Annotated in this window: 54 protein-coding genes, 2 tRNA genes, 1 rRNA gene and 1 pseudogene (1 of these 58 running past the window's edge); 37 read left to right on the top strand and 21 right to left on the bottom strand. The window is 70.2% G+C overall.

The genetic code is table 11. The features are described from left to right. The 3 genes in view from A4U64_RS21725 to A4U64_RS21715 are tightly spaced (each overlapping or abutting the next) and all read left to right on the top strand, a layout consistent with a single transcriptional unit that may run on beyond the window. A protein-coding gene (locus tag A4U64_RS21725) for a flavin-containing monooxygenase (RefSeq protein ID WP_065923096.1) crosses the window boundary here: on the top strand, positions 1-428 show its 3' end. The gene continues 1,078 nt to the left of window position 1, outside the view; the window shows 428 of its 1,506 coding nt (coding positions 1,079-1,506); its start codon lies off the left edge, out of view; its stop codon occupies positions 426-428. Beyond that, positions 425-2,140: an FAD-dependent oxidoreductase gene (locus tag A4U64_RS21720; RefSeq protein WP_065923095.1), complete on the top strand. Its 1,716-nt coding sequence runs from the start codon at positions 425-427 to the stop codon at positions 2,138-2,140. The genes A4U64_RS21725 and A4U64_RS21720 overlap by 4 nt, the downstream gene beginning before the upstream one ends. Further along, complete coding sequence (locus A4U64_RS21715; protein ID WP_029547198.1) at positions 2,133-2,759, top strand: acetoacetate decarboxylase family protein; 627 nt, start codon at positions 2,133-2,135, stop codon at positions 2,757-2,759. Before A4U64_RS21720 ends, A4U64_RS21715 begins: the two co-directional genes overlap by 8 nt. A gap of 16 nt (positions 2,760-2,775) precedes the next feature. On the opposite strand, the gene A4U64_RS21710 is transcribed toward A4U64_RS21715, so the two are convergent. Both A4U64_RS21710 and A4U64_RS21705 read right to left on the bottom strand, forming a co-directional pair. Then, entirely contained in the window at positions 2,776-3,573 is a 798-nt protein-coding gene (locus A4U64_RS21710) for a DUF5602 domain-containing protein (RefSeq protein ID WP_065923094.1), read from the bottom strand. A gap of 2 nt (positions 3,574-3,575) precedes the next feature. Then, positions 3,576-4,376, bottom strand: coding sequence for a DUF5602 domain-containing protein (locus tag A4U64_RS21705; protein WP_065923093.1), 801 nt, complete (start codon positions 4,374-4,376; stop codon positions 3,576-3,578). Positions 4,377-4,513: 137 nt separating this feature from the next. Here A4U64_RS21705 and A4U64_RS21700 point away from each other — a divergent pair, with 137 nt between their 5' ends. The 4 genes from A4U64_RS21700 (at position 4,514) to A4U64_RS21685 (ending at position 8,199) form a co-directional block, all read left to right on the top strand. After that, a complete protein-coding gene (locus A4U64_RS21700) occupies positions 4,514-4,945 on the top strand; it encodes a Fur family transcriptional regulator (protein ID WP_065923092.1) in 432 nt (143 codons plus the stop codon). Between the two features lie 84 nt (positions 4,946-5,029). Then, positions 5,030-6,490 (top strand): catalase, encoded by a 1,461-nt coding sequence (locus A4U64_RS21695; RefSeq protein ID WP_029547200.1) that lies wholly within the window; start codon positions 5,030-5,032, stop codon positions 6,488-6,490. Between the two features lie 298 nt (positions 6,491-6,788). Further along, on the top strand, positions 6,789-7,262 hold the full coding sequence (locus tag A4U64_RS21690) for a Dps family protein (protein WP_065923091.1): 474 nt from the start codon (positions 6,789-6,791) through the stop codon (positions 7,260-7,262). A 142-nt stretch (positions 7,263-7,404) separates the two neighbouring features. Beyond that, positions 7,405-8,199, top strand: coding sequence for a metal-dependent hydrolase (locus A4U64_RS21685; RefSeq protein ID WP_006945629.1), 795 nt, complete (start codon positions 7,405-7,407; stop codon positions 8,197-8,199). A 14-nt stretch (positions 8,200-8,213) separates the two neighbouring features. On the opposite strand, the gene A4U64_RS21680 is transcribed toward A4U64_RS21685, so the two are convergent. Continuing rightward, a complete protein-coding gene (locus A4U64_RS21680) occupies positions 8,214-9,080 on the bottom strand; it encodes an LLM class flavin-dependent oxidoreductase (protein ID WP_232334120.1) in 867 nt (288 codons plus the stop codon). Positions 9,081-9,636: 556 nt separating this feature from the next. Here A4U64_RS21680 and A4U64_RS21675 point away from each other — a divergent pair. The 3 genes from A4U64_RS21675 to A4U64_RS21665 all read left to right on the top strand — a co-directional run bounded on the left by A4U64_RS21675 (position 9,637) and on the right by A4U64_RS21665 (position 13,842). Beyond that, on the top strand, positions 9,637-11,421 hold the full coding sequence (locus tag A4U64_RS21675; protein WP_006945626.1) for a cholesterol oxidase substrate-binding domain-containing protein: 1,785 nt from the start codon (positions 9,637-9,639) through the stop codon (positions 11,419-11,421). 139 nt (positions 11,422-11,560) lie between these two features. Next, positions 11,561-13,012 carry a family 43 glycosylhydrolase gene (locus tag A4U64_RS21670; RefSeq protein ID WP_006945624.1) on the top strand — a complete coding sequence of 484 codons (1,452 nt, stop codon included), beginning with the start codon at positions 11,561-11,563 and terminating at the stop codon, positions 13,010-13,012. A 65-nt stretch (positions 13,013-13,077) separates the two neighbouring features. Then, complete coding sequence (locus A4U64_RS21665; RefSeq protein WP_065923090.1) at positions 13,078-13,842, top strand: maleylpyruvate isomerase family mycothiol-dependent enzyme; 765 nt, start codon at positions 13,078-13,080, stop codon at positions 13,840-13,842. Positions 13,843-13,854: 12 nt separating this feature from the next. Here the strand turns inward: A4U64_RS21665 and A4U64_RS21660 are convergent, their stop codons facing one another. The 3 genes from A4U64_RS21660 to A4U64_RS29080 all read right to left on the bottom strand — a co-directional run bounded on the left by A4U64_RS21660 (position 13,855) and on the right by A4U64_RS29080 (position 16,363). Continuing rightward, on the bottom strand, positions 13,855-14,874 hold the full coding sequence (locus A4U64_RS21660; RefSeq protein ID WP_029547204.1) for an ABC transporter substrate-binding protein: 1,020 nt from the start codon (positions 14,872-14,874) through the stop codon (positions 13,855-13,857). Positions 14,875-14,926: 52 nt separating this feature from the next. Beyond that, the gene (locus tag A4U64_RS21655; RefSeq protein ID WP_029547205.1) at positions 14,927-16,168 is read right to left on the bottom strand and encodes a fatty acid desaturase family protein; all 1,242 of its coding nucleotides are present in this window, start codon (positions 16,166-16,168) and stop codon (positions 14,927-14,929) included. Between the two features lie 66 nt (positions 16,169-16,234). Beyond that, complete coding sequence (locus tag A4U64_RS29080) at positions 16,235-16,363, bottom strand: hypothetical protein (RefSeq protein WP_255326696.1); 129 nt, start codon at positions 16,361-16,363, stop codon at positions 16,235-16,237. Between the two features lie 115 nt (positions 16,364-16,478). Between A4U64_RS29080 and A4U64_RS21650 the strand changes: the two genes are divergently transcribed. Continuing rightward, positions 16,479-17,201 (top strand): TetR/AcrR family transcriptional regulator C-terminal domain-containing protein, encoded by a 723-nt coding sequence (locus tag A4U64_RS21650; protein WP_029547206.1) that lies wholly within the window; start codon positions 16,479-16,481, stop codon positions 17,199-17,201. A gap of 20 nt (positions 17,202-17,221) precedes the next feature. Here A4U64_RS21650 and A4U64_RS21645 read toward each other — a convergent pair whose 3' ends face one another. From A4U64_RS21645 to A4U64_RS21635, 3 genes are all read right to left on the bottom strand, one after another. Further along, a complete protein-coding gene (locus A4U64_RS21645) occupies positions 17,222-17,692 on the bottom strand; it encodes a DUF5994 family protein (RefSeq protein WP_029547207.1) in 471 nt (156 codons plus the stop codon). Positions 17,693-17,888: 196 nt separating this feature from the next. Further along, positions 17,889-17,962, bottom strand: a tRNA-Pro gene (locus tag A4U64_RS21640). 54 nt (positions 17,963-18,016) lie between these two features. Beyond that, positions 18,017-18,970, bottom strand: coding sequence for a metallophosphoesterase (locus A4U64_RS21635; RefSeq protein WP_065923089.1), 954 nt, complete (start codon positions 18,968-18,970; stop codon positions 18,017-18,019). Between the two features lie 65 nt (positions 18,971-19,035). Between A4U64_RS21635 and A4U64_RS21630 the strand changes: the two genes are divergently transcribed. Next, positions 19,036-19,512, top strand: coding sequence for a GatB/YqeY domain-containing protein (locus A4U64_RS21630; protein ID WP_006945572.1), 477 nt, complete (start codon positions 19,036-19,038; stop codon positions 19,510-19,512). A 43-nt stretch (positions 19,513-19,555) separates the two neighbouring features. Here the strand turns inward: A4U64_RS21630 and A4U64_RS21625 are convergent, their stop codons facing one another. Further along, positions 19,556-21,907, bottom strand: a complete 2,352-nt coding sequence (locus A4U64_RS21625; RefSeq protein WP_029547209.1) for a penicillin-binding protein — start codon at positions 21,905-21,907, stop codon at positions 19,556-19,558. A 301-nt stretch (positions 21,908-22,208) separates the two neighbouring features. Between A4U64_RS21625 and A4U64_RS21620 the strand changes: the two genes are divergently transcribed. After that, positions 22,209-22,532, top strand: coding sequence for a WhiB family transcriptional regulator (locus A4U64_RS21620; protein ID WP_026137870.1), 324 nt, complete (start codon positions 22,209-22,211; stop codon positions 22,530-22,532). A gap of 25 nt (positions 22,533-22,557) precedes the next feature. Here the strand turns inward: A4U64_RS21620 and A4U64_RS21615 are convergent, their stop codons facing one another. Together A4U64_RS21615 and A4U64_RS21610 are read right to left on the bottom strand one after the other, a co-directional pair. Continuing rightward, entirely contained in the window at positions 22,558-23,697 is a 1,140-nt protein-coding gene (locus A4U64_RS21615; protein WP_029547210.1) for an ArsA family ATPase, read from the bottom strand. Then, positions 23,694-24,707, bottom strand: a complete 1,014-nt coding sequence (locus tag A4U64_RS21610; RefSeq protein ID WP_029547211.1) for an ArsA-related P-loop ATPase — start codon at positions 24,705-24,707, stop codon at positions 23,694-23,696. The genes A4U64_RS21615 and A4U64_RS21610 overlap by 4 nt, the downstream gene beginning before the upstream one ends. Before the next feature lie 42 nt (positions 24,708-24,749). Here A4U64_RS21610 and A4U64_RS28300 point away from each other — a divergent pair, with 42 nt between their 5' ends. The 3 genes from A4U64_RS28300 (at position 24,750) to A4U64_RS21600 (ending at position 26,255) form a co-directional block, all read left to right on the top strand. Continuing rightward, entirely contained in the window at positions 24,750-24,914 is a 165-nt protein-coding gene (locus tag A4U64_RS28300) for a DUF4177 domain-containing protein (protein WP_006945567.1), read from the top strand. Positions 24,915-24,919: 5 nt separating this feature from the next. Further along, a complete protein-coding gene (locus tag A4U64_RS21605) occupies positions 24,920-25,399 on the top strand; it encodes a RidA family protein (protein WP_006945565.1) in 480 nt (159 codons plus the stop codon). A 67-nt stretch (positions 25,400-25,466) separates the two neighbouring features. Then, positions 25,467-26,255 (top strand): MBL fold metallo-hydrolase, encoded by a 789-nt coding sequence (locus A4U64_RS21600; protein WP_029547212.1) that lies wholly within the window; start codon positions 25,467-25,469, stop codon positions 26,253-26,255. A 62-nt stretch (positions 26,256-26,317) separates the two neighbouring features. On the opposite strand, the gene A4U64_RS21595 is transcribed toward A4U64_RS21600, so the two are convergent. Beyond that, the gene (locus A4U64_RS21595) at positions 26,318-26,992 is read right to left on the bottom strand and encodes a Crp/Fnr family transcriptional regulator (protein ID WP_003935274.1); all 675 of its coding nucleotides are present in this window, start codon (positions 26,990-26,992) and stop codon (positions 26,318-26,320) included. 198 nt (positions 26,993-27,190) lie between these two features. Continuing rightward, complete coding sequence (locus A4U64_RS21590) at positions 27,191-27,460, bottom strand: hypothetical protein (protein ID WP_029547213.1); 270 nt, start codon at positions 27,458-27,460, stop codon at positions 27,191-27,193. Between the two features lie 72 nt (positions 27,461-27,532). On the opposite strand from A4U64_RS21590, the gene nth reads away from it, so the two are divergent. Genes nth through A4U64_RS21570 form a run of 4 tightly spaced genes read left to right on the top strand, consistent with a single transcriptional unit; the run spans position 27,533 to position 30,870 of the window. Then, on the top strand, positions 27,533-28,327 hold the full coding sequence (gene nth / locus A4U64_RS21585) for an endonuclease III (protein ID WP_037201375.1): 795 nt from the start codon (positions 27,533-27,535) through the stop codon (positions 28,325-28,327). Between the two features lie 37 nt (positions 28,328-28,364). After that, positions 28,365-28,988 (top strand): TlpA family protein disulfide reductase, encoded by a 624-nt coding sequence (locus A4U64_RS21580; protein ID WP_006945557.1) that lies wholly within the window; start codon positions 28,365-28,367, stop codon positions 28,986-28,988. Beyond that, entirely contained in the window at positions 28,985-29,683 is a 699-nt protein-coding gene (locus tag A4U64_RS21575; RefSeq protein WP_006945556.1) for an NUDIX hydrolase, read from the top strand. The genes A4U64_RS21580 and A4U64_RS21575 overlap by 4 nt, the downstream gene beginning before the upstream one ends. After that, positions 29,680-30,870, top strand: a complete 1,191-nt coding sequence (locus A4U64_RS21570) for a MarP family serine protease (protein ID WP_006945555.1) — start codon at positions 29,680-29,682, stop codon at positions 30,868-30,870. Before A4U64_RS21575 ends, A4U64_RS21570 begins: the two co-directional genes overlap by 4 nt. 12 nt (positions 30,871-30,882) lie before the next feature. Here the strand turns inward: A4U64_RS21570 and A4U64_RS21565 are convergent, their stop codons facing one another. The 3 genes from A4U64_RS21565 to nhaA are packed head-to-tail and all read right to left on the bottom strand — an operon-like array spanning position 30,883 to position 33,550. Beyond that, a complete protein-coding gene (locus A4U64_RS21565; RefSeq protein WP_006945554.1) occupies positions 30,883-31,827 on the bottom strand; it encodes an alpha/beta fold hydrolase in 945 nt (314 codons plus the stop codon). Between the two features lie 8 nt (positions 31,828-31,835). Continuing rightward, positions 31,836-32,336, bottom strand: coding sequence for a phage holin family protein (locus tag A4U64_RS21560; protein ID WP_006945547.1), 501 nt, complete (start codon positions 32,334-32,336; stop codon positions 31,836-31,838). Continuing rightward, the gene (gene nhaA, locus A4U64_RS21555) at positions 32,333-33,550 is read right to left on the bottom strand and encodes a Na+/H+ antiporter NhaA (RefSeq protein WP_029547217.1); all 1,218 of its coding nucleotides are present in this window, start codon (positions 33,548-33,550) and stop codon (positions 32,333-32,335) included. Before nhaA ends, A4U64_RS21560 begins: the two co-directional genes overlap by 4 nt. A 196-nt stretch (positions 33,551-33,746) precedes the next feature. Between nhaA and A4U64_RS21550 the strand changes: the two genes are divergently transcribed. Further along, positions 33,747-35,120: an MFS transporter gene (locus A4U64_RS21550; RefSeq protein WP_006945544.1), complete on the top strand. Its 1,374-nt coding sequence runs from the start codon at positions 33,747-33,749 to the stop codon at positions 35,118-35,120. A 71-nt stretch (positions 35,121-35,191) separates the two neighbouring features. Here A4U64_RS21550 and acs read toward each other — a convergent pair whose 3' ends face one another. Further along, positions 35,192-37,129, bottom strand: a complete 1,938-nt coding sequence (gene acs / locus A4U64_RS21545; protein WP_029547218.1) for an acetate--CoA ligase — start codon at positions 37,127-37,129, stop codon at positions 35,192-35,194. A gap of 204 nt (positions 37,130-37,333) precedes the next feature. On the opposite strand from acs, the gene A4U64_RS21540 reads away from it, so the two are divergent. Beyond that, entirely contained in the window at positions 37,334-38,086 is a 753-nt protein-coding gene (locus A4U64_RS21540) for a hypothetical protein (protein ID WP_029547219.1), read from the top strand. Between the two features lie 409 nt (positions 38,087-38,495). On the opposite strand, the gene A4U64_RS21535 is transcribed toward A4U64_RS21540, so the two are convergent. Beyond that, positions 38,496-39,338 (bottom strand): HAD-IB family hydrolase, encoded by an 843-nt coding sequence (locus A4U64_RS21535; protein WP_006941337.1) that lies wholly within the window; start codon positions 39,336-39,338, stop codon positions 38,496-38,498. A gap of 377 nt (positions 39,339-39,715) precedes the next feature. Between A4U64_RS21535 and ssd the strand changes: the two genes are divergently transcribed. The 7 genes and pseudogenes from ssd (at position 39,716) to A4U64_RS21500 (ending at position 44,276) form a co-directional block, all read left to right on the top strand. Then, on the top strand, positions 39,716-40,789 hold the full coding sequence (ssd, locus tag A4U64_RS21530) for a septum site-determining protein Ssd (RefSeq protein WP_050034519.1): 1,074 nt from the start codon (positions 39,716-39,718) through the stop codon (positions 40,787-40,789). Further along, a complete protein-coding gene (locus tag A4U64_RS21525) occupies positions 40,786-41,958 on the top strand; it encodes a TadA family conjugal transfer-associated ATPase (protein WP_050036261.1) in 1,173 nt (390 codons plus the stop codon). Before ssd ends, A4U64_RS21525 begins: the two co-directional genes overlap by 4 nt. Next, a pseudogene (locus A4U64_RS21520) lies at positions 41,955-42,755 on the top strand (type II secretion system F family protein). Before A4U64_RS21525 ends, A4U64_RS21520 begins: the two are co-directional and overlap by 4 nt. Continuing rightward, a complete protein-coding gene (locus A4U64_RS21515) occupies positions 42,719-43,357 on the top strand; it encodes a type II secretion system F family protein (protein WP_050034520.1) in 639 nt (212 codons plus the stop codon). Before A4U64_RS21520 ends, A4U64_RS21515 begins: the two are co-directional and overlap by 37 nt. A 42-nt stretch (positions 43,358-43,399) precedes the next feature. Beyond that, positions 43,400-43,603 (top strand): DUF4244 domain-containing protein, encoded by a 204-nt coding sequence (locus tag A4U64_RS21510; protein ID WP_006941350.1) that lies wholly within the window; start codon positions 43,400-43,402, stop codon positions 43,601-43,603. Between the two features lie 17 nt (positions 43,604-43,620). Beyond that, entirely contained in the window at positions 43,621-43,935 is a 315-nt protein-coding gene (locus A4U64_RS21505) for a TadE family type IV pilus minor pilin (RefSeq protein ID WP_006941351.1), read from the top strand. Further along, positions 43,932-44,276 (top strand): Rv3654c family TadE-like protein, encoded by a 345-nt coding sequence (locus tag A4U64_RS21500; RefSeq protein ID WP_044476208.1) that lies wholly within the window; start codon positions 43,932-43,934, stop codon positions 44,274-44,276. The genes A4U64_RS21505 and A4U64_RS21500 overlap by 4 nt, the downstream gene beginning before the upstream one ends. Positions 44,277-44,285: 9 nt before the next feature. Here A4U64_RS21500 and A4U64_RS21495 read toward each other — a convergent pair whose 3' ends face one another. Next, positions 44,286-46,631 (bottom strand): DEAD/DEAH box helicase, encoded by a 2,346-nt coding sequence (locus tag A4U64_RS21495; RefSeq protein WP_050034521.1) that lies wholly within the window; start codon positions 46,629-46,631, stop codon positions 44,286-44,288. 391 nt (positions 46,632-47,022) lie between these two features. On the opposite strand from A4U64_RS21495, the gene A4U64_RS21490 reads away from it, so the two are divergent. The 4 genes from A4U64_RS21490 (at position 47,023) to A4U64_RS21475 (ending at position 51,719) form a co-directional block, all read left to right on the top strand. Beyond that, complete coding sequence (locus tag A4U64_RS21490; RefSeq protein WP_003935252.1) at positions 47,023-47,226, top strand: cold-shock protein; 204 nt, start codon at positions 47,023-47,025, stop codon at positions 47,224-47,226. 129 nt (positions 47,227-47,355) lie between these two features. Further along, on the top strand, positions 47,356-47,943 hold the full coding sequence (locus A4U64_RS21485; RefSeq protein WP_006941359.1) for a hypothetical protein: 588 nt from the start codon (positions 47,356-47,358) through the stop codon (positions 47,941-47,943). Positions 47,944-48,078: 135 nt separating this feature from the next. Continuing rightward, the gene (gene topA / locus A4U64_RS21480) at positions 48,079-51,012 is read left to right on the top strand and encodes a type I DNA topoisomerase (protein WP_029547225.1); all 2,934 of its coding nucleotides are present in this window, start codon (positions 48,079-48,081) and stop codon (positions 51,010-51,012) included. Between the two features lie 32 nt (positions 51,013-51,044). Then, positions 51,045-51,719, top strand: coding sequence for a helix-turn-helix domain-containing protein (locus A4U64_RS21475; RefSeq protein WP_006940060.1), 675 nt, complete (start codon positions 51,045-51,047; stop codon positions 51,717-51,719). A gap of 4 nt (positions 51,720-51,723) precedes the next feature. Here the strand turns inward: A4U64_RS21475 and A4U64_RS21470 are convergent, their stop codons facing one another. Beyond that, positions 51,724-52,110, bottom strand: a complete 387-nt coding sequence (locus A4U64_RS21470) for a VOC family protein (protein ID WP_050034523.1) — start codon at positions 52,108-52,110, stop codon at positions 51,724-51,726. 94 nt (positions 52,111-52,204) lie between these two features. On the opposite strand from A4U64_RS21470, the gene A4U64_RS21465 reads away from it, so the two are divergent. The 4 genes from A4U64_RS21465 (at position 52,205) to A4U64_RS21450 (ending at position 56,032) form a co-directional block, all read left to right on the top strand. After that, the gene (locus tag A4U64_RS21465) at positions 52,205-53,392 is read left to right on the top strand and encodes a DNA polymerase III subunit delta' (RefSeq protein ID WP_029547228.1); all 1,188 of its coding nucleotides are present in this window, start codon (positions 52,205-52,207) and stop codon (positions 53,390-53,392) included. 65 nt (positions 53,393-53,457) lie between these two features. Next, positions 53,458-53,530 (top strand) — tRNA-Thr (locus A4U64_RS21460). Positions 53,531-53,816: 286 nt separating this feature from the next. After that, positions 53,817-54,014, top strand: a complete 198-nt coding sequence (locus tag A4U64_RS21455) for a hypothetical protein (RefSeq protein WP_029547229.1) — start codon at positions 53,817-53,819, stop codon at positions 54,012-54,014. A gap of 496 nt (positions 54,015-54,510) precedes the next feature. Then, positions 54,511-56,032 (top strand): 16S ribosomal RNA (locus A4U64_RS21450). Positions 56,033-56,304: the final 272 nt, after the last annotated feature.

The raw sequence follows: 56,304 nt of genomic DNA, 5'->3' as shown, positions 1-56,304 counted from the left end.
GCGACGGCTGCACCCTGGCCGAGGCCTGGAACGGCAGCCCCAGCGCCTACCTGGGCGTCTCGGTCCACGGCTTCCCCAACCTTTTCCTGATGTACGGGCCGAACACCAACCTCGGCCACAGCTCGATCGTGTACATGCTCGAATCGCAGGCCGCCTACATCGCGGACGCCCTGCGCACCATGCGGTCCCGGGCACTGGCCACCGTCGAGGTGACCGCCGGCGCGCAGCGCGACTACAACGCCGAACTCGACCCCGCCCTCGCCGGCACGGTGTGGAACGCGGGCGGCTGCCAAAGCTGGTACCTCGACCGCAAGGGGCGCAACTCGGTGATGTGGCCGACGTTCACCTGGCGGTACCGCGCCCGGACCAAGCGCTTCGATCCCGAGAACTACGTGACCCGTCCCGCTGCCGAAAGGATTGCGGCATGACCCATTACGACGTTCTGGTCGTCGGGTCCGGCTTCGGCGGCAGCGTCGCCGCGCTGCGCGCGACCGAGAAGGGCTACCGCGTCGGCGTTCTCGAGGCCGGCCGCCGCTTCGCCGACGACGAACTGCCGAAGACCAGCTGGCGACTGCGCAAGTACCTGTGGGCCCCGGCCCTGGGCTGTTACGGCGTGCAGCGCATCCACCTGCTGCCCGACGTCCTGGTCATGGCGGGTGCCGGCGTCGGCGGGGGATCGCTCAACTATGCCAACACCCTCTACCGGCCGCCGGCCCGGTTCTTCCAGGACCCGCAGTGGGGGCACATCACCGACTGGCAGGCCGAGCTCGGACCGTACTACGAGCAGGCGGCGCGGATGCTCGGCGTGCGCCCGAATCCGCTGACGACCCCCGCCGACGAGGTGATGCGCTCGGTGGCCGAGGAGATGGGGGCCGGCGAGACGTTCACCACCACGCCGGTCGGCGTGTTCTTCGGCGAACCGGGGAAGACGGTGCCGGACCCGTTCTTCGGGGGCGCCGGGCCCGAGCGCACCGGCTGCACCGAGTGCGGCGGCTGCATGACGGGTTGCCGGGTGGGCGCGAAGAACACCCTCGTCAAGAACTATCTGTACCTTGCCGAGCAGGCCGGGGCGACGATCCATCCGCTCACCACCGTCACCGAGATTCGTCCGCGCGCCGAGGGGGGATACGAGGTCCGTGCCCGCAGCACGAACCGGATCCGCAAGCGCCACACAGTGTTCACCGCCGACCAGGTGGTGTTTGCCGCCGGCACCTACGGCACGTCGCGGCTGCTGCTCGCGATGCGCGAGACCGGTGCCCTGCCGAGGTTGTCGCCGCGACTGGGCACGGTGGTGCGCACCAACTCCGAAGCGGTGCTCGCCGCGACGGCGCAGGACCGCACCGTGGACTACTCCCGCGGCATCGCGATCACCGCCTCCTTCCACCCGGACGACCACACCCACATCGAACCGGTGCGGTACGGCAAGGGCAGCAACGCCATCGGGCTGTTGCAGGCCCTCCTGGTCGACGGTGGGGGCCGGACACCGCGGCTGGTGAAGTTCCTCGCGGTGGCGGCCCGCAACCCCGCCGCGTTCCTGCGCACCCTGTCGGTGCGGCGCTGGTCCGAGCGGACCGTGATCGCGCTGGTCATGCAGACCGACGACAACTCCCTCGAACTGGCGAGCACGCGCGGGCCGTTCGGACGCCGGCTCACGAGCCGTCGCGGGCCCGGCACGCCACCGCCGGAGTGGATTCCGGTGGGTCACGAGGCCATCCGGCGGGTCGCCGGCAAGATCGACGGCGACGCGGGCGGATCGGTTGCGGACCTGGTCAACATTCCCATGACCGCGCACTTCCTCGGCGGCTGCGTGATCGGGGACTCGCCCGAGTCCGGTGTCGTCGATCCCTACCTGCGCGCCTACGGCCACGAGGGCCTGCATGTCGTGGACGGATCCGTGGTCAGCGCCAACCTGGGCGTGAACCCGTCGCTCACCATCACGGCGCAGGCCGAGCGGGCGATGGCGTTGTGGCCCAACAAGGGTGACGCCGATCCACGCCCGACGCTCGGATCCGGTTACGTGCCGCTCACTCCGGTGCGGCCGGTGCGGCCCAGCGTGCCGGAGTCGGCTCCCGCGGCGCTGCGCCTGCCGATCCATCCCGTCCGACGAGAGGAGGCCGCCCGTGTTGTGGAGCGTGCCTGAGAGCACCGACGAACGTACCGACTGGCCGACGTCCGCGCCGCCGCCGTGGTCGGCGCAGGCGCGCGCGGCCCTGTGGTGGCACCGCAGCGCGCCCGGGGCGGCCCAGTTCGGCCCCGGCGGCCGGACCCTGCCGTTCACCCTCGCGATGGTGGTGGACTACCTCGAATCGCCCGTCGGCCCCTACCGCGAGGTGCTCGCAAGTCCCGTCCTGCGCCCGGGACTGATCCCGGCGATGGCCGTGCCGTTCATCGCCGTGGACTCCGAGGCGTCCGTGCACGGCGGGCGCGAGCACTGGCATCTGCCCAAGGTGCTCGCCTCGTTCACCGGCGACGTCATCGGCCGGTTCTCCGCCACGGGCGACACATGGAAGGTGGACACCGACGCGACCCCGCGCGGTCCGGAACTGCCGATCGTCGGGGGACTGGCGTTCGCACAGCCCGAACCGGACGGCAGCCAGGCCCGCGCCACGGCACGGCTGAGGGGACGGTTCCGCTACGCCCGGGTCCGCGTCGAGGCGCAGGGCCCGACACTGGGACGGTGGCTGCTGCCGGGGGCCCACCACGGCATCGTCATCACGTCGGGCCGGATGAGCATCGGCCCGGCCCGGACGGTGCGCTAGGGAACCTGCGGTGGGCTCACGACGCCTCGCGCATCGTGAGCCCACCGAGTTCGACGACGTACTGCCCGGCTGCGTCGTCCCACGTCACCGAGTAGGTGGTGGGGTAGTAGCCGGACTGCTGATACGCGCTCGGCTGCCGCAGTTCCTCGTGCAGGTCGGGCCGGGACGCCAGCCAGTCCCGGGTCATCATCGGCTCGATGAAGACGTGCCGGCCGTCCCACGAGCCCTGCAGGACCGTCTCGGTGAAGTGCCCGTGCGGCTCGGCGGTGTCGAGCCAGTGCAGTCCCATGTTGGGGACGGTGCCGAGAATCGGCTGGGGGTCCGACGGCGCGTAGCCTTCCGGGAGGTACTTCGGGTCCGGCAGCTTCGCCGCCCGCTCGAGATACCCGGGGACGAGCGGGTTGATCGACTCCACCGCCGCGGTGTCGACGAGGTAGAAGTGCACATCGAAGTGCGGCTGGTCGAACCCGTGTTCCGGATTGTGGCCGTGAGAGTTCCAGTCCAGCGTGACATGGTCGACGACCGTCGCGGGCGCCCCGTCGGGAACGTCGAGCACGTAGGCCTCGGTGGTGGGCAGCAGACCGCTCGTGAGGCCTTCGAGAGCGGCGGCATCGAGGCGGACGCCGATCGCGGTGGGGGTGTCGTCGGGTCCGACGGTGACGTACGTGTGCGCCGATCCGTTACCGACGGGGCGGGGCGGGCCGTCGACGGACGTGGAGCCCCGGGCTCCGGCCACGGAACCGACGACGAGTGCCGTCGCCGTCGCCGTCACGCCGACGACTCCGAGCACCGCGAACGTGCGAAGGTGCACCACTGTCACGACTCCTCTCGCATGGTGAGTCCACCGAGTTCGACGACGTACTCCTGCGCCTGGTCGTCGAAGCTCACCGAGTAGGTGGTGGGGTAGTACGCGCTCTGCTGATAGGCCTCGGGCTGTTTCAAAGGCTCGTCGATCGTGGGCCGGGTGAGCAGCCAGTCGCGGGTGAGCATCGGCTCGATGAAGGTCCATTCCCCGTCCCAGGATCCCTCGATGAGGATCTGGGTGAAGTCGTACTGTCCCGGCGCGATCGGCAGGGTGCCGTCGACCCAGTGCATCCCCATCTGCGGGACGAGCGCCATCTCCGGCGGACCGGCGGGCACGTAGTCGGCCGGCATGTACCGGGCTTCGGGCATGTTGGCCGCCGCGTCGGCGTACCCGGTTGCGGCCGGGTCGATCTCGGAAATCTGCTCGGCGCCGATCATGTAGAAATGGATGTCGAAATGAGGCTGGTCGAACAGTCCCACCGGTTCGTGCCCGTGCGGGTTCCAGTCCATGGTCAGGTGGTCGAACGCGGTCTCGTCCGCCTCGGCCGGGAACTCGAGCGTGTGCACCTCGAGGGCGTCGGAGAGGCCGTCGAGCGCCGTCGCCGAGAAGCGGACCCCGATCGCCGCGGGGGCACCGTCGTCGCCCTGCTCGACGTAGGTGCGGGCCGTGCCGTCGCCGACCTCGACGGTGGGGCCGTAGGAGTAGGGCTCGGATTCCGTGTCGGATCCGCTGGAGCAGCCGAGCAGCAGGGTGAGCGCGGTGCCGGCCGCGATCGCGATCCCGGAGGCGCGAGAGATCGGGTTGGTGCGCATGGCGAACCTCTTCCGGTGGGCTGAGAAGCAGGGTAGACCCGGCCGGCGGGTCCGTTGTGCGGAATCAGGCGATCGTGTGCGGACCGATCCCGCCCGTCTTTTCTTGACTAATTCCAGAAAATGGGCATACTGGGGTCATGCAACGAGCGGATGAGCACCTCGCCCCCCCGGCGCAACTGCGCTCCGTGGGTCTGCGGGTGACCGCTCCGCGTGTTGCCGTGCTCGGCGCGGTTGCCGCGCACCCCCATTCCGATGCGGACGAGATCGCGGCCGCGGTGCGGAGCGAACTCGGCTCCGTCTCCACGCAGGCGGTGTACGACGTGCTCAAGGCGTGCGTCGGGGCCGGGCTCCTGCGCCGCATCGAACCCGCGGGTTCGCCGGCCCGGTACGAGACCCGGATCGGCGACAACCACCACCACCTGGTGTGCCGCAGCTGTGGCGCGGTCACCGACATCGAGTGCGTCGTCGGAGCGGCGCCGTGCCTCGAACCCTCGGACGACCACGGCTACGTCGTGGACGAGGCCGAAGTGACGTTCTGGGGACTGTGCCCCGACTGTCGAGAGTCTTAGTCCCGCACCATTTCTCCACTCCGACTACGACCCGCACCGCGGCGACGTGGCGCGGAGCGTGCACCCTTCCAGAGGAGGATCACCGTGACGAATCCCCGCCCCACCACCAACAACGTCGGCATTCCGGTCGCGAGCGACGACGAATCGCTCACCGCAGGAACGCAGGGCCCGGTACTGCTGCACGACCACTACCTGATCGAGAAGCTCGCCCACTTCAACCGCGAACGGGTCCCGGAGCGTGTCGTGCACGCCAAGGGCGGCGGCGCGTTCGGCGAACTCGTCGTCACGGGCGACGTCAGTGCCTACACCAAGGCCAAGCTGTTCCAGCCGGGCGCGAAAACCGAATCCCTCGTGCGTTTCTCGACGGTCGCCGGGGAGCAGGGCAGCCCCGACACGTGGCGCGACCCGCGCGGTTTCGCGGTGAAGTTCTACACCGAGGACGGCAACTACGACCTCGTCGGCAACAACACCCCGGTGTTCTTCGTCAAGGACCCGATCAAGTTCCCCGACTTCATCCACTCCCAGAAGCGGCTACCCGGTTCGGGTCTGCGCGACCACACCATGCAGTGGGACTTCTGGACGCTGCGACCCGAGAGCGCCCACCAGGTGACGTGGCTGATGGGTGACCGGGGCATCCCCCGAACCTGGCGCCACATGGACGGTTTCGGCTCCCATACCTACCAGTGGGTCAACGCCGCGGGAGAGCGGTTCTGGGTCAAGTACCACTTCAAGACGAACCAGGGCATCGAATTCCTCACCCAGGACGAGGCCGACCGCCTCGCCGGCACCGACCCCGACTACCACCGCGCCGACCTCCACGACGCGATCGAGCGGGGCGAGTTCCCCAGCTGGACGCTGAAGGTGCAGATCATGCCGGTGGCCGAGGCGGAGGGGTATCGCTTCAACCCGTTCGACCTGACCAAGGTGTGGTCGCAGCGCGACTATCCGCTGATCGAGGTCGGCACCTGGACGCTGAATCGCAATCCGCGCAACTTCTTCGCCGAGATCGAGCAGGCCGCGTTCGCGCCGTCGAACATCGTGCCGGGCATCGGCCTGTCGCCGGACAAGATGCTGCTCGGCCGCGTGTTCTCCTACGCCGACGCGCACCGCTACCGCATCGGCGCGAACCACGCGCAGCTGCCGGTCAACGCGCCGAGGAACGAGGTGAACTCGTATTCCAAGGACGGCGCCATGCGGTACTCGTTCAACGACCCGGGCACCCCGGTGTATGCGCCGAACAGCTTCGGCGGCCCGCACGCCGACCCGCAGGCCGCCGGCGACGAAGGTTTGTGGGAGTTCGGCACCGAGGCGGTGCGGGCCGGCTACGTCCGGCATGCCGAGGACGACGACTTCGGTCAGGCCGGCACGCTGGTCCGCGAGGTGCTCGACGACGCGGCCCGTGAGCGGCTGGTGGGCAACATCGTCGGCCACATCCTCGGGGGGACCGCGGCGGCGTTGTACGAGCGGATCTTCGAATACTGGTCGAACGTCGACGCCGACCTCGGCAAGAAGGTCGAGGAGGGCGTGCGGGCGGGCCGGGCCTGACCTCCCGTCAGAGAATGCCCCACCAGTAGAGGAGGGTGGCCAGTATCCACACGATGACCGTCTGCATCACTCTGTCCTCCCTCGATACGGATTCTTCCTCCATCATCCGCCCGCGCGGCCGCGGCTGCCACGGACACTCCGGGCCGAAGGGGCCCCGTATCCACTTCGTTGCCTGCGGCCGCGCGGAACTCGGTCACCGCGTCGAGCGTTGAAGCGGGGGAGATATGTCCGAAGCACGGCCGGCGCGCGACGTCCGTCGCCGCCGGGAGGCACATCGACACGGATAGGAGCTCGGATCATGACCGGACCGATCACCAGCACGTTGAACCCGGACCAGCAGAAGGTCGCCGGGGACGCTCTGCAGGGCACCCTCGTCGACATGATCGACCTGAGCCTGATCGCCAAGCAGGCACACTGGAACGTCGTCGGCCCGCAGTTCCGCAGCCTGCATCTCGCGCTGGACGAGATCGTCACGGCCGCCCGCACCTACACCGACGAGGTGGCGGAGCGCCTCACGGCGATCGGCGTCAGCCCGGACGGACGGGCCACCACCGTCGCCCAGGACTCCGGCACCACGGGTTTCGGCGCGGGCTGGACCAAGGACGAGCAGGTCGTCGCGGCGATCACCGACAACCTCGCGGCCGTCATCGGACGCCTGCGCGAGCGCATCGCGGTGACGGACGAGGCCGACCCGGTCACGCAGGACCTGCTCATCGCCCAGACCGCCGGCCTCGAGCAGACGCACTGGATGTGGCAGGCACAGCTCGCCTGAGCCGTCGCACACGAAGGGCCACCCGTTCCCGCGGGTGGCCCTTCGTGTGCGCCGGGCGATCGAACACCTGTGTTACTGAAGTGTCGGATGTGATTGCTACGTTGGCATCGGTTCGTTCTTCGATCGAAAGGTGCCTGCAGCGATGGTCATGGGTCCCACCCACGCGGTGTCCGGGGCGCTGGTCGGCCTCCTCGTCGCCGACGTGCTGCCCCGCGAGTGGGGCGGGCCCACATCCACGGCCGAGACGTTCGCGTTCGCCGCGGTCTGCGCCGGTTCGGCCCTCCTGCCGGATCTCGACACGCCCCAGTCGACGGTGGCGCGGTCCTTCGGGCCGGTGAGTCAGGTCGCGGCGCGCGGCATCGACAACCTCTCGCTCGGTTACTACACGCTCACCAAGGGCCGCCGCGACCGCAGCCGTCGCGGCGGGCATCGCACGCTGACGCACACGGCCCTGTTCGCGGGCCTGCTGGGGGCGGGGGTGTCGACGCTTGTCGCCCGGTTCGACCGGGTCGCGGTCGTCGCCGTCCTGTTCGTCACGCTCGGCCTGGCGCTGCGCGGGCTCGCGGACGGATGGGCCAAGCGCAACGGCTGGCTCGTGGTGACCGCGACCTCGGCGGTGCTGTCGGTGCTCATGTGGAACTGGTTCCCCGGAGAGGTCGGTTCGGTGGGCCTCGGGGTGGCAGTGGCGCTGGGATGCGCGACGCACTGCCTGGGCGACGCCGTCACCAAGGAGGGCATACCGTTCCTCGCGCCGTTCCTGCCGTGGCGCGGCGAGCGCTGGTGGGAGATCAAGATGCCCGGGTTCCTTGCCATCCGCGCCGGCGGCGCCTTCGAGCTGGCGATCCTCGGTCCAGGGCTGACGATCGCCGCGTTCGCGATGGCGGTGTGGTCGATCGACGGCGCGCCGGAACTCCTGCGGGAGGCCGTCGGCGTGTAGGTCCTCGAGGGTGCTCACCTGCGCAGCGACGCGGCGATGCGATACACGGCGGGCACTGTGTACGCCCAGTCCTGCAGCGACAGGTAGGCCGACGTGGGGACGAGCACCACATGCCGCAGCCCGGCCTCCCCGAACTCCCGCAACCGCGCGGTGATCCGGCCCGGTGTGCCGACGAGGAATCCGTATTCGGTGACCTCCGGGGGCACCGCCGCGAGCGCCTCCTCCCACCGGGCCCGGTCGTAGCGTTCCGGGATCACGTCGACCGAGCCGCGGAACTCCGGCCCGAAGGGATGTACCGCGCCGGCCGCAGCCCAGTGCTCGGCGGAGAACAGCAGCGTCCAGTACCGCATCATCCGGCTGTGCAGCATCGCCTGCGCCCGCTTCTGTGTGGGGGCGACGAGGATGTAGGCCACCAACGCCGGCACGATCCGGTCGGGGTCGCGACCGGCCTCGGTGGCGGCGGTACGGATGCGCGCCAGTTTCGCCGCGTACTCGTCCGGGGTGCGCAGTGCGATGGTCATCGGCAGCCACCCGTCGCCGTAGCGCCCGGTCAACTGCAGCATCCGAGGTCCGTGGGCGGCGATCCAGATCTCCGGGGTGCGCCCGGGTGGGGCCTGCAGGTCCATCACCGCCCCGTCCAGGTGGAAGTGCGTGCCGTGGAAGTCGAACGGGCCGTGCGAGTCGAAGCAGCGGCGGACGATCTGCACGGCTTCGGCGAGTCGGTCGACCGGGTGGGCCTGCGACAACCCGTACGGGTCGATGTTCATCCGCTCCCCGCAGCCCAGGCCGAGGATCGGCGCGCGCTTGGTCAGATGCGCCAGGGTCAGGGCGGCCTGAGCGAGCAGCACCGGGTGGCGCCGGATCGGCTCGCTCACTGCCACCCCGAGCCGCATCCTCCCCGCAGGGGCCGCCAGTGCCCCGAGCAGGGTCTGGGTAGTCGAACACCTCGTGCGGACTCGACACCTGGTCGCTGAAGCGGGTGAAGGTCCTGTCCCACAGGGCGGTCGGGAAGAACTCCTGGAAATGGTCCCAGACGAACAGCGACGTCAGCCCGCCATACCTCGCCAGCGCCGTGATGACCCGCACCTCGCGCCACGGTGGGTTGGACGAGGTGTACATGCCGGTATCGATCGTGGTGGACGTCATGGCGTTCCCTTCCGGGCCTGTCCGTTCACCGGCGGCCGGCGGTGCTCTGACGCCGCCGTGCAACGGCACTCTGACGCCGCCGTGCAACGGCACGCTGTCGCCGCCGTGCAACGGCACTTGCCACTGTCTGCCCGTGACCGGGTGCGGGGCTAGGGTCCTACGTCCTCGCTCCGGTCGTGGACGGCGGCGTTCAGCCGGTTCGGCGGCGCATTACGGAACCACTGGCATCGAAAGAGAACTTGTTCTATTTTTGCTCTGTTTCTGCCTCTTCCCAGATCGGAGCCCAGCCCGGTGGACCCCCGCGACGCCCGGACGGACGGCGACCCCGCCTCGACCACGACCCTCAGCCGACGAGCCCTCCTCGGCGCCGCCGGTGCCGCCGGTGCCGTCGCACTGACCGGCCTCGCCTGGACCCCCGCCGGTGCGGTCCCGGCCGGCGATCCGCGCGCCACCATTCCGGCACCGCCGGAGTTCCCCGCAGACATCCCGCTGGCCCAGCAGCGCTTCGAGAACTGGGCCCGGACGATCCGCTTCGACGCGGTGTGGACCGCCACCGCACGCGATGCGCACGACGTCGTGCGCATCGCCGACTGGGCCCGCGCCCACGGTTACCGCGTCCGGCCGCGCGGCACCATGCACAGCTGGAGCCCGCTGACCGTCGTGCCCGGCGAGAGCGTCGAGAAGATCGTGCTGATCGACACGATGGTGCACCTGAACGCCGTCACCGTCGATCCCGCGGGAACACCCGCCACCGTCACCGCCGGCGCGGGTGCGAGCATCGAGTCGATCCTCGCCGCGCTCGAACAGCACGGCCTCGGCTGGGCCAATGCCCCCGCGATCGGCGACATCACCATCGCGGGCGCGCTGTCGATCGGCGCGCACGGCGCCACCTATCCGGCCGCCGGGGAGCGTGCGCTCCCCGGCCAGTCGTTCGGCTCGCTGTCGAACCTCGTCGTCGCCCTCACCGCCGTCGTGTGGAACGCCGCCGCCGGCGCCTACGAACTGCGTGAGTTCCGTCGGTCCGAACCCGAGATCACGCCCCTGCTCGCCCACCTGGGCCGCAGCTTCGTCACCTCGGTGACCCTGCAGGCCGGGGCCAACTACCGGCTGCGCTGCCAGAGTTTCACCGACGTGCCGTGGCAGGAACTGTTCGCCCCGCCCGGTTCCCCGGGCCGTACCTTCGAGCGGTTCGTCGAGGAGTCCGGCCGCGTCGAGGCGATCTGGTTCCCCTTCACCGAGACGCCGTGGCTGAAGATCTGGTCGGTGTGCCCCGAGAAGCCACCGACCGCGCGCGAGGTGCACGGCCCGTACAACTACTTCTTCTCCGACAGCATCCCCGAGGAGGTCACCACCCCTCTCGGCCGGGTGGCGAGCGGGATGCAGGCTGCCACCCCGGCCTTCGGTGCCGGCCAGTTCGGGGCCGTCGCCGCCGGTCTCGCCGCCACCGGCACCGCCGACCTGTGGGGCTGGTCGAAGGACCTGCTGTTCTACCTGCGGGCCACCACGCTGCGCGTCATCGCCGGCGGTGGGGTGGTCGTCACGCGGCGCGCGAACATCGCCCGCGTCGTCCACGAGTTCACCACCTGGCTGCACGAGCGGATGACCCACTACGCCTCGCTCGGGCAGTATCCGGTCAACATGCCGTTCGAGGTGCGACTGTGCACCGTCGACGACCAGTCGGAGGTGCTCGTCGATTCGGCCGGAGCGCCGAATCTGTCGGCCGTGCGTCCCCGTCCCGACCGGCCCGACTGGGACACTGCCATCTGGATGAACGTCGTCTCCATTCCCGGCACCGCGGGGCAGTCCGCGTTCTTCCGGGAGATGGAGCAGTGGATGGCCGACCACTACTCCGGTGACTACGCCGCCTTCCGGTCCGAGTGGTCGAAGGGCTGGGCGTTCGACGAGCAGGGGGGGCACCGGGATTCGCGGTTCCTCGGCGAGACGATCCCGGCGATGTACCGCACCGGACTGTCCGCCGACGAGGGCTGGGACGCGGCGCGCGCGGCGTTCGATCGGCACGATCCGCACCGGGTGTTCAGCAACGGTTTCCTGGACCGGCTGCTGCCGCCGGTGTAGGGGCCACGGGAGGGGGTTCCGGTACGGTCCGAGGGCACGGTTCGGTTTCGATCCGGCCGCTTGCGCCTTTCACAACTCCCACACCAGTCACTTCCGTATACATTTGCCCCGTTCCATGTGAGTCGACGGTGGGAGCGACGTGCGGAAGTTCGAGACGGGGAAGAAGGCGGGCGGTCACCACGCGGCTCGACGCCACGTCCGCCGTGGATCCGTCGCGGCCGCGATGTCGCTGCTCGCCTTCCTGATCGCGCCGGCGCCACCCGCCGCGGCGAACCCGATCGTCGAGCCCGTCGCGGCCGACCCCAGCATCGTGCGGGCGCCCGACGGGGCGTACTACATGTACACCACGGGCGACGACTGGGGCGACGGCCGGGGACTGCGGGGGATGTCCGTCTTCAAGTCCTTCGACCTCACGGACTGGATGTACGTCGACGACGTGTTCTCCGAGATTCCCGGATGGCATCCGGCGAACAACTACGTCTGGGCTCCCCACGTGATCGAGTCGGACACCGGGTACAGCCTCTACTACGCGCTGCCGGACGGGGCGAATCCGTGCATCGGCCTCGCCACCGCACCCGGACCGGCCGGCCCGTGGACCGACCTGGGCCGCCCCGTGTTCTGTGCCGAGGACGTCGGCGTCCAGGGCACGATCGATCCGTTCGTGTGGGACGACGGCACGACGAAGACGATGTTCGTCGGGAACTTCAAGGGCGTCTACGCCATCCCGCTCGCCGCGGACGGAACCGCGCCCGCAGGCGAACCGGTCCGGGTCGCGGACGAACGCTTCGAGGGGCCGCACGTCGAATACCGCGACGGCTACTACTACCTGTTCCTCTCCTCCGGCCACTGCTGCAACGGCGCAGACACCGCCTACCGGGTGCTCGTCGGCCGGTCCGAGTCGTTGACCGGCCCGTACGTCGACCGCAAGGGTGACGACCTCGACGGCGGTGGCGGCGCGCTCATCCTGGCCGGCAGTGATCCGTGGGCGGGACCCGGGCACAACACGGTGGTGACCGACGACGCCGGCGACGACTGGATCGTCTACCACGCGATTCCCCGCGACGATCTCCAGCTTCCCAGCGGTGCCCAGCGACGGGAGGGCATGATCGACCGGATCGTGTGGGCCAACGGCTGGCCGGAGATCGGCGACGGGTCCCCGTCGTCGACCCGCCCCGACGTTCCCCGGACGGATCTTCCCGTGCGCGTCTCGCTCACGGCCGACACGGCCACGACGCTGCCCGCCTCGGGCGGGGTGATCGAAGCCACCATGCTCGTCGAAGCACCCGGCGACGCGCCCTACACGGGTCAGGTGTGGGGCAGCGCGGTCCGTCCGAACGGCGAGGAAGGCGAACCGGTCCTGGGCCCGATCGACGTCGATCTGGCGCCGGGGGAGACCCGCGAGGAGCGAATCGCCTTCACGGTGAGCGACAGTGCGGCGAACGGCACCTACGGCCTGTACGCCTTCGCCGGCACCCACGGTGTGGAGACGGTCGAGTTCGGTGCCGTCACCGCCCGCAAATCCGACGGGCTCTCGGACGTCGGCGAGTCCCTCGACGTGGTGACACTGCGAGTGCGCGAGACGGCCCGCTGACCGCGTGGTCCCACCCCGGCGCGCCGGGGCTTCGGCGAGACGGGGGAGCCACCCATAATCGAGGGATGGATCGAGCCTCCTATCCGGCGCTGTTGCGCGCAGACACCGAGCGGCTGCTCGCCGCCGGCGAAGGCCGGCTCGACCGGCCGGTCCCGACCTGCCCGCGCTGGTCCGTCGAACGGCTTCTCGGGCACGTCGGCCGAGTGCACCGGAACGCGGCGGGCTGGTTGCGCACCGGCGGTCGCACCGAGATCCCCCCGGCTCCGGCCGGGGCCGCCGTCGTCGCATGGGTGCGGGACGGACTCGAGGAGCTGACGGAGGCCGTGCAATCGGCCGATCCGCAGGTCGACGAGCAGACCTTCGCCGGACCGCAACCGGCTTCGTTCTGGGTCCGTCGCATGGCGGTCGAGACTGCGCTGCACCGGATCGACGCCGAACTCGCCGCGGGCGAGGGCACCACGCCCGTCGACACCGCGCTGGCCGTCGAGGGCATCGACGAACTCTTCGGGGTGCTGCTCCCGTTCCGTGCCCTCGGCGGCGCGGGGGCCCTCGGTGGGGCGGGGAGTGCCGGGTCGCCGGCCGGGTCGGGGAAGACGATGCACCTGCATGCGACCGACCCCGCCCTCGCCGCCGGCGAGGGCGAATGGTTGATCACCTTCGATGCCGACGAACCTTCCGTCGTCCACACCCACGCCGAGGGGGACGTCGCGGTCCGCGGGCCGGCGTCGGATCTGCTGCTCCTCCTGTGGAACCGGGCGTCCCTCGATCGATTCGACGTGTTCGGTGACGCCGCGCTGCTGACCTGTTGGCGCGACGAGGTGACGATCTGACGCCGATCTCGGTTACTGCCGTGCGAGCAATCGCTCGAGGTCGTCGAGAACGAGCATCGCGCCGGTCGGGCCGAGTGCGAGGAACCACGTCTCGTCGCTCACCGCGACGGCGCGCCCCTGCTGCACGGCTGTGAGGCTCGACCACAGCGGGCCGCCGACGACCGCCGCCTCGTCGGTTTCCCTGCCGTAGCTCGAGTAGAAGATCCGGTCGCCGTCCGCCTCCGTGATCGTTTCCGGGCTGACCTCGGCCGCAAGTTCCTCGATGTCCTGGACCGGCGGACGTCGCAGCCCGACGTCCTGCAGGATGACGCCGATGAACGAGAGGTTCCCGTACAGGCGGATCTTGCCGGACATGAACCGCACGAGCGAGATGCTCGGATCGCCCTGGATCGAGTCCCGCACCTCGTCGGCGCGGGTCTGGTAGGCGTTGAGGACGGACTCGGCCTTCTCCTCCTCGCCCAGCGCGTCCGCGACGAGCAGGAAATTCTCCTTCCACGGGAAACCGGGCCGGATCGAGAACACGGTCGGGGCGATGGCGGACAGCTGCGGGTACATCTTGTCCGCGCGGAGCTTGCTGCCGACAATCAGATCCGGCCGCAGCGCGCCGATGGCCTCGAGATCGAGGTTGTTGATCGTGCCCACGTCGGCCACACCGGCGAGCCGGTCCGCGAGGTACGACGGCTGCTCCGCCGCGCCCTCGGGACTCGCGAGGCCCACGGGTGTGAGGCCGAGGGAGAGGACGTCGTCGAGTTCGCCGCCGTCGAGCACGACGACGCGCTGCGGCTTGGCCGCGATCTCCGTCTCGCCGAGAGCGTGGGTGACCACGCGGGGGAACCGGCCGGGTTCCGCCTCGCTACCGAGCTTCGCCGTCTCCTCGTCGGCGGTGGCGAACAGCCGGCCGCCGGTGGCCACGTCGGTGTTGCCGGAGCCGGTGTCGCGGGTCGACTCGGCCGCGCCGCCGCACGCCGCGACGGTGAAGGTGACGAGCAGGGCCGCGGCGGTGAGGCGGCCGAGGTGTCTGAGCTTGTGCATGAGGGCAGGCTATCCTTGCCTCATATCCTCCGTGGCCCCACCCCCGGGAGGATCAACCCGTTGTCGGGGTCCCTCGCCGGCGGTTGCGCCGGTCGATGTGCAGGGTCCGCAGAAATGCCCGACGGCCGGGTCGCGGGGCTGCCGGCGGAACGGCCGGCGCGGTAGTCGGGGAGCGGAACTTCAGTTCGGAGGCGGTTTCCGGGGCGTCATCGGAGGTCGCGCGCAGGAATCGATCAGGCAGAGCGAGCTTGTGGATCGTGCGCAGCGTCAGAAGGTACTGCCGGACGAGCGAGCCGGTGGTGTACGGCAGATCGTACTTCTCGCACAGCGCCCGGACCTTCGTGGAGATCTCTGCGTAGCGGTTGCTGGGCAGGTCCGGGAACAGGTGATGCTCGATCTGGTAGCAGAGGTTACCGCTCATGAAGGCCATCACCGGACCGGCGTGGAAATTGGCGCTTCCGAGCATCTGCCGGAGATACCATTCCGCCCTTGTCTCGCGCTCGAGCTCGACGAGGGTGAACTTCTCGGCGCCGTCCGGAAAGTGCCCGCAGAAGATCACCACGTACGACCACAGGTTCCGGAGCAGATTCGCGGCCAGGCCGGCCGTCAGGGTGCGCCGCCAGCGACGACCGCTGAGGGCGGGGAAGACCAGGTAGTCCTTGAGCGATTGGCGGACAACCTTTCCCAGCAGTGCCCGGTTGTGGTCGGTCTTCTCGGCCGCGCTGCCGGCGTGCTCGTTCACGGAGTGCAGACCGTGCAGTGCGATTCCCCACTCGAATGTGGTTGCCAACAGCAGGTTTCGCAGCGGTTGCGCCAGATTGCCCGGATGCCAAGGCTGGTCGCGGGTGATCCGGATGACGCCGAAGCCGAGGTCGTCGTCCATGTCTACGACGTTGTTGAAGACGTGGTGGCGGTAGTTGTGGGAGTACCGCCACTGTGAGGAGAGCCCGGCCATGTCCCATTCCCATGTGGTGGAGTGGATCTCCGGGTCGTTCATCCAGTCCCACTGCCCGTGCGAGACGTTGTGGCCGATCTCCATGTTCTCCACGATCTTGGCCCCGGCGAGGGCCGTCACCCCCAGCACCCACACGGCCGGCGCCTTGCTGGCGCATATCATCAGCCGCGCGGCGACATCCAGTGCACGCTGGAAGGCGATCGCGCGCCGGATGTAGGCGGCGTCCGCCGCGCCGAGCGACTCGGTGACATCCCGGCGGATCCCGTTCAGCTCGTTGCTCAGAGCCTCGACGTCTTCCGCGGTGAGGTGCGCATATTCCTTGATGTCGGAGATCGCCATCGTGTTCTTTCCGTATCGAGTCCGCAACGCGCGATGCCGGATTCGGCCCCGCACGGCAGGACTGAATCAGTAGTAGTCGCGGCGGACTGCCACGGCGTACCCCGTGGAGCCGTGTGCCCGCTCGCTGTCGCTCGGCCCTCCGGGCCCGACGATCGCAGCAGCGAGCAGGGGGTTCGGTCGCAGAACGTTGATCATGGCGGCCTCCGGGGCCTGGGGTGTAGACCCAGTCAACACCCGCAGCGCCCGAGGTGTCAACACTGTAGACATACGACATAGGGCTACAGTGGAGGCGAACGGAGAGGAGTCCGTGATGCCGAAGGTTCCCGCGGGCCGCTCGATCGGATCCGACGACGGCAGGTCCGGCGGGAACACTCGAGCCCGGGAATTGATCCTTGCGTCTGCGCTCGCGATCATCGATCGCGACGGCGTCGAGGGGCTTTCGATGCGCCGCCTCGGCAAGGCTCTCGGCCGGGATCCGATGACCCTCTACCGTCACGCGCCGAACAAGGCCGCCCTCCTCGACGGAGTCGCCGAAATCGTCCTCGGGCAACTGGCCGTCGACCCCTGCGACGGTGACTGGGAAGATCAACTGCGCACGGTTGCAAGGGATTTCCGTCAACTTGCCCTCGATCACCCGCGCGTGGTTCCGTTGCTGGTCACCCGCCCCCTGGCCACACCCCTCGCGCTGCGGCCGCTCGGCACGCTGCGTCCGCTCGAAGGCATCCTGACCTTGCTCACCCGGGCCGGCTTCTCCGCGGCCGATGCGTTGCACGTCTACCGGGCCTTGTTCGGATTCCTCCACGGTCACGTCCTCGACGAGCTGCAGGAACTCGTCGAGCGGCCCGAGGAGTCCGACGACCTGCTCCGCCTGGGACTGCATCGCCTGCCGATCGTCGAATTCCCTCTCCTGCGCAGTCTCGCGCCGATACTGGCCTCCTACGACGGCGCCGCCGAATTCGAACGCGGCCTCGACCTCCTCTTTTCCGGCCTCAGGGCAATACTGGACTCCGGGGACGGTCGGCCTTCCGGATGAGCCGCCGGCGCCGGCCGGACCTACGAATCCGCCAACGTGCGCATGATGCCGTAGGCGTGATCCGGTTCGGTGTCGGGGTGCAGGAGTACCAGCACGAGTTGGGTGCCGTTGCATCCGAGGAAGTACATCGTGTGCGGTGGTTGTCCGGGTGCCGGCTCGCGCAGTGCGATACCGCCGGAGTCGAGGTCGAACTCGTCGATTCGCTTTCGCGATATCTGCAGGGCGTTCCAGTCGAAGCAGACCCGGGCCACGGGGCCGAGTCGCAGGGTGAGCGCGGAGATCAGGTCGTCCAGCTCATCGGTGAGGTTCGCGGTCCACGGGAACCACGAGCCGTCGATCGAGGACGGTGGTGCCGAGTTCGGCCGGAGCAGGAAGCGGGGAGTCTGGGTCGGTGTGGGAAATCGAGCAGGGGGGCGTCGCGACGGTAGGGGGCGCTCGGGAGGGCCGGAGCGATTCCCGTTGCTGTGGGTGATGGCGTGGTTGTGCGTCATGAGACGCTCCTTGCGCGGCCTCGAGGAGGCCGACTTGTCACCGGGAGGCGTCGAGCCGGGCGCTCGAGGCGGGAAACGTGCCGGTCTGCTCACCGTACGTCACGATCGCGTCGGGCGCGTCGTGCCGAGACCCGGAGAACGGGATCGGGGCCCCTTCTCCGGATGGAGAAGGGGCCCCGATCAGGTCCTTCACGAGTCGGGGTGGCGGGATTCGAACCCACGACCTCTTCGTCCCGAACGAAGCGCGCTACCAAGCTGCGCCACACCCCGTTTCGAACCTCGGTTAGCTTACAGCACGATCGGGGTGACGGTTAAATCGCCTGGTCAGTGCGGTGAAAACGTGCTCCGGGTGCCCGCGTCCGCGGTGCTGCGAGCCTGCTCGCGGGGGGCCGGGATCAGCGTCAGCAGCGTCGCCTCGGGCCGGCACCAGAACCGGGCGGGGGCCGTCGGCGACGTGCCGATGCCCGCCGACACGTGCAACCGCATGTGCGAGCCCCAGCGCGACACGCCCTTGACCCGCGACCGGTCCAGCCCGCAATTGGTCACCAGCGCGCCGACCAGCGGCAGGCACAGTTGGCCCCCGTGGGTGTGGCCCGCCAGCACGAGGTCGTAGCCGTCGTCCGCGAACCGGTCCAGCACGCGCGGCTCGGGTGAGTGGGTCAGCCCCAGCCGCAGATCCGCCACCGGGTTCGCCGGACCCGCGACGGTGTCGTACCGGTCCCGGTCGATGTGCGGGTCGTCGACACCGGCCGCGCTGATGCGCACCCCGGCGATCTCGAGTTCGCGGTGCACGTGCGTGACGTCGAGCCAGCCGCGCTCGCTGAACGCGGCGCGCAGATCGCTCCAGGGCAGCGGCACGCCGTGTACGCGCTCGTGGTCGCGGTCGAAGTACTTCAGCGGGTTCTTCACCCGGGGCCCGAAGTAGTCGTTGCTGCCGAAGACGAACAGCCCCGGCCGGGCGAGCAGACCGCCGAGCGCCTGCACGACGGCGGGCACAGCCTTCGGATGCGCAAGGTTGTCGCCGGTGTTGACCACGAGGTCGGGTTCGAGGCGATCGAGTTCGCGGAGCCAGTTCTGCTTGAGCCGCTGCCCGGGCGTCATGTGGATGTCGCTCAGGTGCAGCACGCGCAGCGTCGAGGCGTCCGGCGCAAGGACCGGGAGGGTCACCTCCCGCAGGGCGAAGGCGTTGCGCTCGATGAGCGTCGCGTAGCCGAGGCCCAGGGCGGCGGCACCGGCCGCGCCGATCGCGGCACGTCGAAGAGTGGGAACGTCTGGCACGTCTCCAGCGTACCGCCGGGGCTCGTCCGCGCACGGGTTCGCGGGGCGCCGCGTAGCGTCGAGGCATGTCCGACACCACGTCCTCGCTCAAGTCCACGCTCCGCGCCGACCTCACGGCCGCGATGAAGGACAAGGATCCGCTGCGGATCACCACGCTGCGCATGCTGCTTGCCGCGATCCAGACCGAGGAGGTCGCCGGCAAGCAGGCGCGCGAGCTCACCGACGAGGACGTCGTGACGGTGCTCGCGCGCGAGGCGAAGAAGCGCGGCGAGGCTGCCGAGGTGTATACCGAGAACGGTCGCGGCGAACTGGCGGCCAAGGAGCACGCCGAGGCCCGCATCATCGACGAGTACCTGCCGACGCCGCTCACCGACGCCGAACTGGCCGACGTCGCGGATACCGCCATCGCGCAGGTCGCCGAGGAGATCGGGGAGCGGCCCGGGCCGCGGCAGATGGGTCAGGTCATGAAGGCCGCGACCGCGATCGCCGCCGGGAAGGCCGACGGCAAGCGCCTGTCCGCCGCCGTCAAGTCGCGCCTGTAGCCGAAGACCCCGTCCGGTCGTCGCGCGACCGGACGGGTGACGGTCATCGTCCCGGGATGGGTGCCGGCGCGGCCGGCACCGTCGTGTCCGGCACCTGGCTCTCGGTCGGTCGGCCGGGGGTCGCGCTCGGGCTCGGTGGCGCGGCGCGCACCGAGCCGTCGCTGACGAAGATCGTCACCGTGGACCCCGGGACGGCCGACCCCGACGGGGAGACCGAGGCGACGGTGCCGCTGCGGCCCTCCGCCTTGACCGTCGTCTCCGTCACCTGGAAGCCGGCGTCGATCAGCCGTTGGCTCGCCTGCTGACGGTTCAGACCCACGACGTTGGGCACCTGGGCATTGCCGGCGCCGCGCACGTACTTCTGGTCCGCGGGCGGCAACTCGGTGGGCCCGAACTTGTTCGCGACGGGCAGCAGTGCCGTGAACCAGGTGCGGGCCGGCTCGGTGCCGCCGAACAGATTGCCGTCGGAGCACGGGCGCACGGGTCCGCTGCAGATCTGCCCCGGCGTGGGGGAGTCGCCGTAGGTGTAGACCGCCCCGGCCAGGTTGTTCGTGAACCCGACGAACGCCGACGACATGTGCGACTCGGTCGTTCCGGTCTTCGCCGCCACCGGCAGGTTCCAGCCCACGGATCCGGCCGCACCGGACGCCGTACCACCGCCCGCGGTGTCCTTGCTCAGGGCGGTGGCGAGGGTGTCGGCCAGCCCCGGTTCGACGACCTGCTCGCACGCCTGCTGGGTGATCGGCACGGGCTTGCCGTCGCGGTCGAACACGGCATCGATCGGCGTCGGCGGGCACCACTTGCCGTGCGAGGCCAGCGTGGCGGCGACGTTCGACAGCTCCAGCGGGTTCACCCAGGTGGGGCCGAGCGTGAACGAGCCGAGGTGCTGGGCCTTCTGCATGTCGACCATGCTCTGCTCGCCGAAGCCGGACGTGTTGGGCTGCGCGTACGAGCGCAGGCCCAGCCGCACCGACATGTCGACGACCGCGTCCACACCGGTGGCCTCGATCAGCTTGACGAAGGCGGTGTTGGGGGACTGTGCGAGCGCGTCCGGCACCGACAGCTTCGCCGGGTACGGTGCGGCGTTCTCGACGCAGTAGGTGGCCGGCGGGCATCCGGGGGCGCCGCCGTCGCCGAGGCCGCGGGCGTTGTAGCGGGACGGCACGTCCAGCACGGCGCTGGTGCCGAGGCCCTTCTCCATCGCCGCCGCGACGGTGAAGATCTTGAACACCGAGCCGGCGCCGTGACCGGTCAGCGAGTACGGCTGCGGCTGCACCGTCTGCGAGGCCCCGCCGTCGAGGCCGTACACGCGGCTCGACCCCATCGCCAGGACGCGGTGCGAATCCTCCCCGGGCCGGATCACGTTCATCACCGTCGCGACGTCATCGACGGTCGGGCTGGTGAACCTGTCCAGCGACGATTTGACCGAGCCCTGGATCTCGGGGTCGAGCGTGGTGCGGATCAGGTACCCGCCCTTGTCGATCTGCTCGCGCGACAACCCGGCCTCGGCCAGGTACTGCAGGGCGTACTCACAGAAGAACCCGCGGTCGCCCGCCGCGATGCAGCCGCGCGGCAGGGTCTTCGGCTCGGGCAGGACGCCGAGCGGCTGCTCCTTCGCGGCCCGGATCTCGGCGGCGCGCTCGGGGATGTTCTGGATCATCGTGTCGAGCACGACGTTGCGTCGCGCCAGCACGCCGTCCGGATTGGTGTACGGGTTCAGCGCGGAGCTGGACTGCACCATGCCGGCGAGCATCGCGGACTGGGTGACGTTCAGATCCTTCGCGTCGATGCCGAAGTACGTCTGGGCGGCGTCCTGCACGCCGAAGGACCCGTTCCCGAACGGCACGAGGTTCAGGTAGCGGGTGAGGATCTCGTCCTTGGTCAGCTCGTCGTCGAGCGTCAGCGCCATCCGGATCTCCCGGATCTTGCGCGCGGGCGTCGTCTCGATCGCCGCGCGCCGCTCGGCGTCGGTCTTGGCGACCACGTGGAGCAGGTAGTTCTTCACGTACTGCTGGTCGATCGTGGACGCGCCCTGCTCGACCTGACCGCTGGTGGTGTTGGTGAGGAAGGCGCGGATCGTGCCCTGCCAGTCCACGCCCTGGTGTTCGGCGAAGCGTTTGTCCTCGATGGAGACGATGGCGAGTTTCATCTCGTTGGAGATCTGGTCGCTCGGCACCTCGAACCGGCGCTGGTCGTAGAGCCAGGCGATGGGGGTACCCGCCGCATCGGTCATCGTGGTGACCGCCGGCACCACACCCTCGACGAGTTCGGCGGAACTGTTGTCCACCGTGTCCGCGGCGCGGTTCGACACGTAGCCGAAGCCTCCGGCCGCCGGGAACATCACACCGGCCAGCAGGACTCCGCCCAGTGCCGTGCATCCTGCGAGCTTCGCCACCGTTTTTCCGATCGACACGTCTACACAGTACGTGCCACCCCGGGGCGCAGACCCCGGCGCACGCGTTCCCGTGTGTGCGTTGCGCTGGCAAAAGCCCTCCGACGTGCAGTGATGCACGGGCGTACCAGAAAAGTGTTTCTCCACCTTGCATCCGGGGAAGTCTTTACCTAGATTGAGTCCTCAGTGTGATGCAGATAACACCTGAATAGGAATGTGGTGCAGATCCGTCGTGCTACGCCGCCGATTCTGCGCGCCTTCCAGGACCCCGTGACACGGCGTTCGGAGAGTAAGGGGCAACTGAATGCACATGACCACCCCGATGGCCCGGCTCGACGTAGACCAAGCAGAAGCACGCATCGCATGGGTATCGAAAGCCCGATGCCGTGAAGTGGACCCCGATCAGTTGTTCGTCCGCGGCGCCGCCCAGCGCAAGGCCGCAGTCATCTGCCGGCACTGCCCGGTGATGCTGCAGTGCGGCGCCGACGCCCTCGACAACCGCGTCGAATTCGGCGTGTGGGGCGGAATGACCGAACGTCAGCGCCGGGCGCTGCTCAAGCAGCACCCCGAAGTCGACTCCTGGGCCGACTTCTTCGAAGCGCAGCGTCAGCACCAGAACGCCGTCTGACCGCGCACCCCCGAGACCCGCGAGGTTACGCCTCGCGGGTCATCTGATCGGCGACGGCGCGCAGCCCGTCGAGGTCCGAGACCTCGAACGGCAGCGACGGCACGCCGACGACCGGAACCCGCGGGTGCGCACTCGTGAACCGGGCCAGCAGCCGCAGCTCCCGCTTCGCCGTCACCGCCCGATGAGCATGGACCCGGAGCACGGCCTCGGCCGGCGCGCTCTCCTTCCGGCCCTGCTCCTCGAGCAGATCCGCCGCGGTCAGGGCGTGGTCGGCCGGCAGCGGGCACAGCGTGGGATGCGTGCGGTTGAGGATCAGACCCGCGAGCGGCATGCGGTCCTCGGAGAGCCGCTCGACGAAGAACGACGCCTCGCGCAGCGCATCCGGTTCTGCCGCGGCCACCACCATGAAGTGGGTGCCCGGCTGCTGCAGCAACTGGTACGTGCGGTTGGCCCGCTCCCGGAACCCGCCGAACATCGAATCGAGTGACTGCACGAAAGCCGAGGCATCCGAGAGCATCTGGCTGCCGACGATCGTGGAGACCGCCTTCAGGGCCAGGCCCATCGCGCCCGTGACCAGCCGCCCGAGCCCGCGGCCCGGCGCGGTGAACAACCGGATCATCCGGCCGTCCAGGAACGCCCCGAGCCGCTGCGGTGCATCGAGGAAGTCCAGCGCGTTCCGCGACGGCGGGGTGTCGACCACGATCAGATCCCACGTGTCGCTCGCCGCGAGCTGCCCGAGCTTCTCCATCGCCATGTACTCCTGCGTGCCGGAGAACGACGAGGCCACCGTCTGGTAGAAGGGGTTGTCGAGGATCTGCTGCGCCTTGTCCGGTGCCGAGTGCTCGAGCACCATGTCGTCGAAGGTGCGGCGCATGTTCAGCATCATCGCGTGCAGCTCGCCCTTCGCGTCCGGCCCCAGCTGCACGAGTTGCGGGCTGTTGTCGAGGGCCTGCACGCCCAGCGCCTGTGCCAGCCGCCGAGCCGGATCGATCGTCAGCACCACGACGTTGCGGCCCTGCTCGGCCGCACGCAGGGCCAGCGCCGCCGCGGTCGTCGTCTTGCCGACCCCGCCCGCGCCGGTGCACACGATGATGCGCGACGAGGGGTCGGCGAGGATGGATCGGACGTCGAGCGGGGGCGCGTGGTGCGCCCGCGGCGCGGTCACCGCACGCCCTGTTCACCGAGCTGCTCGGCGAGTTCGTACAGCCCGCCGAGATCCACGCCGTCCGCCAGCGCGGGCAGATGCATTCGTGCCACGTTCACCTCGTCGAGTTGGGCGGCGCTGACCTGCTGCGCCTGCAGGGTGGATGCGTACTCGATCGTCTCGGTCAGCAGACCCGCGAAGTCCTCGTCGCCGAGGGCGACCCCGGCGCGGTCGAGCCCCTCGCGTACCGCCTCCGCGTCGATCCGGCCGGCGGCGGCCTCGTCGACCATCTCCTCGGGCAGGAAGTCGGGGGCGGTGCGGTTGACGATCACCGTGCCCAGCCGCAGGTCCGCCGCGAGCAGCTCGGCCACCGCGTCGGCGGTCTCCTGGACCGGCAGCGCCTCGAGCAGCGTGACCAGGTGGACCATCGTCTCGTCGGAGTGCAGCAGCCGCACCACACCCTCGCTCTGCGACCGGATCGGACCCGACTTGGCAAGGTCGGCCATCGCCTTGGTCACGTCGAGGAAGCTGCCGATGCGTCCCGTCGGCGGGGAGTCCACCACGACCACGTCGTACACGGGTTCGCCGGTGCGGTCGGTACGCACCACGGTCTCCTTGATCTTGCCGGTGAGGATCACGTCCCGCAGGCCCGGCGCCAGCGTGGTCGCGAACTCGATCGCACCGATCCGGCGCATCGCCCGTCCCGCGAACCCGAGGTTGTAGAACATGTCCAGGTACTCGAGGAAGGCCGTCTCGATGTCGATGGCGAGGGCATACACGGCGCCGCCGCTGTCCGTCGTGGCGATCTTGGTCTCGACCGGCGGAAGCGGCGGCACGTCGAACAGCTGCGCGATGCCCTGCCGTCCCTCGACCTCTACGAGCAGCACCTTGCGGCCGCCCGCCGCCAGGGCCAGGGCCAGCGCCCCCGCGACGGTCGACTTACCGGTACCGCCCTTGCCCGAGACGAAGTGCAGCCGCGCCTGCGCGGCCTTCGCCGGCCAGACGTCGTGTTCAGCAGTCGTTGATGCCACGACGTCGAGCCTATAAGTCCGGTGCGCATATAGGGTCGAGACATGAGCGAATTGACAACGTGGGAGTACGCGACGGTGCCCCTGCTGACCCATGCCACGAAGCAGATCCTGGACACGTGGGGAGCCGACGGCTGGGAACTCGTGTCGGTGCTCCCGGGACCCACCGGCGAGCAGCACGTCGCCTACCTCAAGCGCCCGAAGGGCTGAGCCGCGTGGCAGCAGAGGATTCCGCGGGGCGGACCTGGACGGCGCGGCTCGCCGAACTGGGTCTGAGCCTGCCGCCGGTGGCGGCACCCGTCGCCGCCTACGTTCCCGCCGTCCGCACCGGTGACCACGTCTACACCTCGGGGCAGCTGCCGTTCGTCGACGGCACGCTCGGTCTCGTCGGCAAGGTGGGCGCCGACGTCTCGGCCGAGGCCGCCAAGTCCGCGGCGCGTATCGCCGCGCTCAACGCGCTGGCCGCGCTGGACGGCCTCGTCGGCATCGACAACCTCGTCCGCATCGTGAAGGTCGTGGGCTTCGTCGCCTCGGCGGAGGGCTTCACCGGCCAGCCGGGTGTGATCAACGGCGCGTCCGAACTCCTCGGTGAGGTGTTCGGGGAGGCGGGCGTGCACGCCCGCTCCGCCGTCGGCGTGGCCGAACTGCCGCTCGGCGCTCCCGTCGAGGTCGAGATCATCGCCGAGGTGCGCTGACGGGCGCGGGGTGAGCCGGATCTAGAGTGGGACGCACCCCACACCTTCCGACGGAGGAGGCCGGATCATGACGCTGGTTCACCCCGCGTACGCGCAGTTGCGACAGGTCACCGCCAATGCCGCGGTGGTGCTGGCGGAGAACCCGTCGATGATGACGCTCGACGGCACCAACACCTGGATCCTGCGGGCGCCCGGCAGCGACGAGTGCGTCGTGGTCGATCCGGGCCCGCTCGACGAGGCGCACCTCGCGCGCGTCGCCCGGGTGCCCGTGGCGCTGACCCTGGTCAGCCACCGGCACGGCGACCACACCGACGGCGCCGGACGGTTCGCCGAACTCACCGGCAGCGCGGTGCGGGCCGTGGACGCCCGGCACCGGCACGGCGGGGGAGCGGGCCTGGCCGACGGCGAGGTGATCGAGGCGGCCGGACTGCGTATCCGGGTACTCGCCACGCCGGGTCACACGGCGGACTCGCTGTCCTTCGTCGTCGAGGACGACCGCAGCGTGCTCACCGCCGACACCATCCTCGGTCGGGGCACCACCGTCCTCGACGACTCCGACGGCGACCTCGGGGACTACCTCGGGTCGCTGCGCCGGCTGATCGACCTCGGCGCCGGCTACACCGTTCTGCCCGGGCACGGACCGGACCTGCCCGACCTGGAGACCATCGCCCGCGGCTACCTCGACCATCGGGAGGCGCGGCTCGACCAGGTGCGGGCCGCGCTGCGGGTGCTGGGGGACGACGCCACGCCGCGGTCCGTCGTCGAGCACGTGTACGCCGACGTGGACCCGTCGCTGTGGCCGGTCGCGGAGAAGTCGGTCAACGTCCAGCTCGAGTACCTGCGCAGCTTCGCCTGACCTCCCGAACGATCGAGGCCGGTGCATCGACGATGCACCGGCCTCGATTCGTGGAACGGGTGTTACCGCGCGCGGCGGGCGAGGCGCTCCGAGTCGGAGATGAGCACGCTCTTGCCCTCGAGCCGCAGCCAGCCGCGGTGGGCGAAGTCGGCGAGCGCCTTGTTCACGGTTTCGCGGGAGGCGCCGACGAGCTGTGCGATCTCCTCCTGGGTCAGGTCGTGCGTGACGCGCAGCGCGCCCGCCTCCTGGGTGCCGAACCGCTGCGCGAGCTGCAGCAGAGCCTTCGCGACGCGACCGGGCACGTCGGTGAAGATCAGGTCGGCCAGGTTGTTGTTGGTGCGGCGCAGACGGCGCGCGAGCACGCGCAACAGCTGCTCCGCGATCTCCGGGCGCTGGTCGATCCAGGCCTTGAGGGCGTCGCGGTCCATGCTCACGGCGCGGACCTCGGTCACGGTCGTGGCGGTGGAGGTACGCGGGCCCGGGTCGAAGATCGACAGCTCACCGAACATGTCGGACGGGCCCATGATGGTCAGCAGGTTCTCGCGGCCGTCCGGCGAGCGGCGGCCGAGCTTCACCTTGCCGGAGACGATGATGTACAGGCGGTCGCCCGGCTCACCCTCGTTGAAGATGACATGTCCGCGGGGGAAATCGACCGGCTGAAGCTCTTTGACCAGCGCCGCAACCGCCGAGGGTTCGACTCCTTGGAAGATGCCTGCTCTGGCCAGGACGTCGTCCACGTGCGCTCCTTTGGGGAATATTCTCGTCGTCATGCTGCCGGGTCTGCACGACGTCCACGGGCGCCCGGACAGGCCACCTGCAACGCGTACGGAAACGAAGTCTACTGTGCGCGCACTCGGCATGAGTGATTGACACCACGACAGCTGCCGTGCCGTTCCTGCAGCAACGCCCACGCATCCTACCGATGCGTCCCGAAATCAGCTCGCGCGGCGCGCTCCCATGTCGGACTCCGCATCGTCGAGCTCCATGACGAGGACCCGCCGCCGACGGCGGTGGAACCGGGCGAGAGCGTGGGGGAATCCCTCCCTGGCCAGGGTGGCGACGTCGTCGTGGCTCGCCTTGTCGAGGAACTCCTCGACCTCCTGCTGGCGAACGGACAGACGGCTCAGCCGGGACTCGACCCGCTCCATCGCCAATGCGAACAGCATGAGCAGCACGGGGAAGAGTACGACAGCAAGAGCTTGCATACCGGGAAGTAAACACAAGAAAGGTCTCAGAAGCGACACAGCGCCGAATCCGCGACCGGCCGGGTACGTACAGTGGAGCAGGTGCATGCGACCCCGTCCGAGAGTCCCGACGTGCGCCGACGACGCGTGTCCGGAGGCGAGCGGAAACCCGAGAGCAGGCTCGCCCTGGTGCGGCGGGCCCGCCGCATGAACCGGCGGCTCGCCGAGGCGTTCCCCCACGTGTACTGCGAACTCGACTTCACCACGCCGCTCGAGCTGGCGGTCGCCACGATCCTGTCCGCGCAGTGCACCGACGTGCGGGTCAACCAGGTCACCCCGGCCCTGTTCGCCCGCTACCCGGACGCCCGCGCCTACGCGGAGGCCGACCGGGCCGAGCTCGAGGAGTACATCCGGCCCACCGGTTTCTACCGCAACAAGGCCAACTCCCTGATCGGCCTCGGACAGGCCCTGCTCGAGCGGTTCGACGGCGAGGTACCGCGCCGCCTCGAGGATCTCGTCACACTTCCCGGATTCGGCCGCAAGACCGCCAACGTGGTCCTCGGCAACGCGTTCGACATCCCCGGCATCACCGTCGACACCCACTTCCAGCGTCTCGTGCACCGCTGGAAGTGGACCGAGGAAACCGACCCCGTCAAGATCGAACACGCCGTCGGCGCGCTCGTCGACCGCAAGGAATGGACCCTGCTCTCGCACCGGGTGATCTTCCACGGCCGGCGCGTCTGCCACGCCCGCAAACCCGCCTGCGGCATCTGCGTGCTGGCCAAGGACTGCCCGTCCTACGGCATCGGACCCACCGACCCCGTGACCGCCGCCGCGCTGGTGAAGGGACCGGAGACCGAGCACCTGCTCGAACTGGCCGGACGGTGACCCGGTGCAACTGACCCGCGCAGGCCGCTGGAGCCTGGTGGCCCTCGTCGTCGTGGTGGCCCTGATCGTCGCGATCTGGCCCCGCGACGCCGACGACCCGGCGCCGGCCGCCGACGGTGGTCGCCCGACCGCGGCGCCGGTGGACCGCCGCGCCCAGGACACCCCCGAATCCCTCGCGCCGCTGCGTGCCGCGGCGGCGCTCGAGCCCTGCCCGGCCCCGGCCGGGAACGGGGCCGGGCCCCTCGCGGGGTTGCGGTTCGAGTGCCTCGGCGACGGCAGCAGCGTCGATCTGGCCGCCGCGCTCGCGGGCCGGCCCGCGCTGGTGAACCTGTGGGCCTGGTGGTGCGGGCCGTGCGCCGAGGAACTGCCCTACCTGCAGGAGTACGCGCAGCGTGCCGGTGACGCGGTTGCGGTCGTCACCGTCCACACCGACCCCAACGAGGCCAACGCCCTGTCCCGGCTCGCCGAGTACGCCGTACGGCTGCCGGGGGTGCAGGACGGGTCCGCGCGCGTGCAGGCAGCGGTGCAGTCGCCACCCGTGCTGCCGGTGACGGTGCTGATTCGGCCCGACGGTTCCGTCGCGAAGGTGCTGCCTCAGCCGTTCCGCAGCGCCGACGACGTCGCCGCAGCCGTGGAGAACCACCTGGGGGTGAAGGTATGACGCCGTACTGGCTGCGCCGCGTGTCCACCGTGGCGCCGAGCGATCCGCACCAGGTCAACCCGGTGCTCGACCGCCGCGCACCGAACGGGTTCACCGTCCGTCCGGCGGCCGTGCTCGTGCTGTTCGGTGGCTCGTCCGAACCCGATCCCCTCGCGCGGGGCGGTCTGCCCGCCGACGCGGATGTCCTGCTCACCCAGCGGGCGCCGACGATGCGTCAGCACAGCGGGCAGGTCGCCTTCCCGGGTGGCGCCGCCGACCCGGAGGACGACGGCCCGATCGCGACCGCGCTGCGCGAGGCGCAGGAGGAGACGGGCCTCGACCCCGCCGGCGTCCGTCCGCTGACGGTGCTGCCCGAGATCTTCATCCCACCGTCGGGGTTCGACGTCACCCCGGTGGTCGCCTTCTGGGAGAAGCCCACCCCCATCGGGGTGGTCGATCCCCGCGAGGCCGTCCGGGTGGTGCGGGTCTCTCTGCACGACCTGCTCGATCCGGACAACCGCTTCCAGATCCGGCACGAGCGCGGCTACCAGGGACCGGCTTTCCTCGTGGACGACATGCTCGTGTGGGGGTTCACGGCGGGGATCCTGGCGGGCCTGTTCGCGGTGTCGGGCTGGGAGATCGAGTGGGACCACACCGACATCCGTGACTTCGAGGTCACGCTCGCCGAGCTCGAGACAGGGGTGGTCGAACCGTGACACCGTCCGGATGGATCGACGTGCTCATCCTGCTGGTCGTGCTCGTGGCCGCGTCGTCGGGCCTGCGACAGGGCGCGGTGGCGTCTGCGCTGGCGTTCCTCGGCGTGGTGCTCGGCGCGGTCGCCGGCATCCTCATCGCCCCGCACGTGCTCGTGCACGTCGAGGAGGGACGGATGCGGATCCTCGCCGGGATTGCGCTCATCGTCGTGCTCGTCATCATCGGCGAGGTCGCGGGCATGGTGCTCGGCCGGGCGGCACGGAGCAACATGCACAGCCCCGTCGCGCGGGGCGTCGACAGCGTGGTCGGGGCCGGTCTGCAGGCCGTGGCGGTGCTGGTCGCGGCGTGGCTGCTCGCGATTCCGCTCACCGCGTCGTCGCAACCGGAGATCTCGGCCGCCGTACGCGGCTCCCGGGTGCTGGCCACGGTCGACGTGCTGGCCCCGGACTGGCTGCGCGGCGTCCCCAAGGAGTTCTCGGCGCTGCTCGACACCTCGGGCCTGCCGGAGGTGATCGGGCCGTTCGGCCGCACGCCCATCACCGAGGTGGAGCCGCCGGACCCGAGCGTGCTCGCCAGTCCCGTCGCGCTCGACCTGCACCCGAGTGTGCTGCGCATCAACGGCGTCGCGCCGAGCTGCCAGCGTGCGCTCGAGGGATCCGGGTTCGTCGTCGCGCCCGAACGCGTCATGACCAACGCGCACGTCGTCGCCGGCACGTCGGCGGTGTCGGTGGAGACGCTCGGTGGGGCGCTCGACGCCGAGGTCGTGCTCTTCGATCCCGCCGTCGACGTCGCGATCCTCTCGGTACCGGGACTCGACGTGGCGCCGCTCGCGTTCGCGCCCGCGCCCGCCGATTCGGGTCAGGACGCCCTCGTCCTCGGATATCCCGGCGGGGGCCCGTACACGGCGAGCGCCGCACGGATCCGGGAGACGCTCGACCTGCAGGGGCCGGACATCTACCGCTCCGGCACCGTCGAACGGGAGGTGTACACCGTCCGCGGTTCGATCCGTCAGGGCAACTCCGGCGGGCCGCTCGTCGACGATCAGGGCCGGGTGCTCGGCGTCGTGTTCGGCGCGGCCGTGGACAACAGCGATACCGGGTTCGTGCTGACCGCGGCGGAGGTGAGCAGTCAGCTGGAGCTGGCCGACGATTCCTTCGCGGCGGTGGCGACGGGTACGTGCATCGCCTGAGCCGGGGCGTCCCTACAGTCCGGCGGCGAAGTCGAGCAGCGCGGCGGTCACGTCGTCGGCGCATTCCTGGTGGGCGTAGTGCCCGGCGTCGTCGATCATGAGCAGTTTCCGGCCCGGAGCGTGGCGGACGCACCGGCGCACGGTCGCCGGCAGCACGTACGGGTCCAGCGTGCCGTGCAGTTGCAGGACCGGCAGGGTCAGCGTCTTGTCCATTGCGGCCATGAACCGGCGTCCGTCCGGCCGCCATTGGCTGCGGAACGCCCAGCGCTGGTACTCGAGCGTGCAGTGCGCGGTGCCGGGAATCCGGATGGCCGACCGCATCCGCTCCGCGACCTCCCGGAATTCGTCCGACTGCTGCCACCGCGCACCGGAACGGGCCTGCAGCAGTCGTTCGATCTCCCACCCGTCGTCGCGCACGAGCTTGCGTTCGGGCCGCCACGGCACCTGGTAGGCGAGGAACGTGGGCAGCAGCGCCGACCGCTGCGCGCGGTCGTGCAGCGCCGCGTCCCGCAGCGAGATCGGGTGCGGCGAGTCCACGAGGGCGATCGCCCGGACGAGCCGCGGGTGCAGCACGGCCGTCGCCCAGCACACCAGGCCTCCGTCGGCGTGTCCGATCAGCGTCGCCTCGGAGCAGCCGAGGGCGCGGATGAGACCGGCGACGTCGCCCGACAGGGTCCAGCCGTCGTAGCCGCGCGGCGGCTTGTCGGAGTCGCCGTAGCCGCGCAGGTCCACGGCGACGGCGCGGTATCCGGCGTCCGCGAAGGCGGTGAGCTGGTGGCGCCACGACCACCACAGGTCGGCGAACCCGTGCAGGAACAGCGCCAGCGGCGCGTCGGGGCCGGACGGGCCGGCCTCGACGGCGTGCAGGCGGATGCCGTTGGCGTGGATGTCGCGGTGCGTCCACGGCCCGGGGTACCGGACCGTGGACGGATCGGGGAGGGACACGGTGCCCTGCATGTGGAGGGTCAGCGCGCGTGCCGGGGGCCCGGTGCCGGCTCCGCGTCGTGCTGCTGTGGCAGGACGGTACGGGCCTGCCTGAGCGAGTCGATGGTCTTCTCCGGGGCGCGCAGCTTGCGCACCCGCAGGTAGCCGATCAGGGCGAAGATCGCCGTGACCACGACCATGATGAGGAAGACGATCAGGAACGCCAGCCAGCGGGGCGTCCAGATGTCGATCAGTTCGGCGAGGAAGAAGAAGAAGAAGAACGAGCTGAACACCAGGACCGCGAAGGCCAGGATGAAGAACAGGCTGCCCTGCAGGCCCTTCTTCACCTCCCCGGTGACCTCGGCCTTGGCGAGTTCGACCTCGGCGCGGAACAGCGTCGAGACCTGTGCCGTGGCATCGCGGACCAGGTCTCCGATGCTCGCTTCCTGAGGAGTGCGGGCGCGCACCTCGGTCAGCGGAATAGACGAGATGCTCGTCGGTACCCCGTCACCCTGCTTCCGGTTCCCGTTCGTCACGCTCAATTGTCGACCCCTCCAGTTGGTTCGTATTGACTACGGTGGGCTCGCCCACGCCGTAACAGTAGCGTCGATCCCAGCACCGAGGCGATCAGTGACGTGACGAGGACGGACGCCTTCGCGATCTCCGCGGGCGCCCCGCCGTCGATACCGGCGAGCGAGAGGTCGGCGATGAGCAGGCTCACGGTGAATCCGATGCCGCCGAGCACGGCGAGTGCCAGCAGGTCCTGCCACGCCAGCCCGGTCGGCCTGGTGGCCACGCCCACGCGGATCGCGAGCCAGGACGCGCCGAAGATGCCGACGGTCTTGCCGATCAGCAGGCCCAGCAGGACGGACAGGCCCACCGGGCTGGTGAACACGTCACCGAGGACCTCACCGTTGATGGGGACGCCGGAGGCGAACAGCGCGAACAGGGGCACACACAGGCCGGCGGACCAGGGCTGGATGTCGTGGGCGAGCCGTTCGGCCGGTGCCTGCCGCTCGCCCGGGTCGGTGCGGACGCGGGTGAGCAGGCCCAGTACGACGCCCGCGATGGTGGCGTGGATGCCGGCCTCATGCATGCCGTACCAGGTGAGCAGCGCCAGTGGGACATACAGCCACGAGGTCGTGATCCGCTTGTGCTGGGCGTACCAGTAGGCGGCGGCGCACGCGACGGTCCCGAGCAGCCACAGTGCCGCGATGGACGTGGTGAACAGGACGGCGATCAATGCGATGCCGATGAGGTCGTCGACGACGGCGAGGCTGAGCAGGAATACGCGCGCACCGGTGGGGATGCGGGAACCGGTGAGGGCGAGGACTCCGAGTGCGAAAGCGATGTCGGTGGCGACGGGGATCGCCCAGCCGCGGTCCATGCCCGGGCTGCCCCACCCGACCGCGGCGGCGATGAGCGCCGGGAGCAGCACGCCGCCGCACGCGGCGATGACCGGCAGCAGGGCTCTCTTACGGTCCGCCAGTTCACCGACGACCAGCTCGCGTTTGAGCTCGAGTCCGGCGACGAAGAAGAACACGGCGAGCAGGCCGTCCTGCGCCCAGGTGCCGACGGTGAGGTTCAGGTGCAGTGATTCCGGCCCGAGGGGGAAGTCGCGCAGCGCCTCGTAGGCGGGTCCGAGCGGGGAATTGACCCACAGCACGGCCACGGCGGCGGCGACCAGGAGGATCGCGCCACCGACGGTCTCGGTACGCAGGTACCGGGTGAGTTCCGAGCGCAGTGGCTGGTTCACGAAGGCCTTTCGATTCGCGAATTCGGGGTACGCGGGGAGCGCCGCCGAACGGGCGTCCCGGCGTATCCCGGCACGAATCGTAGCCGTCGCCGACCCGGACGACCGATGTCCGATTTGATTCGCTCGGGAAAGGAAGTGTTCACTTTCCTAGCAACTGGGATCGATTCCCATCATGTGATTCTCTGGAGCTGGTTTCGTGAGCACTTCCCTCGACAACACCGCCGGCCGGGACGGATCGCTGGTCGCGGGAGTACCGCGCAGCCGCATCATCGTCGCGAGCACCGTCGGCACCTCGATCGAGTTCTACGACTTCTACATCTATGCGACCGCCGCCGTGTCGGTGTTCCCGCACCTGTTCTTCCCGAAGGGCAACGGCACCACCGCCCTGCTCGCCTCGCTCGCGACGTTCGGTCTCGCGTTCGTCGCCCGGCCGGTCGGCTCGATCCTGTTCGGCCACTTCGGGGACCGCATCGGCCGCAAGGCCACCCTCGTCGGCTCGCTGCTGACGATGGGCATCGCGACGTTCCTCATCGGAATCCTGCCGACGTACCACCAGGTGGGACTGCTGGCCCCCGCACTGCTCGCACTGATGCGCTTCTGCCAGGGCCTCGGCCTCGGCGGCGAATGGAGCGGCGCGGCGCTGCTGGCCACCGAGACCGCCGAGAAGGGCAAGCGGGCCTGGGCCGCCATGTGGCCCCAGTTGGGCGCGCCGATCGGATTCTTCCTGGCCAACGGCCTGTTCCTGATCATCACGCTGTTCCTGAACCACGACAACGCCGACCCCGACCTGGGCAGCGCGTTCCTGACGTGGGGCTGGCGGATCCCGTTCCTGCTCAGCGCCGTGATGGTGATCATCGGCCTCTACGTGCGGCTCAAGCTGGAGGAGACCCCGGTGTTCGCCCAGGCCGTCGCCGAGGGCAAGAAGGTCAAGACGCCACTGGCCGAGGTGTTCAGGACGAGCTGGCGTCAGCTGATCATCGGCACGTTCGTGATGCTCGCGACGTACACCCTCTTCTACATCATGACGACCTGGGTGCTCAGCCACGGCACCGGCAAGACCCCCGCCCAGGGCGGCACCGGCGCCGGCTTCCAGTACTCGGACTTCCTGGTGCTCCAACTCGTCGCCGTGCTGTTCTTCGCGGCCGCGATCCCGGTGTCCGGTCGTCTCGCCGATCGCCACGGCCGCCGCATCACGCTGCTGGTCATCACCGGAACCATCATGGTGTTCGGCCTGACCTTCGGGATCCTGCTCGCCCCGGAGGGCATGAGCGAACCGCGCATGCTCCTGTTCCTGATCATCGGCATGATCCTCATGGGCTTCACCTTCGGCCCCATGAGCGCGGTGCTGCCCGAACTGTTCCCGACCAACGTGCGCTACACCGGTTCGGGCATCGCCTACAACGTCTCGAGCATCCTCGGCGCGGCCGTCGCCCCGTTCATCGCGACGTGGCTCGCCACCACCTACGGCGTCGGCTGGGTGGGTGTGTACCTGCTGGTGGCCGCCGCGCTGACCTTCGTCGCGCTGCTCGTGATGCACGAGACCAAGGACCGCCACCTCGAGGAGGTGTAGGGCCGCTTCGCGGCCGGTGCGTCCTTCGGGCGGCTACGACAACCCGAAGGACGCACCGGCAGCTCCGCTGCCTACTTGCCCTGGGCGCGGATCGCCTCGAAGACCTTCGGGTCGACCAGGGTGGAGGTGTCGCCGAGCTCGCGGCCCTCGGCGACGTCGCGCAGCAGGCGGCGCATGATCTTGCCGGAGCGGGTCTTGGGCAGTTCCGGCACGATCGAGATCTGCCGGGGCTTGGCGATCGGGGAGATCTCGGTGGAGACCTGGTTGCGCAGCTCGGTGATGAGCTGATCGCCGGTGTTGGTCACGCCCTCGCGCAGGATGACGAACGCGACGATGCCCTGGCCGGTGGTCTCGTCGGCGGCACCGACGACGGCGGCCTCGGCGACGGCCGGGTGCCCGACGAGCGCGGATTCGACCTCCGAGGTCGAGATCCGGTGTCCGGAGACGTTCATGACGTCGTCGACGCGGCCGAGGACCCACAGGGCCCCGTCCTCGTCGTAGCGGGCGCCGTCGCCGGCGAAGTACCAGCCCTCCTCGGCGTACCGGGACCAGTAGGTGTCCTTGTAGCGGTCCATGTCGCCCCAGATGCCGCGCAGCATCGACGGCCACGGCTGATCGAGCACCAGGTAGCCGTTGCCGCCGGCCCCCAGCGGCACGGCGTTGTCGTCGACGATCTTGGCGGAGATCCCGGGCAACGGCGCCATCGCCGAGCCCGGCTTGGTGGCGGTGATCCCCGGCAGCGGGGAGATCATGATCGCGCCGGTCTCGGTCTGCCACCAGGTGTCGACGATCGGGGCCTGGCCGGCGCCGATGACCTCCCGGAACCAGCGCCACGCCTCGGGGTTGATCGGCTCGCCGACCGAGCCCAGCAGCCGGATCGAGGACAGGTCGTGCGCGTCGGGGATGTCCCGGCCCCACTTCATGAAGGTGCGGATCAGGGTCGGGGCGGTGTAGTAGATGCTCACCCCGTACTTTTCGATGATCTCGAAGTGCCGGTGCTCGTTCGGCGAGTTCGGGGTGCCCTCGTAGACGACCTGGGTCGCGCCGTTGCTCAGCGGCCCGTACACGATGTAGCTGTGCCCGGTGACCCAGCCGATGTCGGCGGTGCACCAGTACACGTCGCGGCCGGGCTTGTGGTCGAACACGTAGTGGTGGGTGTAGGAGGCCTGCGTCAGGTAGCCCCCGGAGGTGTGGATGATGCCCTTGGGCTTACCGGTGGTGCCCGAGGTGTAGAGGATGAACAGCGGGTGCTCGGCGTCGAACGGCTGCGCCTCGTGCTCGGCGGAGGCCTTGTCGACCGTCTCGTGCCACCACAGATCGCGTCCCTCGGTCCAGTCGACGTCGATGCCGGTGCGCTTGACCACCAGCACGTGCTGCACCGACGCCGCATCGGCGACAGCTTCGTCGGCGGCCGGCTTGAGCGGGGCGGCCTGACCGCGGCGCCACTGCCCGTCGACGGTGACGACGAGTTTGGCCTGCGCGTCGTCGATGCGCGAGCGCAGCGCGTGCGAGGAGAACCCGGCGAAGACCACCGAGTGGGTCAGGCCGAGGCGGGCGCAAGCCAGCATCGCCACGATCGCCTCGGGGATCATCGGCATGTAGATCGCGACCCGGTCGCCGGCGACCAGGCCCAGGTCGGTGAAGGTGTTCGCCGCCTTGCACACCTCGGCGAGCAGATCGTTGTAGGTCAGCGCGCGCGAATCGCCGGGCTCGCCCTCGAAGTGGATGGCGACGCGGTCGCCGTTGCCGGCGAGGACATGCCGGTCGACGCAGTTGTAGGCGACGTTGAGCTGCCCGCCGACGAACCACTTCGCCACCGGCGCGTCGGACCAGTCCAGCACCTCGGACCACTCGGTGGCCCAGTCCAGCCGCTGCGCCTGCGTCGCCCAGAATCCGAGCCGGTCGGCGTCTGCGGCGGCCTGCAACTCGGGACCGGCGTTGGCGGTGGCGACGAACTCGGGGCTCGGTGGGTACACCTGCTGTTCGTGGTCCTGCGCTGCGCTCGTCATGGTTGCGGGGCCTCTTTCCGGTCGGTCCAAACAGTTCGGGCACCTGTGAGGGTAGTCACCTGTGACCGACATCGCACCGTTGCATCCGGCTGCAACCTGGTCACTTTCGACAATCGGTCGGTCCCGCGCGACGGGCGGTCGGCCTCCGCGGCCAGTGGAACCGCGGGCGCGGGTGGTCGGCAACAGCCGGTACCGTCGGATGCCGTGACCGACCCCTTGCAGCCCCTGCTCGACCTGCCCGGAGTGCGCGATGCCGCGGACCGGGCGCGCGATGCCCTCGCCGAGGTGCACCGGCACAGAACCAACCGGCGCGGCTGGCCGAACACCGCCGCCGAGGCGTCGGTTCGGGCGGCCCGGGCCTCCGCCGCGCTCGACGGCGGATCGATGGAGCTGCCGCCGCCGGGGGAGGCGGGTGATCCGATCCTGGCCGGTGCGCTGCGGGTGGCGCAGGCGCTCGACGGCGACGGCCTGGCCGTCATGGTGTCCACCTGGCAGCGCGCGCCCCTGCAGGCCCTTGCGCGCCTGCACCTGCTCGCGGCGGCCGACCTCGTCGACGAGTCGGAGGCGCTGGGCCGGCCTCGCACGGAACCGGGCGTGGGGGAGCGCCTCGACGCGCTCGCCCAGTTGGTGACCGGAGGCACCCGGGCGCCGGCGCCGGTGCTGGCCGCGGTGGTGCACGGTGAGCTGGCGGTGCTGCGCCCGTTCGGTGTCGCCGACGGCGTGATCGCCCGGGCGGCGTCCCGCCTCGTGTCGGTCGCGAGCGGGCTGGACGTGCACAATCTCGGTGTTCCCGAGGTGAGCTGGATGCGTCGCGCCCAGGCCTACCGCGACGGGCTCGCGGGCTTCGAGTCGGGCACCGCGGAGGGCGTCGGGGGTTGGATCGTCTTCTGCTGCGGCGGGCTGGAAGCGGGCGCGCGCGAGGCGACATCGATCGCGGACGCCTTCGCCGGAGGATGATCCGGAGCGTGAATCGTCAAGCGTGTCACCGATTTTCATGCAGGTGACCACATGTAAGCGGGCGACGTCGCCGAATGACTTCGGTGGCGTCGCCCGCCGGCACGGACTGCCGAGTTACCAAGCGTGCTGCATGGGTTGTGTGTCACTGGCCTCGGCGAGGGTTCGGATATCGCTGGTTCGTCCTCGCAACGGGTGCGGGGTGTTCGCCTTCGAAGACCCGAATCTCGCAAGCCCACAACACTTTTGCCCTTATAGTGGCATCGGCTCCGCGTGGGTGCTCGGTGTCCGTGCTGGGAATTCCGGTCGGGAGATCGAACCTTCTCTTCCGATTCGCTCTTGGCCTTCCGTCCTTCCGTAACTCCTTTCTACTCCCGGTCTCCGAGGGGGGCAAGTCCCATTTTCGGGACCGTCACCCGCGCGCCGCGAACCCCGGCCGGTGCCGCCGGCGCAGCGCGAGGTACGTCGCCGCGCCCGCCGCCACCGCGCCCGCCGTGATCGCGGCCGTCGCGGCGACGGCGGCCGGCGGCGTCGCGGTGAGACGATGCAGGAGCGGCACAGGACGCGTGAAAGTAAGTATCGGCCAACCATTTTCGAGGGATTCTCGACGCAGCACCCGATCCGGGTTCACCGCGCGCGGATGGCCCACGGCCCGCAGCATCGGAATGTCCGTCGACGAGTCGGAGTACGCGTAGCAACGTGCGAGATCGTAACCGTACTGCAGCGCCAGTGCCTGTATCGCCTCCGCCTTGGCCTCGCCGTAGCAGTAGAACTCCAGCTCTCCGGCGTAGCGGCCCTCCTCGATCCGCATCCGGCTGGCGGTGCTGTGCGTCGCCCCCAGTGCCGCCGCGATGGGAGTGACCACCTCCTCCCCGGACGCGGACACGATGATCACGTCGTGCCCGCGGAGCTTGTGGTCCGCGATGAGATCGGCGGCCTCGGCGAAGACCAGAGGATCCACGATATCGTGCAGCGTCTCGGCGACGATCGACTTGATCTGCTCGACATCCCAGCCCGTGCACATCGCCGCGATGTGGGCCCGCATGCGCTCCACCTGATCGTGGTCGGCCCCGGACAGCATGAACAGGAACTGGGCATAGCTGCTCTTCAGCACCGCCCGCCGGTTGAGGAGTCCCTGGGCGAAGAACGGCTTGCTGAAGGCGAGTGCGCTGGACTTCGCGATGACGGTCTTGTCGAGGTCGAAGAAGGCGGCGATTCGGCCGGACTGGGTCGGGGCCACGGTCGCGTCGGTCACGGCACCACAATAGGTGTGACTGCTCCTTCCCGGTACGCCCTGCGCTCCGGCCGGTCGTCCGGCCCCTCCACCTGCGCAAAACGCGCGACGGTCGAACCTGCACACTGCGTGAAATGCGCGACGGTTGAACTTGCAAATATCGGGTCGGGGCGTAGTATCGACGACACCTGGACATAGTCCAGGGGGTGTTCAGCCCGACCCCCCGGGGCTGAACATGACGACCCTCGCCTCCTCCCCCCCTGGCGAGGGTCGTCCTCTGTTCCGGGACCTTTCGGAGCCCGGCGCGTTCATCCACAGGCAGCGCGTTCATCCACAGATTCGCCGGTTCCCCCGGCAGCTGCTTCCGGGGCGCCCAGCCACCGCGCAAGCTGGGCGCCATGACCGATGTCCTGGCCCTCGTCGACGATCCCGCGCTGATGGCGAGCCTGCGTCGCGTGGCGGCCGCCTCCGACCGCACCGTCGGTGAGACGGCGACGACACCGTCGCGCAGAACCTGGCTCGACGCCGGACTCGTCGTGATCGACCGCACCGCGGCCCTGGCATGCGCGCAGCAGCTCCCCCGGCGGGGCGGAATCGTCCTGGTCACCGCCGGCGGCGCCGACCTCCCCGATTGGCAGGCGGCCACCGCGGTCGGCGCCGAACACGTGGTGGGGCTGCCCGACGACGAGGTCGAACTGCTCACCGTGCTCGGCACGGCCGCCGAGCCCGACGCGGGCGGCGGCCACGTCGTCGCTGTCCTCGGCGGCTGCGGCGGCGCCGGCGCGTCCACGTTCGCAGCCGCCCTGGCATGGACGGTCGCCGCCTTCCGGCGCAGTGCGGGAGCCCTCCTCGTCGACGGCGACCCCCTGGGCGGGGGACTGGACGTCCTCACCGGAATCGAGGACCGGCCGGGTGTCCGCTGGCCCGGTCTCACCGTCGATCGTGGCCGGCTCTCCGCCCGGACCCTGCGCGATGCGGTGCCCGAATGGCTGCCGGGACTCGGCGTGCTGTCCGCAGATCGCGAGTCCGCCGCAGAGCCGGCGCCCGCCGCGGTCACCGCCGTGCTCGACACCGTCCGCCGCTCCGGCGACCTGGTGGTGTGCGACGTGCCCCGCAGCCGCGGGCCCGCCGCCGAGGCGATGGTGGCCGCCGCCGACCTGACCGTGCTGGTGGTGCCCGCCCGCGTCCGCGCCGCCCTCGCCGCGGGGCGGGTCGCCGGCTGGGTCGCCGAACAGAACACCAATCAGGGCATCGTCGTGCGCGGCCCGGCCCCCGGCGGGTTGCGCGGCCGGGACGTTGCCGACGTGGTGGGGCTGCCGCTGATCACCACGATGCGCGCGCAGCCCGGGCTCGCCGCGGCGCTCGAACGCGGCGGACTGCGGCTCGGACGGCGCTCTCCACTCGTCCACGCCGCCGAGTCCGTTCTCGACGTGCTGACCGGACCCGAACCGGGCTCGCGGTGGGCGGCATGAGCGCCGTCCTCACGGCCGAGCTGCTCGACCGGGTCCGCGAACGGCTCGCGACCGAGGCCGGCGAACCCACGCCGGACCGTGTCGCCGCCGCGCTGCGTGCGGAGTCCGGCGGGGTTCTCGGCGACTTCGACCTGCTCACGGCCCTGCGGCACCTGCAGACCGAGCTCTCCGGCGCCGGCCCGCTCGAAGCGCTGCTCGCCGAGCCCGGCGTCACCGACGTCCTCGTCACCGCCCCGGACCGGGTCTGGGTCGACCGCGGCGCCGGGCTGCGGCTCGCTCCCGTCGCCTTCCCCGACGAGGCGTCGGTGCGGCGACTCGCCCAGCGCCTCGCGCTGTTCGCCGGACGGCGCCTCGACGACGCGCAGCCGTGGGTCGACGGCCGGCTGCCCGGGCACGGCGATTTCGGGGTGCGCCTGCACGCCGTCCTCGCACCCGTCGCGCAGGGCGGCACCTGCCTGTCGCTGCGCGTGCTGCGGCCCGCCACCCAGGGGCTCGACGCGCTGCGTGATCGCGGCGCCGTCGATCCGCACGCCTATCGGCTGCTGCGACGGATCGTCGCCGCCCGGCTCGCCTTCCTCGTCGTCGGGGGCACCGGGGCAGGCAAGACCACCCTGCTCGCGGCACTGCTCGGCACGGTGGACCCGGGCGAGCGGATCGTGTGCGTCGAGGACGCCGCCGAGCTCGCTCCCGCCCATCCCCACGTCGTGCGGCTCGTCGCCCGGGCCGCCAACGTCGAAGGCGTCGGTGAGGTCGCGGTGCGCGACCTCGTGCGGCAGGCGCTGCGGATGCGGCCCGACCGCATCGTCGTGGGCGAGGTGCGCGGCGCCGAGGTCGTCGATCTTCTGACGGCACTGAACACCGGTCACGACGGCGGCGCGGGCACGGTGCACGCCAACTCGCCGGACGAGGTGCCGGCGCGGCTCGAAGCGCTCGCCGCACTCGGCGGCCTGGACCGGGCCGCCCTGCACAGCCAGCTCGTCGCGGCGGTGCAGGTGGTTCTGCACGTGCACCGCACCCCCGACGGGACCCGCCGGCTGACGGAGATCGGTGTCGTGCAGCGGGACACCGTGTCGGGTGTCGTCGTCGCGCCCGCGTGGACCCACGAGCGCGGCACGGAGGCCGGCATGGACCGACTCGAAGAGCTGTTCCGCCGACGGGAACCGCGGTGACCGCGGCGGCCCTGTGCCTGGCCGCGGCCGTGCTGGTGGCGCCGGGTGCGGTCGCCACGCCGCGGCTGCGGGCACTGCGCACGACGGTCGCCGCCGGACGGTCGTGGCGGCCGCCGCAGGAGGTGACGGTCGGGCTGTGCGTCCTCCCGGCGCTGCTGCTCGGCGTCGCGCCCGCCGTCGCGGCGGCGGTCGTCGCCGGCACCGCCGTGCGACGGCTGCGGCGACGGCGCCGGGACCGCGCACTCGACGCCGAGCAGCGGACCCTGCTCGCCGGCTCGAAAACGTTGTCGCCGAGCTCGAGGTGGGCACCCATCCGGCCGAGGCGTGCGCGACGGCGGCGCGGGGAGACGACCGGGCCGACTGCCGACGCCTTCCGCGTCGCGGCGGCGCGGGTCCGGCTCGGCGGCAGCGCGGCCGACGGCCTGCGCGCCGCGGCCCGCGCGCCGGGACAGTCGGGGCTCGCCGCGTCGCTCGAGCGGCTCGCCGCGGCCTGGGAGGTGTCGGACCGGCACGGGCTGGCGCTGGCGCAACTCCTCACGGCCGCGCGCTCGGATCTGTCCGGCCGCATGCGGCTGCGCTCGCGCACCGAGGCGGGACTGGCGGGGGCCCGCGCGACGGCGACGGTGCTCGCGGCCCTTCCGGCGCTCGGTGTGGCGCTGGGGCAGATGATGGGGGCCGCGCCGGTGACGGTGCTGCTCGGCGACGGTCTCGGTGGTGTGTTGCTGGTGGTGGGCACCGTGCTGGCGTGCGCCGGGCTGCTGTGGACCGATCGGATCGCGACGCGGGTGGCATCGTGACGGCGTCGCTGGTGTGCCTTGCCGTGGCGCTCGTGATCCTGCCGGACCTGCAGGCGCGACGGTTGCAGGCCCTCGCCGCCGGGGCTGCGACGTCCGGCGGAGCGGCCGACTCCGGCGGTGCGCCGGACGACCCCCATGCCGTGCCCGCCGCGTTCGACCTGATGGCCGCCTGCCTGCGTGCCGGCCTGCCGACGGCGACGGCGGCCCGGGCGGTCGCCGACTCGGCGCCGCCGGCCCTCGCACGGGCCCTGCGTCGGGGCGCGGACCGGCTCGAGCTCGGGGCCGCCCCGACGGACGCGTGGAGCGGTCTCGGGGACGCGACCTCGGACGGCTCCGGCGCCGAGACGGAGGCGCTGGAGGCCTTCGCCCGCGCGGCGCGGCGATCGGCGCGGTCCGGTGCCCCGCTGTCGGGCATCGTCGCCGAGGTGGCGGAGCGGCAGCGCGAACAGGCGGAGGACCGGGCGGCTGCGGCCGTCGAGCGTGCCGGGGTCCTGGTCAGCGGCCCGCTCGGGCTGTGCTTCCTGCCGGCGTTCGTGTGCCTGGGCATCGTGCCCGTCGTGATCGGGCTCGCGGGACGCGTGCTCGGCGACGGGCTGTTGTGAGACGTCGGCGCGGACGGTCCGCGCCGAAGGAGGGGAGGAACCATGGTAGGCAACGTGATTCGGGCGGCGGCGCAGCGGCTGAGCGGTGCCGTCGCGGCGGAGGACGGCATGTCCACCGCGGAGTACGCGATCGGCACGATCGCCGCGGCGGCGTTCGGTGCCGTGCTGTACACGGTGGTCACCGGCGACAACATCGTCACCGCGCTCACCGGCATCGTCGAGCGCGCGCTGAACACGGCGGTGTGAGCGGGGACGACGGCGGGGTGACCGTCGAGGCGGCGATCGCCCTCACCACGCTGGTGAGTGTTCTCGTGCTGTGTCTCGGTGCGGTGCTGTGTGTTTCGAATCAGCTCCGGTGTCAGGACGCGGCGCGGGAGGCCGCCCGGCTCGCGGCTCGCGGCGACGGGGTGCGAGCGGTGGAGGTGGCGGCGCGGGTCGCTCCGGAGGGCGCACGGATCTCCGTGCGCCCCGACGGTGACCTCGTCGTGGCGACGGTGACGGCGGACGGTCCGCTGCTGCCGATGGTGACGCTCACGGCGGAGGCGGTATCCGTGCTCGAACCGGAAGTGGCGCAGTGACATTCGGGGACGACCGGGGTAGTGCGAGCGTGCTGGGGTGTTTCGTCGCGGTCGCGCTGATCGTGGTCACCGGGCTGCTCGTGCAGACGGGTGCGGGGGTCGCGACGCGGCACCGGGCACAGGCGGCGGCCGACCTGGCGGCCCTGGCGGTGGCCGGTGCGCTCGATCGCGGATCGGACACCGCATGCTCGGAGGCGGACCGGATCGCGGCGCGGATGCGGGTGCAGGTGCGCTCGTGCACCGTCGACGGCTGGGACGCCGTCGTCGAGGTCGGGGCCGAGGTGTCGCTGCCGGCTGGGCGGCAGGCCCGGGCGATCGCGCGGGCGGGGCCGGCCGGGTGAGACGCGAGGTCAGGCGAGGGTGTCGAGCACCGCGCCCAGCAACGCGACCGCGCCGGCCTTGTCGAGCGGGTCGTTGCCGTTGCCGCACTTGGGGGAGTACACGCATGACGGGCAACCGGCGACGCATTCGCAGGCCGTCACGGCCGCGCGGGTTGCACCGAGCCACTCGGCGATGCGCGCGTACCCGCGGTCGGCGAAACCGGCGCCCCCGGGATGCCCGTCGTAGACGAAGACGGTGGGCAGCCCGGTGTCCGGGTGCACCGCGGTGGACACGCCGCCGATGTCCCAGCGGTCGCACGTCGCCACGAGCGGCAGCAGGCCGATGGCGGCGTGCTCGGCGGCGTGCAGCGCGCCGGGTACCCGTTCCGGTCCGATCCCGCACCGGTCGAGCAGTTCGGGGGTGACGGTGTACATCACCGCGCGCGTCGGCAGGCACTGGGACGGCATGTCGAGGTCGGTGCTGTCGAGCACCTCGCCGGACGGCAGCCGTCGCAGGTACGAGACCACCTGGTGGGTCACCTCGACCTCGACGAGGCCTACGGTCACCGGCCCGAGCGAGCGCTCCTCCGCCACGGCGGTCACGACGATGTCGGTGATCTCCCGCGCGGAGGTGGACCATTCGGGGTCCTCGGCGTGCACGAGCGCGATTCCGTCGTCGAGGTGCAACTCGTCGACGACGAACGACTCGCCGCGGTGCAGGTACACCGCTCCCGGATGCACGGTCGCCGGTGCGCGACCGCCGTCGACGGTGCCGAGCATCCGTCCGGTGTCCGACTCGACGATGGCGATCTGGGTGCCGATGCCGCCGCGGATGTCGATGTCGGAGTGGGGACGGGTGTCCGGGGTGACGAACCAGCCGTGCGGGCGCCGCCGGATCGCTCCCTGCGCGGCCAGGGCGGCGAGCACGTCGGCCGCACCGAACTCCTCGACCTCGGCGTCGGTGAGCGGCAGCTCGAGTGCGGCGCACAGCAGTTGCGGGCCGAGCACGTACGGATTGGTGGGATCGGTGACCGTCGCCTCGACGGGCTTGTCGAGCAGCGCCGCCGGATGGTGCACGAGGTAGGTGTCGAGCGGATCGTCGCGGGCGACGAGCACGACCAGCGATCCCGCACCGCGGCGCCCGGCCCGGCCGGCCTGCTGCCAGAACGACGCGACGGTGCCCGGGAATCCGGCGACGACGACGGCGTCCAGGCCGGCGATGTCCATGCCGAGTTCCAGGGCGTTGGTGCTGGCGGCACCGAGCAGCCGGCCGTCCGCCAGGGCCGCCTCGAGCTCGCGGCGCTCCTCGGCGAGGTAGCCGGCGCGGTAGGCGGCGACCCGATCGACGAGCTCGGGGGCGGCCTCGGCGAGCAGCCGCCGCGCACCGAGCGCGGTGAGTTCGGCACCGCGCCGGGACCGCACGAAGGCGAGGGTGCGGGCACCCTCGACGACGAGGTCGGCGAGGATGCGGGCGGCCTCGGTTCCGGCGGCGCGGCGCACGGGGGCACCGTTCTCGCCGGTCACCTGCTCGAGCAGCGGCGGCTCCCACAACGCGACGGTGCGAGGTCCGTGCGGGGAGCCGTCCTCGGTCACCTCCCGGCAGGGCGCGCCGACGAGCCGGGACGCCGCGGCGCCGGGGTCGGCGGTCGTGGCGGAGGCGAGGACGAAGACCGGCCGGGCGCCGTAGCGCGCGGCGATCCGCCGCAGCCGGCGCAGCACCAGGGCCACGTTGGAGCCGAAGACGCCGCGATAGGAGTGACACTCGTCGACCACCACGTAGCGCAGCCGGCGGAAGAACCGGGACCAGCGGGCGTGCCCGGGCAGCATCGACATGTGCAGCATGTCGGGGTTGGTGAAGATCCACCGTGAGTGGCTGCGCGCCCACTGCCGCAGTTCGGTGGAGGTGTCGCCGTCGTAGGCGCACGCGTGCACGTGACCGAGTTCGGGCTCGGCGGCGGTCACCTCGGTGACGGCGCGCAACTGGTCCGCGCAGAGCGCCTTCGTGGGGGAGAGGTACAGCGCGGTGGCGTGCGGGTCCTCGGCGAGGGCGGTGAGCACGGGTAGCTGGTAGGCGAGGGACTTGCCCGAGGCGGTGCCGGTGGAGACGACGACGTGCTCCCCGCCGGCGGCGAGGTCGGCGGCCTCTGTCTGGTGGCTCCACGGCCGGGGCACGCCGGTAGCGCGCAGAGCCCGGACGACGGCGTCGGACGCCCAGTCCGGCCAGTCGGTGTGGCGAACGTCGCGGGCGGGCAGGTCCGCGCTGTGGGTGAGGGGATGTTCCGAGGCCGGCGTGCCGGCAAGCACCCGTTCGAGCAGTTCGTGGCCGAAGCTCGACGGCCCGTCGCCGACGGGACGGCGGTGCGGCGAGCTGGTCACACTGGGTACTCCGGAGGATGCGGTCGGGATGGGTAACCAGCGTAGTAGGCCATCGCTCCCGGCGTTCGGTCGGTGTCCGGTCGCGCGCGGGGTAACATCGACGTAACCGTACCGGCGAGTAATCCTGCCGTCGGCATATACAAGATCAAATTTTCGGGCGAATTGTGCGCCCGCCTACTGTTGTCTGCGCCCGGAACGTGGTTCACTGACATCGGTCGCAGCTTCTGTGTTCGGTGACTTGAGAAAGTGCACGGCTCGCAGGATCGATGGTTGCGAGCGCGGTGCTTTGCTCTTCCTGTGGGGGGATCAAGAAGTACAGCGGTCGGAACCGGCCCGGCGGCTCGCTCGCCCGCGAACCGCCGCATCCGGTGTTAGAAAGAGAAGGAAAAGCATGGCACAGGGCACTGTGAAGTGGTTCAACGCGGAGAAGGGCTTCGGCTTCATCGCTCCCGAGGACGGCTCCGCCGACGTTTTCGTCCACTACTCGGAGATCCAGGGCAGCGGCTTCCGCACCCTGGAGGAGAACCAGCGCGTGGAGTTCGAGGTCGGCCAGGGCACCAAGGGCCCGCAGGCCACCGGCGTTCGCGCGCTCTGATCGTCGACGCTCCTGCCGGAGCCTGACGTGACTCGGTCCGCAGGGACCGAATCCTCGATCGTCCCCCGTCACCATCGGTGAGGGGGGACGATCTGTTTCTGCGGCAGGTAGCGGAGGAAGGGCGGGTGAGTGAGCCAACTGTCGTTCTTCGGGGCCGAGGAGATGCCCCCGGACCCGACCGACCTCGGCGGCCTGCTGGCCGCGCACGGCCACGCGGTGGTCTCCGGTGACGGCGCACGGATCTCCGTGGTCGTGGACGAGCCGTGGCGGGCGGAGGCGATCGCGGAGCTGATGGCGCAGGCCGCGCTGTCCCCGGAGGTCACCCGGACGGACGAGGGACACCCCCTGGTGCGCACCGCCGCCCTACCGGAACTCGTCCCGGTGGCGGCCGCATGGACACGGGGTGCGGTGAAGGCGGTGCCGGCGGGATGGGTGCCGGGCTCGCGAGCTCTGCGGGCGTGGGTGCTCGCGGCCGGCCGCGCCGAGGCCGAGGGCGAGCGCTACGTGCTGGGGCTGGATCCGCATGCCCCGGACACCCACCCGGTGCTGGCCCAGTCGCTGATGCGCGCCGGGATCGCGCCGACGCTGATCGGCACGCGCGGCGCCGCACCGGGCCTGCGGGTGTCCGGGCGACGCAGGTTGATGCGTCTCGTCGAGAACATCGGGGCGCCGCCGGACGACCCCCGCGCGCGGCAGATCTGGCCGCGCGTGCGGTAGGCGCCGCATCACAGGTGACAGGCCTTCCGTCGCAGGTGTGCGACCCTGTGTATGGCCGCGTCCGGGGAACGGGTCGGTATACATGTCGGGGAGAAGCACGACATGTCAGCGAACAGGGAAGGTGCGGGCAGCGCTGTGGCAGCACGGGACAACAGCACGTCGAACGGCTCGTCGGGCACGCGTCGGCTCGTGATCGTCGAGTCCCCGACCAAGGCGAAGAAGATCGCGCCCTACCTGGGCCGGGACTACGTCGTCGAGGCCTCCGTCGGGCACATCCGTGACCTGCCGCGCGGTGCCGCCGACGTGCCGGCCAAGTACAAGGGCGAGTCGTGGGCCCGGCTCGGCGTGAACGTCGACCACGGCTTCGAGCCGCTGTACGTCGTCAGTCCCGAGAAGAAGTCCAAGGTCACCGAACTGAAGGGGCTGCTGAAGGACGCGGACGAGCTGTACCTCGCGACCGACCCCGACCGTGAGGGCGAGGCCATCGCCTGGCACCTGCTCGAGACCCTCAAGCCGAAGGTCCCGGTCCGCCGGATGGTGTTCCACGAGATCACCGAGCCGGCCATCCGGGCCGCCGCGGAACACACCCGCGACCTCGACAACAACCTCGTCGACGCCCAGGAGACCCGCCGCATCCTCGACCGCCTCTACGGCTACGAGGTCAGCCCGGTGCTGTGGAAGAAGGTCATGCCGCGGTTGTCGGCGGGCCGCGTGCAGTCCGTCGCCACTCGGGTCATCGTGCAGCGCGAACGCGAGCGCATGGCCTTCCGGTCCGCGACGTACTGGGACATCGCCGCCACGCTCGACGCCGGCGCCGACGCGAGCCCCCGCTCGTTCGGGGCCCGGCTCGTCGGTGTCGACGGCGCCCGCGTCGCGGCCGGCCGCGACTTCGGACCCGACGGGCAGCTCAAGTCCACCGGCGTCGTCGTGCTCGACGAGGCGTACGCGCGACGGCTCGCCGAGGCCCTGCACGGTGTCGACCTGACGGTGACGTCGGTCGAGAGCAAGCCGTACACCCGCAAGCCGTACGCGCCGTTCATGACGTCGACCCTGCAGCAGGAGGCGGGCCGCAAGCTGCGGTTCTCGTCAGAGCGCACGATGCGCATCGCGCAGCGCCTGTACGAGAACGGCTACATCACGTACATGCGTACCGACTCGACGACCCTGTCCGAGAGCGCGATCTCCGCCGCCCGGGCGCAGGCCACCGAGTTGTACGGCGCGCAGTACGTGCACCCCACCCCGCGGCAGTTCACCCGCAAGGTGAAGAACGCGCAGGAGGCGCACGAGGCGATCCGTCCGGCCGGCGACGTGTTCGCCACGCCCGGCGAGCTGCACTCACGCCTCGACACCGACGAGTACCGGCTCTACGAGCTCATCTGGCAGCGCACCGTCGCCTCCCAGATGGCCGACGCGCGGGGCACCACCCTGACGCTGCGCATCACCGGCACCGCCGCGAGCGGCGAGGAGTGCACGTTCTCCTCGTCGGGCCGCACCATCACCTTCCCGGGCTTCCTCAAGGCGTACGTCGAGAGCGTCGACGAGGAGGCCGGCGGCCAGTCCGACGACGCCGAGTCCCGGCTGCCCAACCTGTCCGAGGGACAGCGCGTCACCGCGACCGAGCTCGATCCGGACGGCCACTCGACCAACCCGCCGGCCCGCTACACCGAGGCCAGCCTGATCAAGGCGCTCGAGGATCTCGGCATCGGCCGGCCGTCGACGTACGCGTCGATCATCAAGACCATCCTCGACCGCGGCTACGTCTACAAGCGTGGCAGCGCCCTGGTCCCGTCGTGGGTGGCGTTCGCGGTCATCGGGCTGCTCGAGGCGCACTTCGGACGCCTCGTCGACTACGGCTTCACCGCCGCCATGGAGGACGACCTCGACGAGATCGCGGGCGGCCACGAGCAGCGCACCGACTGGCTGACGAGCTTCTACTTCGGTGGTGCCCACGGCGCCGAGAACTCGGTGGCGCGCGAGGGCGGCCTGAAGAAGATGGTCGGAGAGAACCTCGAGGACATCGACGCCCGCGAGATCAACTCGATCCGGCTGTTCGACGACGCCGAGGGCCGGGAGATCCACGTGCGCGTCGGCCGGTTCGGCCCCTATCTCGAGCGGATGGTCCCCAATCCCGACTCCCCCGACGGGGAACCGGTCTCCCAGCGGGCGAACCTGCCCGACGACCTGCCGCCGGACGAGCTGACGCTCGAGTACGCGGAGAAGCTGTTCTCGACCCCGCAGGAGGGCCGGGTCCTCGGCGTCGACCCGGCCAGCGGCAACGAGATCGTCGCGCGGGAGGGCCGCTTCGGTCCGTACGTGACCGAGCTGCTGCGCGAACCGGAGCCGGAGCCGGAACCGGACATCACGCCCATCCCGGTCGAGGAGGCACCCTCGGCGGGCGGCACCGCGACTGGTGGTGGCACGGCCACCGTGACGAAGAAGGCCGCGAAGAAGGCGCCGGCGAAGAAGGCCGCCAAGAAGGCGGCCGGCCCCAAGCCGCGCACGGCCTCGCTGCTCAAGTCGATGGAACTGTCGACGGTGACGCTCGAGGACGCCCTGCGGCTGCTGTCGCTGCCGCGGGTGGTCGGGGTCGACCCCGCGACGGGCGAGGAGATCACCGCCCAGAACGGCCGCTACGGGCCGTACCTGAAGAAGGGCACCGACTCGCGGTCGCTGGCCGACGAGGAGCAGATGTTCACCGTCACCCTCGAGGAGGCGCTGAAGATCTACTCCGAGCCCAAGCGCCGCGGTCGGCAGGCCGCCGCCACGCCGCCGCTGCGGGAGCTGGGCACCGACCCGGTCAGTGGCAGCCCGATGGTGATCAAGGACGGGCGCTTCGGCCCGTACGTCACGGACGGCGAGACCAACGCCAGCCTCCGCAAGGGCGACGAGGTCGACACCATCACCGACGAACGCGCCTCCGAGCTGCTCGCGGATCGTCGCGCCCGGGGCCCGGCGAAGAAGACCGCGAAGAAGACCGCGGCCAAGAAGGTTCCGGCCAAGAAGACGGCCGCCAAGAAGACCGCGGCAAAGAAGACGACCGCGAAGAAGGCCGCCGCGAAGAAGGAGTGACCCTCCCCGGAGCGGCGGCCTATCCTCGCCGTGTGTACCGCGAGGCGGCGTCCGGCATACCCGGCGTGCTCGTGTGGACGGCGACGAGGACCGCGGGTACGGCCGGAACGTCCGTGCTGCCCGACGGCTGCACGGATCTGATCTGGCACGAGGACGGCTTCCTGGTGGCAGGACCGGATACCCGCGCCCAGTTCTCCGACCTGGGCACCCGCCGGGACCTGACCGCGGTGCGGTTCGGTCCCGGGGTGGGGCCGGCGGTGCTCGGGGTGGACGCGGCCGAGCTGCGCGACGCGCGCGTACCGCTGGACCGCATCCGGCCCGAGGCGCACGTTCGTCGCCTGGTGTCGGCCGCGGAGTCCGACCCGCTCGGTGCGCTCCTGCACGAGACGCGGCGCCGCCTGGACGGCGTCGACCGCAGCGTCGAGACGGGCATCGCGTCGCAGCTCGGCGCCGGAGCGTCCGTCGCCGAGGTGGCGACGTCGATGGGTTGGAGTGCGCGGCGGTTGCACCGGCACGCGCTGCGGGTCTACGGCTACGGTCCGAAGACGCTGGCGCGCGTGCTGCGATTCCGTCGCGCGGTCGGTCTCGCGCGCGCCGGCCGGTCGTTCTCCGACGTCGCGGCCGAGTGCGGTTTCAGCGACCAGGCCCACCTCGCACGGGAGGTACGCGCCCTCTCCGGCGTTACGCTCGGCGCGCTCGTTCGCTGAGCGGTCACGCGGGCAAGGCCGCGAACAGTTCGATGCTGTGCCCGTCGGGATCGTGCACGCTCGCATACCGCTGCTTCCAGAACGCGTCCCACGGTTCGAGCACGCTCGTGCATCCCGCCTCCAGCAGGTCGCGGTACGTCGCGTCCACATCCGCTGGTGAACCACAGTCGAACGCGAGTGCAGGACCACCGGTGCCCGGCCGGAAGCCCGGATGGAAGGTCCGGACCGACTCGAGGGTGTCCCACGCCAGGCGGAGCCCGCCCGGCAGCGTCGTCTCGTAGTGCGGTTCGTCGGAGCCGGCGGGCAGGTCCAGCCCGAGGCGGCGATAGCAGTCGAAGGAACGGGTCATGTCGGCGACGACGAGCCCGACCAGCGCGAGTTGTGCAGTCATGACGGTGACGCTAGGCCGCCGCGACGTCGCCGTCTTGAAGGTTTCGGACGGCCGACGCACCGGCCGCGTCGGAGCCGGTCGCTACGCTGAGGCCATGCCCGGTGTCTTCGAACGTCTCGTCGGCCAGCGCGACGTGGAGACCGAACTGACCGCCGCGGCCACCGCCGCGCGCGGGGGCGGAGCCGGTTCTCGGATGACGCACTCGTGGCTGTTCACCGGGCCCCCCGGCTCCGGGCGGTCGATCGCCGCCCTCTGCTTCGCCGCCGCCCTGCAGTGCACCGACCCCGCGGCACCGGGCTGCGGTCACTGCCACGCATGCAGCACCACCATGGCCGGCACCCACGGCGACGTCCGTCGGGTGATCCCCGAGGGGCTCACGATCAGCGTCAAGGCGATGCGCGACATCGTCCGGACCGCCTCGCGTCGCCCGAGCACCGGGCAGTGGCAGGTCGTGGTGATCGAGGACGCGGACCGGCTCACCGAGGGCGCCGCGAACGCGCTGCTCAAGGTCGTCGAGGAACCGCCCGAACGCACGGTGTTCCTGCTGTGCGCGCCGTCGATCGATCCGCAGGACATCTCCGTGACCCTGCGCTCGCGATGCCGGCACGTCGCACTCGTCACGCCCAGCCCGGACGCGATCGCCCGGGTCCTGCGCGAACGCGACGGGCTCGACGCCGAGACCGCGAGCTGGGCGGCGTCGATCAGCGGCGGCCACGTCGGCCGTGCCCGGCGTCTGGCCACCGACGAGTCCGCCCGCGCCAGCCGGCGGCGTGCGCTGGATCTGGCCGAAGCCGTGCTCCGCCCCGCGACCACCTACACCGCCGCAGACGAGCTGGTCCAGCGTGCCGAGGCCGAGGCGAAGGAGATCAGCGTCGCGCGCGACGAGCGCGAGACCGAGGAACTCCGGACGGCTCTCGGCGCCGGTGGCACCGGTAAGGGCGCCGCCGGGGCGCTCCGCGGTGCGGCCGGCGTCCTCAAGGACCTCGAACGCACCCAGAAGTCCAGGCGCACGCGGACCGAGCGCGACATCATGGACCGCGCCCTCATCGATCTGGCCGGTCTCTACCGGGATGCGCTGGCACGTTCCCTGGGCGCTTCCGGCACCGCCAACCATCCCGACATGGCCGAGCGTGCCTCCGACCTGGCTTCGCGGGCCCGGCCGGAGGCGTTGCTGACCTGCATCGAGGCGATCCTCGAATGCCGTGAGGTTCTCGCACAGAACGTCAAACCGCGCTTCGCGGTGGCCGCCATGGCGGCCCGGCTGAGCTCGGCATTCCGGTAGGCGGCGAGGGGTGGTTTGCATTGGACAGGGGGGTAGGCGCTAAACTCGTGCGCGCCGTCAGGCACGCTGCCTTAGCTCAGTCGGTAGAGCATTTCACTCGTAATGAAAAGGTCGCGAGTTCGATTCTCGCAGGCAGCTCGGAGCGACGAAGGCCCTTCACCCGGAAGACGGGTGGAGGGCCTTCGTCGACCGGGGGACCCTTCCGGTCCGCTCGCCCACGACGAAGTCGCCCGCCGGCGCCCTCCGTGCCGGATGATGGCACGTGTGCTTCTGGAAATTTTCTCGATCGTTCTGATCGTCGGCGCCCTGGTCGTTCTCATCCCCACCGCGATGCGCGTGTTCCGCCGGCGCGACGACGACCACTAGGTCGGTCTTCGCCGCTCGGCACCCCGCTCGGGCGGCGCCCCCTCAGTACACTCGACTTATGAGTGAGTCGTTGAAAGAGCGGGTGCGAGCGAAGATTCTGCGCCAGCGCGGCGAAGACGGCGGGCGCCCTCTCGGTGACGCCGAAGGGGACAACCCCCGGCTCATCGACATCGACCTCGACCTGGCGCTGCTGGAGCAGGCCGCCGAGGGCGATGCCGTCGTGGAGGAGTTGGCCGTGAAGTACTGGGTGCCCTGACTCGGCGCAGAAAAGCGGTCTGACCAGGCGATTTGGTGAGAGCGCAATGTTCACGTAACTTATTCCAGGTCAGAGCGACACGGACACCGACCCGGCCCGCAGGGGCTCGGGACAACGAGGTTGGACGCAGGCGCCTGATTGTTCGGTTCGGAATCTTCTGGTAGGGTTCTGGGCCGTTGCCGATCCCACCGAGCGCGTCGGGTTTGTTTTCGCCGGGTGGTGTGGGTAGGCTGGAACGGTTGCCCCGGAACGCCGCGGACCTCGGTTCGTGGGTGATGGTGTGTGCGTGTTCTTTGAGAACTCAACAGTGTGCCGATGAATGTCAGTGCCAAAATATTTTTGGTGCGACCGCCTCTCTTTTCGGGGGGTGGTTGTTGCTGGCTGCCGCATTCTTCCGTCTGTGGTAGTCAGTGTTTTTTGCTGGTTTGAGTTTTTTGCTGGTGATTTGGCTCGATGTCTATGACTGATCGGCCCTTCGGGGTTTGATTGTGAGTCTTCAACGGAGAGTTTGATCCTGGCTCAGGACGAACGCTGGCGGCGTGCTTAACACATGCAAGTCGAACGATGAAGCCCAGCTTGCTGGGTGGATTAGTGGCGAACGGGTGAGTAACACGTGGGTGATCTGCCCTGCACTTCGGGATAAGCCTGGGAAACTGGGTCTAATACCGGATAGGACCTCGGGATGCATGTTCCGGGGTGGAAAGGTTTTCCGGTGCAGGATGGGCCCGCGGCCTATCAGCTTGTTGGTGGGGTAACGGCCCACCAAGGCGACGACGGGTAGCCGGCCTGAGAGGGCGACCGGCCACACTGGGACTGAGACACGGCCCAGACTCCTACGGGAGGCAGCAGTGGGGAATATTGCACAATGGGCGCAAGCCTGATGCAGCGACGCCGCGTGAGGGATGACGGCCTTCGGGTTGTAAACCTCTTTCAGTACCGACGAAGCGCGAGTGACGGTAGGTACAGAAGAAGCACCGGCCAACTACGTGCCAGCAGCCGCGGTAATACGTAGGGTGCGAGCGTTGTCCGGAATTACTGGGCGTAAAGAGCTCGTAGGCGGTTTGTCGCGTCGTCTGTGAAAACCCGCAGCTCAACTGCGGGCTTGCAGGCGATACGGGCAGACTTGAGTACTGCAGGGGAGACTGGAATTCCTGGTGTAGCGGTGAAATGCGCAGATATCAGGAGGAACACCGGTGGCGAAGGCGGGTCTCTGGGCAGTAACTGACGCTGAGGAGCGAAAGCGTGGGTAGCGAACAGGATTAGATACCCTGGTAGTCCACGCCGTAAACGGTGGGCGCTAGGTGTGGGTTTCCTTCCACGGGATCCGTGCCGTAGCTAACGCATTAAGCGCCCCGCCTGGGGAGTACGGCCGCAAGGCTAAAACTCAAAGGAATTGACGGGGGCCCGCACAAGCGGCGGAGCATGTGGATTAATTCGATGCAACGCGAAGAACCTTACCTGGGTTTGACATACACCGGACCGCCCCAGAGATGGGGTTTCCCTTGTGGTCGGTGTACAGGTGGTGCATGGCTGTCGTCAGCTCGTGTCGTGAGATGTTGGGTTAAGTCCCGCAACGAGCGCAACCCTTGTCCTGTGTTGCCAGCAATTCGGTTGGGGACTCGCAGGAGACTGCCGGGGTCAACTCGGAGGAAGGTGGGGACGACGTCAAGTCATCATGCCCCTTATGTCCAGGGCTTCACACATGCTACAATGGCCGGTACAGAGGGCTGCGATACCGCGAGGTGGAGCGAATCCCTTAAAGCCGGTCTCAGTTCGGATCGGGGTCTGCAACTCGACCCCGTGAAGTCGGAGTCGCTAGTAATCGCAGATCAGCAACGCTGCGGTGAATACGTTCCCGGGCCTTGTACACACCGCCCGTCACGTCATGAAAGTCGGTAACACCCGAAGCCGGTGGCCTAACCCCTCGTGGGAGGGAGCCGTCGAAGGTGGGATCGGCGATTGGGACGAAGTCGTAACAAGGTAGCCGTACCGGAAGGTGCGGCTGGATCACCTCCTTTCTAAGGAGCAACTCCCGTCGGTGGGTCACACAGGTGACTCCGCCACGGGCAGAGCCATTTCGGATTCACACGTAATCCGGTGGTGCTCATGGGTGGAACGCTGACAGTCATCACCGCGCGGGAAGGACCCGAGTGTCCTTCTGCGGTGGTTATATCGGTGCACTGTTGGGTCCTGAGAGAACACGCGAGTGTTTTGTCAGCGACGATGATCGGGAACGAAGGGGTTGTTTCTTCTTCCGGTACCGGTTGTTGTGTGTTGTTTGAGAACTGCA

It is taken from the genome of Rhodococcus sp. WB1, assembly GCF_001700945.1.
Lineage (GTDB): Bacteria > Actinomycetota > Actinomycetes > Mycobacteriales > Mycobacteriaceae > Rhodococcus > Rhodococcus aetherivorans.
This window is presented reverse-complemented; position numbering and strand designations above follow the sequence as displayed.

What these genes read in the sequence shown, in the direction of transcription:
- A4U64_RS21720 (WP_065923095.1), top strand. Translation starts at nt 425, where the DNA reads ATGACCCATTACGACGTTCTGGTCGTCGGGTCCGGCTTCGGCGGCAGC.
- A4U64_RS21705 (WP_065923093.1), bottom strand. Translation starts at nt 4,376, where the DNA reads ATGCGCACCAACCCGATCTCTCGCGCCTCCGGGATCGCGATCGCGGCC.
- A4U64_RS21700 (WP_065923092.1), top strand. Translation starts at nt 4,514, where the DNA reads ATGCAACGAGCGGATGAGCACCTCGCCCCCCCGGCGCAACTGCGCTCC.
- A4U64_RS21690 (WP_065923091.1), top strand. Translation starts at nt 6,789, where the DNA reads ATGACCGGACCGATCACCAGCACGTTGAACCCGGACCAGCAGAAGGTC.
- A4U64_RS21685 (WP_006945629.1), top strand. Translation starts at nt 7,405, where the DNA reads ATGGTCATGGGTCCCACCCACGCGGTGTCCGGGGCGCTGGTCGGCCTC.
- A4U64_RS21665 (WP_065923090.1), top strand. Translation starts at nt 13,078, where the DNA reads ATGGATCGAGCCTCCTATCCGGCGCTGTTGCGCGCAGACACCGAGCGG.
- A4U64_RS21660 (WP_029547204.1), bottom strand. Translation starts at nt 14,874, where the DNA reads ATGCACAAGCTCAGACACCTCGGCCGCCTCACCGCCGCGGCCCTGCTC.
- A4U64_RS21655 (WP_029547205.1), bottom strand. Translation starts at nt 16,168, where the DNA reads ATGGCGATCTCCGACATCAAGGAATATGCGCACCTCACCGCGGAAGAC.
- A4U64_RS29080 (WP_255326696.1), bottom strand. Translation starts at nt 16,363, where the DNA reads ATGATCAACGTTCTGCGACCGAACCCCCTGCTCGCTGCTGCGATCGTC.
- A4U64_RS21650 (WP_029547206.1), top strand. Translation starts at nt 16,479, where the DNA reads ATGCCGAAGGTTCCCGCGGGCCGCTCGATCGGATCCGACGACGGCAGG.
- A4U64_RS21645 (WP_029547207.1), bottom strand. Translation starts at nt 17,692, where the DNA reads ATGACGCACAACCACGCCATCACCCACAGCAACGGGAATCGCTCCGGC.
- A4U64_RS21630 (WP_006945572.1), top strand. Translation starts at nt 19,036, where the DNA reads ATGTCCGACACCACGTCCTCGCTCAAGTCCACGCTCCGCGCCGACCTC.
- A4U64_RS21620 (WP_026137870.1), top strand. Translation starts at nt 22,209, where the DNA reads ATGCACATGACCACCCCGATGGCCCGGCTCGACGTAGACCAAGCAGAA.
- A4U64_RS28300 (WP_006945567.1), top strand. Translation starts at nt 24,750, where the DNA reads ATGAGCGAATTGACAACGTGGGAGTACGCGACGGTGCCCCTGCTGACC.
- A4U64_RS21600 (WP_029547212.1), top strand. Translation starts at nt 25,467, where the DNA reads ATGACGCTGGTTCACCCCGCGTACGCGCAGTTGCGACAGGTCACCGCC.
- A4U64_RS21590 (WP_029547213.1), bottom strand. Translation starts at nt 27,460, where the DNA reads ATGCAAGCTCTTGCTGTCGTACTCTTCCCCGTGCTGCTCATGCTGTTC.
- A4U64_RS21575 (WP_006945556.1), top strand. Translation starts at nt 28,985, where the DNA reads ATGACGCCGTACTGGCTGCGCCGCGTGTCCACCGTGGCGCCGAGCGAT.
- A4U64_RS21565 (WP_006945554.1), bottom strand. Translation starts at nt 31,827, where the DNA reads ATGCAGGGCACCGTGTCCCTCCCCGATCCGTCCACGGTCCGGTACCCC.
- acs (WP_029547218.1), bottom strand. Translation starts at nt 37,129, where the DNA reads ATGACGAGCGCAGCGCAGGACCACGAACAGCAGGTGTACCCACCGAGC.
- ssd (WP_050034519.1), top strand. Translation starts at nt 39,716, where the DNA reads ATGACCGATGTCCTGGCCCTCGTCGACGATCCCGCGCTGATGGCGAGC.
- A4U64_RS21525 (WP_050036261.1), top strand. Translation starts at nt 40,786, where the DNA reads ATGAGCGCCGTCCTCACGGCCGAGCTGCTCGACCGGGTCCGCGAACGG.
- A4U64_RS21510 (WP_006941350.1), top strand. Translation starts at nt 43,400, where the DNA reads ATGGTAGGCAACGTGATTCGGGCGGCGGCGCAGCGGCTGAGCGGTGCC.
- A4U64_RS21490 (WP_003935252.1), top strand. Translation starts at nt 47,023, where the DNA reads ATGGCACAGGGCACTGTGAAGTGGTTCAACGCGGAGAAGGGCTTCGGC.
- A4U64_RS21470 (WP_050034523.1), bottom strand. Translation starts at nt 52,110, where the DNA reads ATGACTGCACAACTCGCGCTGGTCGGGCTCGTCGTCGCCGACATGACC.
- A4U64_RS21465 (WP_029547228.1), top strand. Translation starts at nt 52,205, where the DNA reads ATGCCCGGTGTCTTCGAACGTCTCGTCGGCCAGCGCGACGTGGAGACC.
- A4U64_RS21455 (WP_029547229.1), top strand. Translation starts at nt 53,817, where the DNA reads ATGAGTGAGTCGTTGAAAGAGCGGGTGCGAGCGAAGATTCTGCGCCAG.